The sequence below is a fragment of the Serratia sp. NA_13 genome, assembly GCF_052691735.1.
Genome location: NZ_JBQZFV010000007.1, coordinates 1 through 57,671, shown reverse-complemented (window position 1 = coordinate 57,671; position 57,671 = coordinate 1). Strand labels below are relative to the sequence as shown.

Sequence of the window (57,671 nt, the reverse complement as noted above, 5' to 3'; positions counted from 1 at the left end):
GACCGTTAGAACGACCAATCATAAAGTTGTCGTTGTTCTGATACATAGTATCGTCACCGAACACCGGCAGTTGGTCAGTGTAGGCCATAACGTCATAGATTACGCCATAGTTACGACCGTAGTCGAAGGAGCCGTAGTCAGCGAATTTCAGACCAGCGAAGCCCAGACGAGTCTTGGTGCCTTCGGTGCCCTGAGATTCAGCGTGGTTAGCCTGAACGTTGTATTCCCACTGGCCGTAACCGGTCAGTTGGTCGGCAATCTGAGTTTCACCTTTGAAGCCGAAGCGAACGTAGGTCTGATCGCCATCGTCGCCATCGTTTTTAGAGAAAGTATGGCGTGCATCAACTTTACCGTACAGATCCAGCTTGTTGCCGTCTTTGTTATAGATCTCAGCAGCGTTTGCTGCACCAGCCGCTAACAGAGCCGGGATTACCACTGCAAGAATGTTGCGCTTCATCATTATATTACCCTCATTGGTGTTATTCGGACACCTTTGCCACTGCCGCCAATAATTCTTTTGAACTATTGTTGATAGATTGGTGTCGTCCTGTGTCTGCACGCAGTGTTCCATTCACAGCCGGGTTAATCTAGAACGAAAATGCTACTAATGTCCCAATGAGGTTTCAAAAAGAAAGTATTTGTAACTAAATGTAATATTAAGGGAACTTTGTGACGTGGGTCAATATAAATAAATGCGAAAGGCCAGCAAAGCTGGCCTTGGTTTTGTAACTAAATTAATTGGGAAATGTATTATCTGATTAATTAAAAGGTTGCATTACGTGGTGTACGTGGGAACGGAATGACATCACGCACGTTTTGCACGCCGGTTACATAGGCGATTAAACGCTCAAAGCCCAAACCGAAACCGGCATGAGGCACGGTGCCGTAACGACGCAGATCGCGATACCACCAGTAGTCTTCTTTATTCAGCCCCATGTCTTCCAGACGCTGATCCAGTACGTCCAGACGTTCTTCACGCTGAGCACCGCCGATGATTTCACCAATGCCCGGAGCCAGAACGTCCATTGCGGCAACGGTTTTACCGTCATCGTTCATACGCATATAGAAAGCTTTGATGTCTTTCGGGTAGTTTTTCACGACTACCGGCGCTTTGAAGTGTTTCTCAGCCAGATAACGCTCATGTTCGGAAGACAGGTCGATCCCCCAGGAAACCGGGTTTTCGAAAGTCTGGCCGGAAGCGATCAGGATTTCCACCGCTTCGGTGTAATCAACCTGAGCAAAATCGGAAGAAACAAAACGTTGCAGGCGGTCAATGGCATCTTTGTCTACGCGCTCGGCGAAGAACTGCATGTCATCCATGCGCTCGTTCAATACGGCCTGGAATACATACTTCAGCATTTTTTCCGCCAACTCGGCGATGTCTTCAAGATCGGCAAATGCCACTTCCGGTTCGATCATCCAAAACTCCGCCAGGTGGCGGCTGGTGTTGGAGTTCTCGGCGCGGAAAGTCGGGCCGAAAGTGTAAATTTTCGACAGCGCACAGGCATAAGTTTCGCCGTTCAACTGGCCGGAAACGGTCAGGAAGGCTTCTTTACCGAAAAAGTCCTGGCTAAAATCGACAGCACCTTTATCGGTTCGCGGCAGATTTTCCAGATCCAGGGTTGAAACGCGGAACATTTCACCGGCGCCTTCGGTATCCGAGGCGGTGATCAGCGGGGTGGAAACCCAGAAGAAGCCATTCTCGTGATAGAAACGGTGAATGGCTTGTGCCAGCGTATGACGTACGCGGGCAACGGCACCGATCAGGTTGGTGCGTGGGCGCAGGTGAGCCACTTCGCGCAGGTATTCGATGCTGTGACGTTTGGCCGCCATCGGGTAGGTGTCTGGATCGTCAACCCAGCCAACCACTTTAATCGCGGTTGCCTGCAGTTCGAAACTCTGACCTTCGCCCGGAGATGCTACCACAATGCCGGTGACTTCAATGGAACAGCCGGTGGTCAGATGCAGCACTTCATCCTGATAATTCGGCAGAGAATTATTAACGACGGCCTGTAACGGATCAAAGCAGGAACCGTCATAGACGGCCAGGAAGGAGATACCAGCTTTAGAATCTCTCCGGGTACGCACCCAACCGCGCACGGTGACTTCACTGTCAACCGTAGCACGGCCTTGCAGTACGTCGACTACAGGCACTACGCTCATAGATTTCTCTCTTTAATAATTTGGTTTAGAAATAGCTTATAACCCAGGAATATGGGGATGTTGCTATGTTACTTGGCACGGTGCAGAGCACAAGTAGAAATCGCCGTATCGGCGCAACATTTCTTGGGGCTGGGTGAAAAGGGAGCAACGGAAAGGACTATATAAAGAAGAAAAAGCCGACATGAGGTGTCAGCCGGCTTTTTAACGTTCATCGGGCAGGAGGCTAGCTCGCTTTTTTTACCAGCGGCAGATCGAAGGCTTTGCGTAACGCTTTTACAAAGGCCTGATCCTGACAGATGGTTTTACCTGGGCTGTCGGAGAGTTTTGCCACCGGTTTGCCTTTGCATTCGACCAGTTTGATAACGATATTCAGCGGTTTAACCCCGGGAATATCGCAGGTCAGGCGCGTGCCTATACCGAACACCAGGTTGACGCGCTGGTAAAAGTGGCGATAAAGCGCCAGCGCCTTGTCCAGATCCAGGTTATCGGAGAACACCAGCGTTTTGCTCATCGGATCAATCCCCAGCTTCTGGAAATGCGCGATGGCTTTTTCGCCCCATTCAAACGGATCGCCCGAGTCATGGCGTAGGCCCTGATAGCGCTGGGCAAACTGCGGGCCGAAGTCACGCAGGAAGGCATTCATGGTGATGCAGTCGGTCAGGGCAATGCCGAGCTGATCGGGATATTCATCCAGCCAGGCTTGCAGTGCTGCCCGCTGACTGTTGGCTAACACCGGGCTTATCTGTTGATGCGCCTGGAACCATTCATGGGCCTGGGTACCTACTGGCGCAAGACCAAGCTGGTGCGCCAGATCGTAATTGCTGGTACCTACCAGATAGGGGAATTCGCTTTTCAGCGTGCTGACGATAGCGTGCTGTACAGGTTGTGAAAAACGGCGGCGAGTGCCGAAGTCCATCAGCTTGAAACGCGAAATATCAACATCGCTACTCACGGCTTTAAACTGCGCGAGTTTGTTACGCAGGTGGGCTACCGCCATCTCTGGCGTGACCTCCGGTGAGCGGTGGCGATGTACCACTTCGCTGATCACCGCCAGCAGCGGAACCTCCCACATGATCACTTCGCGCCACGGGCCGGCAATACGAATATGTAGCTTGCCCTGGAGGTTTTCGATCTGGACCTGTTGCGGATCGTAGCGGAAATCGCGCAGCCAGTTCAGGTAATCCTCACGGAAGAAGGGTAGCCCTGAGAGATAGTCGAACTCAGCGTCTGTCAGCGCCAATTGGCTCATCAGTGCGATTTGCGCACCAATTTCGTCGGCATATTCGCCAAGCAGCTCATCACCACGGCAGCGGAATTCTGCCGCCACGCTGATAGCGGGGTAGCGATGAAACACTGCTTGCTGCATATGAAGCTTGTAGGCATCAGTATCAAGCAGAGATGTCAAAATCGGGGAGGCGTATTGAGTCATAGCGCGTTACTGCATCCTCGTCAGGCGCGTGTCCAAATCCGGATAATCAAAAAAAGTGGGGGGAGTATACCCGGATTATCCTGTTATTGAAGCTGCATCACACCACAATTCATCGGAGCGGGTCGAGGATTAAACGTGCCTTTATCTTGGCTTGCCATCAGGATGGCGGCTGAAAACTCAGATAAGCCTGTAAGGTGAATGACTTAGGCTAATTAGTCATAAAAATTATAATGTTAATTATTTTAAACAACAAATCAGATAAAACCGCTCGGGGTGTGAATGCCGATCCGGTCCTTGCCGTTATTTTTGCTGAAATAGAGCGCTTCATCCGCTTGTTTGATAGCCATTGGCAACAGCCGGATGTCTCTCACCTGGGCAATGCCACTGCTGGTGGTGAAACGAACATTTTGCCCGTCGGCTATTGTCAGGGTTAATTGGTGGGTTCGCTCGCGTAGCTTGGACATCACTTCGCGTGCGTTCTCCAACGTACAATGCCTGAGGATCACGGCGAATTCTTCACCGCCATAGCGACAGAAAATATCACTGGAGCGGAAGGTACTCTGCAGCAGTTTACCAAAAGCCACCAACACCAGATCGCCGACATGGTGGCCGTAGCTGTCATTGATATTTTTGAAGTTATCGATATCAATCAGGCAAAAGGCCAGCGGATAGCTGCTGGCGGCCAGCGATTCGCACTCGCGGAAAAATTTGCGCCGGTTATAGATGTTGGTCAAAGGGTCAAGAAATGAAGAAGCTTCCAGCTCTTTGATCAGCAAATGTTTTTCATTCTCCAGCGTCACCTTTTCCATCTGATACTGTTTCAGCTGTTTAATGGCATCGCTGATGGCCATTAACTCCTGGCCGTAGAACACCTCATTGCGATCGATGTTCATATTACCGCGCGACAGCCGCAAAATATTATTATGTGTTTTCGTTAACCAGCGGCTGATATTGGAGCAATAAACCAGCGTCGGCAGAAAAATAAACAGTGCAATCAGACCGGCTAGGGAAATCATGCCGTAAATGGCGGTTTGGCTGCCATAGATTTGATGCTGATAGGCGGTAACCTCCAGCTCAAAACTACGCTGGAAAAGCCGCTGGGACAGTTCACTGAGGTTTCTAACATACTGACGGATAGATTCAGTGGGATAAGCCGTATGGGTATCCACAGCGGTATACAGCTCGGTGGTAATGCGGCTGATTTGCTGGGGCGACAGATGTTCGAGGGCCTCATTGACCAACAGGGTGGTCTGCACATCATTATAGGTCAGCTTCATAAATATCAGCCGGGTGCTTAGCGCCCTCAAGACTCCGGTCAACTGAACGGCTTTCAGATAGGCGACCTTACGCTCCAGTGGGTTGGTATTGACGTCGATAACCTGATCGACCAGCTCAGTGACGGACAAATTCAGCCGGTTATTTAACCGCACAGCCTCCAGAAATAAAAATGAATCGGCATCGACCATGCGGTTGTCGTAGCTATAACGGTAATAGCTCTTGCTGGCCTGAGAAATATAATAGGCGCTATTGATATTAAACAAATTGGCATTGATGTCGGTTATATGAGAAAGCTGCAGGTTGTCGTTATTCAACAGCTGTTCCATCAGGCTGAGCATGGACAGTGCGGCGATTTTTTGCCGAATGCCAAGCTGTTGCGATATGGCACTGTCGAGATGCGGCCGAAAACGGGCGATTTTCACCCGTGCCAATCGATCGGCGTCCTGCCACTGCTGTGGCGTAATTTCAGGATCTATCAGACTCAGACGTTTTAAACGGTGCGCTAATAAAGTGGCTTGAAAAGCTTCGGAAATCTCTTTGGCTCGGGTAATTTTGTACAGGTTAAGCTGATTGTCGCGATAGTCGGTATTGGCCTCGAGCAGCTCATCGGAAATGAACAGGGCGAAAGAGGACATCAGGGCAAAGGTAAAAAAATAGATCAGATATTTTACTTTCATATGCACCGCGCGTCCTTGAGCCAGATTAGTTAATTATATCACTGCGGCTCCCAGGCTGTCTTGGCTATACCCGCCTGGGCGCTGTGACCAGCAAAGTGCTGCTGAATAAGAGTTGCTTGCCCGTGGGCCCTGAGAAAGTCGAGCTGTTTACCCAGCGACTGACGCCCGTGAAGCGTAAATCCCTAAGAATATTTTTTAGCATTAAATGCTGATTTTCATTCTGTCTGAGGTCAGGGAGGCTGACCGTGTGGGCAATTCGTCGACAATATTAGGATCCACCTCCGATTTCTCTGCTCTGGTAGCCCGGCATCTCTGGGTTTTTTTTGTAGCTGTGATACAGTTTATTTACAATCAGGCTCATCAAAATTTCTGCTCTTTCCCCACTGCGAAATAACCCCAAGATGAAAGCCTGGCACCTGTAACTCACTGAGACGTCGAAGGGTTTTTATGACACAACAGCCACAGGCGAAGTATCGCCATGATTATCGCGCGCCAGATTACACCATTACTGACATTGACCTGGATTTTGAGCTGGACGCAGAGACCACTCGCGTCACCGCCGTCAGCAAGATTAAACGCCAGGGCGCAGCTGACGCGGCACTGGTACTGAACGGTGAAGATCTGACGCTGGTGAGTATTGAGATCGACGGCCAGCCATGGACTGCCTATCAGTTGCAGGATAACAAACTGGTTATCATGCAACTGCCAGCACAATTTACCATGACCATCGTCAATGATATTCACCCGGCGAAAAACACCGCGCTGGAGGGGTTGTATCTGTCCGGTGAGGCGCTGTGTACTCAATGTGAGGCCGAAGGTTTCCGCCACATTACCTATTATCTGGATCGCCCGGACGTGCTGGCCCGCTTTAGCACCCGCATTGTGGCTGACAAGGCTCGTTATCCGTTCCTGTTGTCAAACGGTAACCGCGTAGGCCAGGGTGAGCTGGAAGACGGACGCCACTGGGTGCAGTGGCAAGATCCGTTCCCAAAACCTTGTTACCTATTTGCGCTGGTGGCCGGTGACTTCGACGTGCTGCGCGACAGCTTCACTACCCGCTCTGGGCGTGAAGTGGCGCTGGAACTGTTCGTTGACCGTGGCAACCTGGATCGCGCCGATTGGGCGATGACCTCGCTGAAGAACTCAATGAAATGGGACGAAACCCGTTTCGGACTTGAGTACGATCTCGATATTTATATGATCGTCGCGGTTGACTTCTTCAACATGGGAGCGATGGAGAATAAAGGGTTAAATATTTTTAACTCCAAATACGTGCTGGCAAAAGCCGAAACCGCCACCGACAAAGATTACCTGAATATTGAAGCGGTGATTGGCCACGAATACTTCCACAACTGGACCGGCAACCGTGTGACCTGCCGCGACTGGTTCCAGCTCAGCCTGAAAGAAGGGCTGACGGTGTTCCGCGATCAGGAGTTCAGTTCTGATCTGGGTTCACGTCCGGTTAACCGCATCGATAACGTGCGCGTGATGCGCGGCGCGCAGTTCGCTGAAGACGCCAGCCCGATGGCGCACGCTATTCGTCCGGACAAAGTGATCGAAATGAACAACTTCTACACCCTGACGGTGTATGAGAAAGGGTCTGAAGTGATCCGCATGCTGCACACGCTGCTGGGCGAAGAGCAGTTCCAGAAAGGCATCCAGCTGTATTTCGAGCGTCATGACGGTAGCGCGGCCACCTGCGATGATTTCGTTCAGGCGATGGAGGATGCATCCAACGTTGACTTGTCGCTGTTCCGCCGCTGGTATAGCCAGTCCGGTACGCCATTGCTCACCGTGCGCGATGAATACGATGCCGAACTCCAGCAGTATCGCCTGCACGTCAGCCAGAAGACCGAACCGACCGCCGACCAGCCGCAGAAATTGCCACTGCATATTCCGCTGGATATCGAACTGTACGACGCGCAAGGCAATGTAATTGCTTTGCAGAAAGACGGCTCTGCGGTCAATAACGTCTTGAACGTGACCGAGGCGGAGCAGACTTTCGTGTTCGACGGCGTGGCGCACAAGCCGGTACCGTCCCTGCTGCGCGAGTTCTCCGCGCCGGTGAAACTGGATTATCCGTATAGCGATCAGCAACTGACTTTCCTGATGCAGCATGCGCGCAATGAATTTGCCCGCTGGGATGCGGCCCAGAGCCTGCTGGCCACCTACATCAAACTGAACGTGGCCAAACATCAGCAGAAACAACCGTTGTCGCTGCCACTACACGTTGCTGATGCGTTCCGCGCCGTGCTGTTGGACGAGACGCTGGATCCGGCATTGGCCGCGCAAATTCTGACGTTGCCATCAGAAGGTGAAATTGCCGAGCTGTTCGCGACCATCGATCCCGAAGCAATTGCTGCGGTGCATGAAGCGATCGTCCGTTGCCTGGCGAAGGAAATGGCCGACGAGTGGCTGGCGGTTTATAACGCCAATAAAACAGACGGTTACCGGGTGGAACACGCTGACATCGCCAAACGTTCGCTGCGCAATGTGTGCCTGGGTTATCTGGCCTTTGGTGACGAGGCCCTGGCCGACCGACTGGTGTCCGAGCAGTATCGTCAGGCAGACAATATGACCGACTCACTGGCGGCACTGGCGGCGGCGGTAGCTGCACAGTTGCCTTGTCGCGATGCGCTGTTAACGGCATTCGATGAGCGCTGGCACCAGGATGGTTTGGTGATGGACAAATGGTTCGTGCTGCAGGCGACCAGCCCGGCGGCGGACGTGTTGACCAAGGTGCGTAGCTTACTGAAACACCGTTCATTCAGCCTGAGCAATCCCAACCGTACGCGTTCGTTGATTGGCGGTTTCGCTTCCGCCAACCCGGCGGCGTTCCATGCAGCTGATGGCAGTGGTTATCAGTTCCTGGCCGAGATCCTCAGCGATCTGAACCAGCGCAATCCGCAAATTGCCGCACGCCTGATTGAGCCGCTTATCCGCCTGAAACGCTATGATGCTTCACGTCAGGCGTTGATGCGCAAAGCGCTTGAACAACTGAAAGGGCTGGAGAATCTGTCCGGCGACCTGTTCGAGAAGATCACCAAAGCGCTCGATGCGTAGACCTAAGAAGGGACAGCATTCTGTAATGCTTGTCAGTTAAGGTGAATTGTTTCCTCTCCGTTGGGAGAGGGTTAGGGTGAGGGGATACAGGCAGCAGGAACGTTAAAGCCCCTCACCCCGGCCCTCTCCCTCTGGAGAGGGGGACGCCCACTTAAACAACGCCGCACATTCTTATTCAGAACTTTGTTCAACTGGACGGCATGCCGTCCTTTGTTTAATTAGCTACCTGGCGCGAAGCTTCAGCCAGCGGCGGTGGTGACAGCACCCGATCCAGCACTTTGGCCTCCAGTTCCGCCAGCCTGGATGATCCCTTACGGCGTGGACGCGGCAGGTCAATGGTCAAATCCAGCCCGATACGCCCTTCCTCAATCAAAATCACCCGATCCGCCAGCGCAATAGCTTCACTGACGTCGTGCGTCACCAGCAGTACGGTAAAACCATGTTGTTGCCATAGCCCTTCGATAAGGCCTTGCATTTCAATCCGCGTTAACGCGTCCAGCGCGCCCAAGGGCTCATCCAGCAGCAACAGGCGTGGACGGTGGATCAGTGCACGAGCCAGCGCCACCCGCTGTTTTTGCCCGCCGGACAAGGCTGCCGGCCATTCATTGGCGCGATCGGCCAGCCCAACGGTTTCCAGCGCTTGTAATGCGTCGGCTCGCCAATCCCTCCGCAGGCCGAGGCCGACATTGTTGATCACCTTTTTCCACGGCAGCAGGCGCGCATCCTGAAACATCAGGCGAGTATCTTCCCTGGCACTGGCGAGCGGTGTATTGCCGGTTAATAACGCGCCGCTGCTGGCATTTTCCAGCCCGGCCATCAGACGCAGCAGCGTGCTTTTGCCGCAACCACTGCGGCCAACCACGGCGACGAACTGGCCGGCGCTGATTCGTAACTGGATATTGTCGAGTACCCTGCGGTTACCGTATTGCTTGGCAATGGATTCCAGCGTGACCGGGGTCCCCTGAGGAATACGTGAGGGAGTCGTCATAGCGCTTCTCCTTGCTTGAGTTGATAGGCCGGATGCCAGCGCAGCCAGACGCGCTCCAGCAATTGGGCGCTGAGGTCCGCCAGCTTGCCGAGCAGGGCGTACAACACAATGGCCACCACCACCACGTCGGTCTGCAGGAATTCACGGGCATTCATCGCCAGGTAGCCAATCCCCGAATTGGCGGAAATGGTTTCGGCGACGATCAGCGTCAGCCACATAAAGCCCAATGCAAAACGCACGCCGACCATGATCGAGGGCAGGGCACCCGGTAAAACCACCTGGGCGAATAACTGGAATCCGCTCAGGCCGTAGCTGCGAGCCATTTCAAGCAGGCCTCGATCGATATTTTTGATCCCGTGATAGGTATTCAGATAGATAGGGAATAGGGTGCCCAACGCCACCAGAAAAATCTTGGCGGACTCATCAATGCCAAACCACAGGATCACCAGTGGGATTAATGCCAGATGCGGCACGTTGCGGATCATCTGTACGGAACTGTCCAGCAAGCGTTCACCCCAGCGTGACAGGCCGGTGATAAAGCCCAGCGCCAGCCCGATGCTGCCGCCAATGCTAAAACCGATCAACGCGCGCCAACTGCTGATGGTCAGGTGTTGCCACAGCTCGCCGCTCTTGCTCAGGGTCCAGAAAGCGGTCACTACGGCGCTCGGCGCCGGCAGAATGCGGTTCGACAGCCAGCCCGCTTCCACGGATATTTGCCAGACTGCCACCAGCGCTACCGGCAATGCCCAGGGGGCCAAGCGGTGCAAGATTCGTTGTGTGCCGTTTGCCATAGTGCGGCTCCTCAGCTTTGCGATGCTTTTTGTGGAATATAAATATTGGCCACCACTTCGCCCTGTGCTTTGGCCGGTTGGTGTGACGCGGGCGCCTGGGTTTTCACCAGATCAAGATGCGGAAACAGCAGCTCGCCAACGCGATAGGCTTCTTCCAGATGCGGGTAGCCGGACAATATAAAGGTGTCGATGCCCAAATCGGCGTATTCCTGCATACGCGCTGCCACCGTCGGGCCATCGCCAACCAGCGCGGTACCGGCACCGCCGCGTACCAAACCTACCCCAGCCCACAGATTGGGACTGATCTCCAGATTGTCTTTTTTGCCGCCGTGCAATGCCGCCATCCGTTGTTGCCCTACGGAATCAAACCGGGCGAAGGCCTGCTGGGCATCGGCGATGGTCTTTTCATCCAGATTGGCAATCAGCCGGTCGGCAGCTCGCCAAGCTTCCTCGGTGGTTTCGCGCACGATGACGTGCAGGCGGATACCGAAACGCACCTGGCGACCTTTGGCTGCGGCCCTGGCACGTACCTCGGCAATTTTTTCTTTTACCTGCGCCGGCGGCTCGCCCCAGGTGAGATACATTTCAACCTGATCGGCTGCAAGATCCTGTGCCGCGGCGGAGGAACCGCCAAAGTAGAGCGGTGGGCGCGGTTGTTGCACTGGCGGGTACAGCAGTTTTGCGCCCTTTACCTGAATATGTTTACCGTTAAAGTCGACGGTTTCTCCTTCCAGCACCTTGCGCCAGATATGGGTGAACTCCGCCGAGGCCTCGTAGCGTTCTTCGTGATTCAGGTGCAGGCCTTCCGCCGCCAATTCATCAGGATCGCCACCGGTGACCAGATTAAACAATGCCCGGCCGTTGGAAAAACGATCCAGCGTCGCTGCCTGGCGAGCCGCCAGAGTGGGCGAAATAATGCCAGGGCGCAGGGCGACCAGAAATTTCAGTCGTTGGGTTACCGGTATCAGCGAGGCGGCCACTAGCCAGGAGTCTTCACATGAGCGGCCGGTAGGGATCAGTACGCCACCAAAACCCAATCGATCGGCAGCTTGGGCAATTTGCTGTAAATAGCCGTAATCGACGCAGCGGGCACCTTCCGTGCTGCCAAGATAGTGACCGTCACCGTGGGTGGGTAAAAACCAAAATACGTTCAGGCTCATCGTCAGTTCTCCTAAATTATTGTGCGCTTGGGTGCCAGATGCGTTGCGAAATATCAACTTTCACCGGCACCAGATGGTTGGCATAAAACAGATCGGCGGTTTGCTGCTGAGCGGTGATGGTGTGTGCGTCCAGCGGTTTGATGGCGGTGGGCGGACGGTGATCCAAATAGGTCGAAATCACTTTCTCCGGCAGGCCCATGGCATTAGCCAGCAGCGTGATGCTTTGTGCGCGATCGCTCAGGGTCAGCGCATCGGCCTGGGTCAGCGTATCGAGCACCTGTTGAATAAACGGCCCGTTGGCCTCGGTATAAGTTCGCACCGCCAGATAGAAGGAGCCGGTTTGATTCAGGTCGGTACCGTCACCCAGTACCCGTACGCCGCCCTGCAACAAGGCCGCGGAGTAGTAGGGATCCCAAATCGTCCAGGCATCGACATTGCCCTGCTGGAAGGCGGCGCGGGCATCGGCCGGGGTCAGATAGACTGGCTGAATATCGGTGAACTTCAGCCCGGCTTTTTGCAATGAGCGCAGCAGCAAATTGTGTGAGCTGGAGCCTTTCTGGAAGGCCACCTTGTGGCCCTTTAGCTCTGCGACGGTTTTGATCGGGCTGTTCTCCAGAACCAAGATCACTTCTGCCTTGGGTTTTGGCGGCTCTACGCCAACATACAGCAGGTCTGCTCCGGCAGCCTGGGCGAAGATCGGCGGGATATCACCGGTACTGCCCAGATCGATACTGCCGACGTTCAGCGCTTCAAGCATCTGCGGGCCAGCGGGGAATTCGATCCAACTGATTTTGGTGTTGGGAAAACGCTGTTCCAACAGCCGGTGGGTTTTTGCCAGGACCAAACTGACCGATCCTTTTTGGTAGCCAATACGAAACTGCGCCGGATCCTGTGCGCTGGCGGAATTGATCCATGCCAACGAGATGATGCCCGCCAATGCGCTGGTGCCAAGCCAACGGCCCAGTGAAGAAAGTCGTTTCATGTTTATTTCCTTATATACTGCGCCGTCAGGCGGTTTGGCGGGCAAACAGAGAGGGTGAGAGCTTGGCTCTTGGCGGCTTGCGGCGGCCCAATGCCAGATAAAAGCTTTCCAGGGCTTCTTCCAGCCGGGCAGCCAGATTCTCGGCCAGGGTGACTTCTTCGCCGTCCAGCACCACCTGACTGTTATCGGCAAATACCCCGTGCAGCACTTCCTGCGCTTTCAGCGCCGCCAGAACCGGCTTGAGGGCATAGTCCACCGCCAACATATGGCCAATGGAGCCGCCGGTGGCTAGCGGTAATACTACCTTGTGGTCCAGCGCACGCTCCGGCAGCAGATCCAGCAGGGTCTTCAGCGCCCCGGAAAACGAAGCCTTATACACCGGTGTCGAGACCAGCAGGCCATCTGCCTGTGCCAGTTGCTCGGTAAAGGCTTTGATCGCCGGGCTGTTAAAATTGGCATACAGCAAGTCTTCGGCATCAAAATCGTGAAGGGTGTAGGAGATCACCTCCACGCCTTGCTGCTGCAACCAGTTTTTACTTAGAGAAAGCAGTGCTGCCGAGCGTGATGGGATGCGTGGACTGCCAGCCAGTGATATAACGCGCATTACCACTCCTTATAACTAAAAGTTAGGTTTGATCAGAAAATTTTCAAGAAGTGTTTTAAACCTATCAGCAATAAGGTGGGTTACTTAAATCTCATTTTTCGATTTTGTTATGCGCAAATGCGGATTGGCGGCGGTTTGAGCCTATGCGGGGGAAAACGATTGCGTAAAAAACGTTTTTTTTGCTTTTAATCAATTCCAATTGGTCAGGGGATACCGGATAATACGCCCCCGGTTTGCAACCGGGAAATCAGGAGAGTACATGTACTACCCCCTCATCAGAAAAGCGTTGTTCCAGCTCGATCCCGAGCGTGCGCATGAATTGACTTTTCAACAGCTTCGCCGTGTCACCGGCACCCCGTTAGAATTCCTTATTCGTCAGTCTGTGCCGACCAAGCCGGTAAGCTGCATGGGGCTCTCTTTTAAAAACCCATTGGGCTTGGCCGCCGGTCTGGATAAAGACGGCGAGTGTATCGATGCGTTTGGTGCCATGGGCTTTGGTTTTGTCGAAGTCGGCACCGTAACGCCGCGCCCACAGTCGGGCAACGACAAACCGCGTCTGTTCCGCATTGTAGAAGCCGAAGGCCTGATCAATCGCATGGGCTTTAATAACCAGGGCGTGGATAATCTGGTTGAAAACGTTAAGAAATCCCATTTCGGCGGCATTCTTGGGATTAATATCGGCAAGAATAAAGACACCCCGGTTGAGCAAGGAAAAGACGATTATCTAATCTGTATGGATAAGGTTTATCCGTATGCCGGTTATATCGCGATTAACATTTCGTCACCTAATACCCCAGGATTACGATCCCTACAGTATGGCGAAGCTTTGGACGATCTTCTGGCCGCGATTAAAAATAAGCAGCAGGAATTACATGAACGTCATCACAAATATGTGCCGGTGGCAGTAAAGATCGCGCCGGATCTTTCTGAAGAGGAATTGATCCAAATAGCCGACAGCCTGGTACGCCATAATATAGATGGCGTGATCGCGACCAATACCACGCTGGATCGTAAATTGATCCAGGGGCTGAATTATTGTGAGCAAATGGGGGGCCTGAGTGGTCGTCCGCTGCAGGCGAGCAGCACCGAAGTGATCCGCCGTCTGTCACTGGAGCTGCAAGGCCGCTTGCCGATTATCGGCGTTGGCGGAATTGATTCCCTGATGGCGGCGCGGGAAAAAATGGCTGCAGGGGCTTCGCTGGTACAAATTTATTCCGGATTTATCTTCAAAGGTCCGCGCCTGATTAAAGATATCGTTAACTACATCTAATATTTTTCCTTTCATTTTCCGCCGGGGGTTTATTTCTTCCCCCGGCTCGTCTATATTTTGTTCACTAGCATAAATATCGTTCGCGGAATTATCCGATGTTTAAGCGACTTTAATGGTGATAAAATCACCTTTTAGGGTAAATATTGCGTGGCATGGGCAGCGAGAAGGATAAGAGATGAAGATAAAACCTGACGATAATTGGCGTTGGTATTTTGACGCTGAACACGATCGGCTAATGCTGGATTTAGCTAATGGGATGATCTTTCGCTCGCGTTTCCCTGCCAAAATGTTAACCCCGGATGCCTTCGATGAATGCTCTTTCTGTGTCGATGACGCCGCACTTTATTTTAATTATGAAGAGCAGTGCAAACAGATAAAGCTTAGCCATGAGCAGCGTGCTGAACTGGTATTAAATGCCCTGGTGGCTTATCGCTTCCTGAAACCGCTGATGCCGAAGAGCTGGCATTTTTCTCAGCAGCATTATCCGTTGCAGCCGAAGAACGGCGAACTGGCGGCGGTAAAAGTGATGGAAAGCGGCATTGAAGCCCGCTTGCTAGTGGTGGAAGCCGGCGATAACGCCAGCCTGTGCCTGCTGGCTCAAAATCAGCTTTCACTGGCCGGCCGTACCATGGTGCTGGGCGATGCCATCAAAGTGATGCACGATCGCCTTAAACCTTGCGCGCAAGATGAAGCCTCAGCCCCGGCTTACGACAGGGCGATGTAAGGCAATTACGCCAGCGTCAGATCGCTTTTGGGAATACAGCTGCAGCAAAGAATGGTGCCATTGTTGGCCACCGCACTTTTCTTCAGCGGTGCCACTTCGCCATTGACCAAAGTAATACGACAGCTTCCGCAAATTCCCGCACGGCATGAATAAGGCACGCGAAGCCCTTGCTGTTCCAACTGCTCCAGTAATATCTGCTGATTGTTGCCGGTAAACACCGTTCCCGCGTAGTCAATAGTGACGCTCTGCGTACTGTCCTGTGGTGCCTGCACGCTTTCCACCACTTTACCTGCGCCATAAGGGCGTGGCGGCTTGGTGGATAACACTTCAACTGCATCGCCAACGCGGATAATGCCGGTGTTGCGCGCCACCATATTCTGGCCAAAATCGACATCGCCATTATCGGCGGTGCGGAATTTTTGCAAGGTACTCAGCGGTTCACCACTCGGATGTTTGCGTCCACGTTCAGTACTGACGGTGGTCAGCACGCAGCGGCTGCAAGGTTTCACCAGGTCAAACATCACGTCACCGACGCGGATCACCTGCCAGCCATCTTCTGCCCAGGCGCCAGCGCCGGTCACCACCAGATTCGGACGAAACTGTTCCAGCTTGATGCTGCCGGGGCAGCGCTGTTGCAGGTCGTTGAACGAGGCTTGGTTAATTAACAGGTAGGGATAACCGTCGGCGAAGGACAGCGGGATTTCCGGGTGTTTTTTAACGCGGCGGGTCAGCTCCGGGCCAAGCCAACGCAATTGCACTTCACGCTGGAAATAGCCACTCAGCCAGCTATTAATCGCCTGCGGTGCGATCAGGGCAGTGAAATGGTTGCCCCAGACTTCGGTCGGTTGCGCTTCGGCGGCGAAATCGCTAAAGCGGATAGCGGCACTTTCTCCGTCCGGTGCAGTCAGGAACAGGCCGTCTGCCAGCAGTGCCGGAGTGAATAACACCATCTGCGGATATTGCCGCGCAGTAATAAAGGTGCCATCCGGCTCGGTGATCATAAAAGTGCGATCGAAAGCCAGGCCACTACTGGAAACCTGGGCGTGAGAAAGCTGCAAACCCCGAAGCGATTTAACCGGATGAACGTAAAGTTTGGCTAGCGTAATCACCCTTGTCTCCGCGCGATTAGTAAATAGAAGGGAGCAACTTTATGACAAGCGGTCTGGATTAGCTATAATGCGCAACAATTTTCTTTTTGGTGATAAGTACGATATGAACTCTCTGTTTGCCAGCACGGCGCGTGGACTGGAAGAACTGTTAAAAAGCGAACTCGAAGCGCTGGGCGCTCACGCCTGTAAAGTGGTACAGGGTGGGGTACATTTTCAGGGTGACGATCGTCTTCTGTACCAAAGCTTGCTGTGGAGCCGTTTGGCCTCACGTATTTTGCTGCCGTTGAATGAATTCCGCGTACACAGCGATCTGGATTTGTACCTGGGCGTACAGGCGATCGACTGGACGAGCATTTTTGGTGTGGATAAAACTTTCGCCGTTCACTTCAGTGGCGTTAACGAAGAGATCCGCAACAGCCAATATGGCGCACTGAAGGTCAAAGACGCCATTGTCGACAGTTTTACCCGCAAAATTGAACAGCGCCCGACGGTGGCGAAGCAGCAGCCGGACATTCGCGTCAATGTGTTCCTGCAGCGCGATATGGCCAGCGTAGCGCTTGATTTGAGCGGTGAAGGCCTGCACCAGCGTGGCTATCGTGACCTGACCGGTCAGGCACCGCTGAAAGAAAGCCTGGCAGCGGCGATTGTGCAGCGTTCCGGCTGGCAGCCAGGCACGCCGATGTTGGATCCCATGTGTGGCTCGGGCACCTTGCTGATCGAGGCGGCGATGATTGCTTCCGATCGCGCACCTGGCCTGCATCGTCAACACTGGGGCTTTACCGCTTGGAATGGTCACAACGTCGATCTGTGGCGTGAAGTGATCACCGAAGCGCAGGTACGTGCTCGTCGTGGCCTGCAGGAAACCACCTCGCGTTTCTTCGGCTCTGATATCGATCGCCGGGTGATTGAAATGGCTCGTGGCAACGCCCGTCGTGCCGGTGTCGCCGAACTGATTACCTTTAACGTCAACGACGTAGCCAAACTGACCAACCCGCTGCCGGAAGGCCCTACGGGTACTGTGGTCTGCAACCCGCCGTACGGTGAACGTCTGGAAAGCGAACCGGCGTTGATTGCCTTGCATAATATGCTGGGTCGTATCATGAAAAGCGCTTTTGGTGGCTGGCAGTTGTCACTGTTCAGCGCCTCACCGGAGCTGTTGAGCTGTCTGCAACTGCGTGCCGAGCGTCAGTTCAAGGCCAAAAATGGTCCGTTGGACTGCGTGCAGAAAAATTACCAACTGGCAGAAAACCCATTGGGTGCCGGTGGCGTGCAGGTGGCGGAAGATTTTGCCAACCGTCTGCGCAAAAACCTGAAGAAGCTCGACAAGTGGGCCAAACAGCAGGGCATTGAGTGCTACCGTCTGTACGATGCCGACCTGCCGGAATACAACGTGGCGGTGGATCGCTACGGCAGCAAAGTCGTGGTGCAGGAATATGCACCGCCGAAAACCGTTGATGCGCAGAAGGCGCGTCAACGTCTGTTCGACGTGATCAACGCCACGCTGGCGGTGCTGGAATTGCCGTCCAACCAGTTGATCCTGAAAACCCGCGAGCGCCAGAAGGGCAAAAACCAGTACGAAAAGCTGGCGCAGAAAGGCGAATTCCTGCTGGTGGAAGAGTTTAACGCCAAGCTGTGGGTTAACCTGACCGACTATCTCGATACCGGTCTGTTCCTCGACCACCGTATTGCCCGCCGCATGCTGGGCGAGATGAGCAAAGGCAAAGACTTCCTCAACCTGTTTGCCTATACCGGTACCGCCAGCGTGCATGCCGGACTGGGTGGGGCGCACAGCACCACTACCGTGGATATGTCGCGCACCTATCTGGAATGGGCAGAGAAAAACCTGCGGGTTAACGGCTTGACCGGCAAACAGCACAGATTGATCCATGCGGATTGTTTGTCATGGATGCAAAATGCCGACGAACAATTCGACGTGATCTTTATCGATCCGCCGACCTTCTCCAACTCCAAGCGAATGGAGAACACTTTTGACGTTCAGCGCGATCACCTGGCGCTGATGCAAGATTTGAAACGGTTGCTGCGTCGTAACGGGACCATCATGTTCTCGAACAACAAGCGCGGTTTCCAGATGGATATGGCCGGCCTGAGCGCATTGGGTCTGGAGGCGAAAGAAATTACCGCCCAGACGCAGTCGCAGGACTTTGCCCGTAACCGTCAAATTCATAACTGCTGGCTGCTTACCCATGCCGGCGAAGGAAAATAATTACTATGTCGTTAATTAGCATGTCCGGTGCCTGGCTGTCTTTCAGCGATGCCCCCCTTTTAGACAACACCGAAATTCATATTGAAGACAACGAACGCGTTTGTCTGGTTGGGCGCAATGGCGCCGGTAAATCCACGCTGTTGAAGATCCTCGGTAAAGAGATTCCGCTGGATGACGGCCGGGTTATTTACGAGCAGGATCTGATTGTGGCTCGTCTGCAACAGGATCCCCCACGCAATATCGGCGGTACGGTGTTTGATTTCGTGGCTGAAGGCGTCGCCGAGCAGGCGGAACACCTGAAAGCCTACCACGCGATTTCGCATCTGGTGGAAACCGATCCAAGCGAAAAAAATCTGACGCGCATGGCACAGATTATGGAGATCCTCGATCACCAGGGCCTGTGGCAGCTGGATAGCCGCATCAGCGAAGTGCTGTTGCAGTTGGGCCTGAATGGGGATGCGGAACTTTCCTCGCTCTCCGGCGGCTGGCTGCGTAAAGCGGCGCTGGGTCGTGCGTTGGTCAGCTCTCCGCGCGTACTGTTGCTCGATGAACCGACCAACCACCTGGATATTTCAACCATCGATTGGCTGGAAGGCTTCCTGAAAGAGTTCCAGGGCAGCATCGTGTTTATTTCCCACGACCGTTCATTTATCCGCAATATGGCGACGCGCATTGTCGATCTCGATCGCGGCAAGCTGGTGTCCTGGCCGGGTAATTATGATTTATACCTGCTGAGCAAAGAAGAAGCGCTGCGGGTGGAAGAGCTGCAAAACGCCGAATTCGACCGCAAGCTGGCGCAGGAGGAAGTGTGGATCCGTCAGGGTATCAAGGCGCGTCGTACCCGTAACGAAGGCCGCGTTCGTGCGCTGAAGGCATTGCGTAACGAGCGTTCCGAACGCCGTGAAGTGATGGGCACAGCTAAAATGCAGGTGGAAGAAGCGGTTCGCTCCGGCAAAATCGTGTTTGAGATGGAAGACGTTAACTATCAGGTTGGCGGCAAAGTGTTGGTCCGTAATTTCTCCGCCCAGGTACAGCGTGGCGACAAAATTGCGTTGGTCGGCCCGAACGGCTGCGGCAAAACTACGCTGCTGAAACTGATGCTCAGCCAGTTGAAAGCCGACAGTGGCCGCGTGCACTGCGGTACCAAGCTGGAAGTGGCCTACTTCGACCAGCACCGCGCGGATCTGGATCCGGAGCGCACTGTCATGGACAACCTGGCGGAAGGTAAACAGGAAGTGCTGGTCAATGGCCGTTCCCGTCACGTGTTGGGTTATCTGCAGGACTTCCTGTTCCACCCTAAACGGGCGATGACGCCGGTGAAAGCCTTGTCGGGCGGTGAGCGTAATCGTCTGTTGCTGGCCAAGCTGTTCCTGAAGCCTAGTAACTTATTGATCCTCGATGAACCTACCAACGACCTGGATGTTGAAACGCTGGAGTTGCTGGAAGAGCTGATCGACGGCTACCAGGGCACCGTGATGTTGGTAAGCCACGATCGTCAGTTTGTTGATAACTCTGTAACTGAGTGCTGGATCTTTGAAGGCAACGGTGAGATCAGCACCTTCGTCGGCGGTTATTACGACGCGCATCATCAACGCGCTACGGCAAAACCGATCCGCCAGGTCACGGCCGAGCAGAACAAGCCTTTGGCAGAAAAAAAGGCTGAACAGCCAAAGAAAACAGCGGTTAAACTGAGCTATAACCTGTTACGTGAGCTGGAGCAGTTGCCGCAACGCCTGGAACAGCTGGAGGCAGAAATTACGGCGCTGCAGGCGCAAATGAGCGATGCTGATTTCTTCACTCGTCCTCACAGCGAAACGCAACAGGTGCTGACGGCACTGGCCACGGCCGAAGGGGCGCTGGAAGAGGCATTCGCCCGTTGGGAAGAATTGGAAGCGATGAAAAACGGCTAACCGTTGAGAATACCGCCCACGCGCTGCTGCGGGCGGTATTGCCGTACCGGTGAGCAACGTTATTAAGGAGGATTATGGTGTGTTCCCACGAGAATCACGAGCAGCACAGCCATGCAACGCACGCGAAACAGCAACAGGACAATCTGATGCTGTGCCCGCAGTGCGACATGCTGGTGGCGTTGCCGCCGCTGGCATATGGTTCGAAAGCGGTATGCCCGCGTTGTAAGACTACCCTCAGTTCCCGCTGGGAGGAACCGCGCAAGCGGCCAATCGGCTACGCCCTCAGCGCCTTGTTTATGCTGCTGCTGGCGAATATTTTCCCGTTTATCAATATGCGCGTTGCCGGCCTTGGTAACGAAATCAAACTGATCCAAATCCCGCAGGTGATGGTGGCTGAAGACTATGCCAGCATGGCCACGCTGTTTATGGTGTTTGTTCAACTGATCCCGGCCTTTTGCATGGTGGCGATCATTGTGCTGTGCGCCAAGGTGCCTATCCCCACCGGTTTGAAAGAGTGGATGGCCAAAATGCTGTTCCAGTTTAAAACCTGGTGCATGGTGGAGATTTTCCTGGCCGGGGTACTGGTCAGCTTCGTTAAGCTGATGGCTTATGGTGATATCGGCGTCGGTAGCAGCTTTGTGCCGTACTGCCTGTTTTGTCTGCTACAGGTGCGTGCTTTCCAGTGTGTCGATCGCCGTTGGCTGTGGAATGACATTGAACCCGCACCGCACCTTGATCGTCCGATGGAAGTCGGGCGTACCGGGCTGCGTCAGGGGCTGCGTTCCTGCCAGTGTTGCACGGCTATTCTACCGGCGGAACTGACCCAGTGTCCGCGCTGCCATTCCCGTGGTTATGTGCGCCGTCGGCACAGTCTGCAATGGACGTTGGCGCTGCTGCTTACCTCTATCTTGCTGTATATTCCGGCAAACCTGATGCCGATTATGGTTACCGAGGCACTGGGCAACAAGCTGACTTCTACTATCATGGCCGGGGTGATCCTGCTGTGGGGAGAAGGATCTTACCCGGTAGCGATGGTGATCTTCATCGCCAGTATCATGGTGCCTTCGCTAAAAATGTTGGCGATTGGCTGGCTGTGTTGGGACGCTAACGGTACCGGTAAGGCACGGGCCGACAGTGAGCGAATGCATCTGATTTATGAGGTGGTTGAATTCGTTGGCCGCTGGTCAATGATCGACGTGTTTGTGATTGCCGTGCTTTCGGCATTGGTACGGATGGGACAATTGATGAGCATTTATCCTGCTACTGGCGCACTGCTGTTCGCTCTGGTGGTGATTCTCACTATGTTTGCAGCTATGACCTTTGATCCCCGATTAACCTGGGATCGCGTGAACGAAACAATAAAAAAGGAGCCGCAAGGTGACGGAAAATAATCATAGCGTCGCGGACGTCGAGAAGATCAAGCGCTGGTCACCAGTGTGGATCATCCCGATTGTCACCGCACTGATCGGCGCCTGGATCCTGTTTTACCATTTCAGCCACCAGGGGCCGGTGGTCACATTGGTCACCACTACCGCAGAAGGGCTGGAGGCGGGTAAAACCAAAATCAAAAGCCGTAGCGTTGACGTTGGGGTGGTGGAAACGGTGACCCTGAGCGAAGACTTGAGCAAGGTGGTGGTCGAGGCGCGTCTGAACTCCGGCATGGAGAAGCTGTTGCGCCAGGATTCTGCCTTCTGGGTAGTGAAGCCGCAAATTGGTCGCGAGGGCGTTTCCGGTCTGGGGACGCTGCTTTCCGGCGCCTATATCGAACTGCAGCCGGGCACTAAAGGCAAGGCAGGCAAGGAGGACTACCAATTGCTGGATGCGCCGCCTCTGGCCTCTCCTGACGCTAAAGGGTTACGCATTGTTCTGGACAGCGAAAGATCCGGACAGTTGAACGCCGGCGATCCGGTGTTGTTCCGTGGTTATCGCGTTGGCTCGGTGGAAACCAGTTATTTTGATCCCAAGATGCGTGCCATGCGTTATCAATTATTTATCTCCGCACCTTACGATCAGTTGGTGACCAGTAACGTACGTTTCTGGAAAGACAGCGGTGTGGCGTTCGATATGTCGGCACAGGGAATGAGGGTGGAAATGGGCTCGTTGGCGACCTTGTTCAGCGGCGGCGTCAGCTTTGACGTACCGGACGGGTGGGACCGCGGTGAACTGGCGCAACCGAAAGCGGAGTACCACCTGTTCGACAACCAGCGCAGCATTCAGGATTCGCTGTATACCGTGCATAAAGACTACCTGCTGTTCTTCGCCGATTCGGTTCGCGGGCTGCAGCCTGGTGCGCCGGTGGAATTCCGTGGCATCCGTCTGGGTACCGTTGGCCAGGTGCCGTTCTACAAAAAAGGGATGATACAGCGTCTGGACAACGACTACCGGATCCCGGTGCTGATCCGCATCGAACCGGATCGCTTCCAGAAACAGTTGGGTGGCAACTTCGACTTTGAGAGTCATTTGAAAGACGCAGAGTCGCGCGGCATGCGTGCCTCTTTGAAATCCGCTAACCTGCTAACAGGTTCGCTGTATATCGATCTGGATTTCTATCCGCAAGAGAAACCTTATAAAGGGCCACGTGAGCTGTTTGGTTATCGACTGATGCCAACCACCAGCGGTGGCCTGGCACAGATCCAGCAGAAATTGATGCAGACGCTGGATAAAATCAACTCGATGCCGCTGAATCCGATGATCAATGAAGCGACCAAAACGTTGGCTGAAAGTCAGAAAACCATGCAGACGACGCAGAAAACCATGCAGTCGCTGAATGATATTATCGCCAGCAGAGAGATGAAGGCACTGCCACAGGATATGCAGAAAACCTTGCAGGAACTGAACCGCAGCATGAAAGGGTTCCAGCCAGGCTCTCCGGCCTACAACAAGATGGTCGGCGATATGCAACGTCTTGATCAGGTGCTGCGTGAACTGCAGCCGGTGCTGCGCACCCTGAACGAAAAGAGCAACGCGCTGGTATTTGAAGCCGCGGGCAGTAACGATCCTCAGCCGAAGAAGGCCAATAAATGATGAAATGGATCCCGGTAGCCCTGGCGCTGTTACTCAGCGCCTGTAGCAGTACACCACAGAAGACCTACTATCAATTGCCGGCGTTGGGCTCGCCGGCACAGGTCAGCGGTAGCACGACGTCGCGCCAGCTTTGGCTGGAGCATGTTAGCGTGGCGGATTACCTGGCACAGAGCGGTGTGGTTTACCAGACCAATGACGTGCAGTATGTGATTGCCCAGAATAACCTGTGGGCCAGCCCGCTGGATCAACAGTTGCAGCAGACGCTGGTCACTAACCTGAGCAGCGCGCTGCCGGGTTGGGTGGTGTCCTCGCAGCCGATGAGCAGCGATCAGGATGTGCTCAACGTCACCATCAGTGGTTTCCACGGCCGCTTTGACGGCAAGGCGATCATTCGTGGCGAGTGGGTGCTGAACCATCAGGGCAATCTGACTAAACGTCCATTCAGCCTAGAGCTTAAACAGGGTGAAGACGGCTATGATGCGTTGGTGCGGACATTGGCACAGGGCTGGCAACAAGAAGCTCAGGATATTGCCACGCAAGCTGGTCGTTTTTAGAAATAATTTGTACTAAATCGGTCTAACCCCTTTCGGCGAGAAATATTGGGTTTTCTCGTCGCAAGGGGTTTTTATTTTATTTCAATAAGTTAGCTTCCTTCCTATCTATCAGTCAGTTAGCAAATTCTGCGTGCGTAGCTCACAAATATGACATTGGCGTGAATTTTGCGCATTGATTTTCGCTCCATTTAGCGCTATTGCTTAAACGTGGCTGCACAAAAAGCAGCCATTGTTTTCTTTCCACCAGACCAAAAAAGTGAGGGAAACGAGGCATGAAGAGACAGAAACGCGATCGTCTGGAAAGGGCGCATTCGAAAGGTTATCAGGCAGGTATTTTAGGACATCCGAAAGATCTTTGTCCTTATAAAACGACTGTGGACAGCCGGTCTCAATGGCTGGGAGGTTGGCGAGAAGCCATGGAAGACAGGGCTGTGACCGCTTAAGCGGCTCCCTGTCAAATAAAAGGAACAACCTCCGCCCAGCGCGGAGGTTTTTGTTTCAGGCAATATTACCCTTGCCAGCGTTTCAGCAAAATGCTCGCATTCACACCACCAAAACCAAAGCCGTTTGACAGTGCATAGTTTATGGCCATGGGCTGCGCTTTGTTCGCAACCAGGTGCAGCCCCTCGGCCGCCGGATCCGGACTTTCCAAATTCAGCGTGGCCGGTGCAATCTGATCGCGCAGCGCCAGTGCAGTAAAGATGGTTTCCAGCCCGCCAGCGGCACCGAGCAGATGACCGGTTGCTGATTTGGTTGAGGTGACCGCTACGCTGCCCTGAGTACCGAACAGATGTTTAATGGCGTTAATCTCGCCCAAATCACCCACTGGGGTGGATGTCGCATGTGCGTTCAGATGTTGAACCTGCTCTGGTGTTACGCCAGCCTGTTTGAGGGCAATTTTCATGGCACGGTAGGCACCGTCACCATCCTCGGCGCCAGAGGTCATATGGTAGGCATCTGCACTGGTGCCGTAACCGACAATTTCAGCTAACGGCGTTGCCCCACGGGCCAGCGCATGCTCCAGTGTCTCAATCACCAGCATGCCGGCACCTTCACCCATAACAAAACCGTTGCGTGCGCTGTCAAAAGGGCGTGAAGCGGTGACTGCAGCTTCCGCAGGCGTTGTGGACATGGCACGCGCCGCCGCAAAGCCACCCAAGCTAACAGTGTCGATAGCCGCTTCCGTACCGCCACACAGCGCGATATCCGCTTCATCGTTGCGAATCATGCGCACAGCATCGCCAATGGCTTGTACCCCTGCGGCACAGGCCGTCACGGGGGCGCCAATAGGGCCCTTGAACTGATGTTTAATCGATACATGGCCGGCGGCCAGATTAACCAGGAACGAAGGGATGGTGAAAGGCGACAGGCGTTTGGCACCACGGCTGTCGGTGGTGCGTACCGCATGGGCAATGGCTGGGAAGCCACCAATGCCGGAAGCGATCACTGTTGCCGTACGTTCCTGTTTGTCTTCAGTATCAGCTACCCAACCTGCCTGGCGGATAGCCTCATCGGCTGCTGCCATGGCGAGCAGGATAAAGCGGTCCATTTTCTTCTGGTCTTTTGGCGCAACCGAAAGGTCGGGATCGAAGCCCGCTTCGGGGTCCTGTTCCAAAGTGGGCACCTGACCGCCGATTTTCACCTGCAGGTCGGCGATGATCTCTTCTGGCAGCGGGCGAATGCCGGACTGGCCGTTCAGCAGACGCTGCCAGATAGCCTCTACGCCGCATCCCAGTGGCGAAACGGCGCCCATGCCGGTAATGACTATACGACGAGTGTTCATAGTGACTCCTTGGATGATTCAGGGGGGAATGCAGAAAGGTTCTGCAGCATCAGGGCCGCGCGCTGGCGCATGCCTTCGGTCGCTGCCGGCCCTGGCGCTAAAGTAATGTTATGCAGCGCAATCGGCTGCTGAGTACTGCTGTCTATCAGTTGCACGCGTATGGGTTGCCCGGTACGACGATCGACCAGTTCAGCACTGATACCGTCATCGGCCAGGTGGGTATTCCCCCAGTGAAACAGGGCTGCAAGCACTGGGAAAAAATCTTTGCCGCGCTCAGTGAGCAAGTACTGGTAGCGTATCGGTCGTGTTTGGTAGCGTTGTTTATACAGTATGCCGCTTTCCACCAGATACTTCAGGCGACGGGTCAATATGGTGGGTGAAAGCCCAAGGCTCTGTTGGAACTCATCAAATCGGGACAAACCGTGAAACGCATCGCGAAGTATCAGAATGCTCCACCATTCCCCGACGCGGTCCAGTGAGCGAGCTACCGGGCATGGCATGTTATCAAAACGAGTTTTTTGCATGGCATACCTCCTTGTTACTACAATTATTGTAGTTACTATTTAGTCGCTATGGATACAACGATTAAAAGATAACTAAGGGAAATAAACGGCGACCGAGAAGGCCGCCGTGATTGCGGTTAGAACGCCGCAGTGTCCTTGAACAGGCCCACTTTCAGATCGCTGGCGGTGTAAATGACCTGACCGTCGACCAGGACTTCACCATCGGCCACACCCATAATCAGTTTACGGATGATCACACGCTTGAAGTTAATGCGATAGGTGACTTTCTTTGCGGTTGGCAGAACCTGGCCGGTGAATTTAACTTCACCCACGCCCAGCGCACGACCTTTACCTTCGCCGCCCAGCCAGCCGAGGTAGAAACCGACCAACTGCCACATGGCATCCAGACCCAGGCAGCCTGGCATTACCGGATCGCCGATAAAGTGGCAACCAAAGAACCATAGGTCCGGATTAATATCCAGTTCCGCTTCCACATAACCCTTGTTGTAGGTACCACCGTCTTCGGTCATTTTGACCACGCGGTCCATCATCAACATGTTACCTGCCGGCAACGGCGGGCCACCAGCGCCAAACAGTTCGCCACGGCCGGATGCTTCGAGGTCTTCTTTCGTATAGGAGTCGCGTTTTTCTACCATGTTCTCAGTAAACCTTATTTTATTGAAGGGCGCAGATTAGCTTACACGTGTACGCTGAACAAGTCCGATCAGCCGTGGTTGAACCAGTTGAGCCAACGAAGTGGCCATGGCCAGCGCCGGCGTTCCTGCGGATTCACCTGTGCTATCCGTTCCTGAATGGCCGCCAACAAGTTCGGTTGCTGTTCATCAGAGTAGGGGTAACCAGTGAGTAATGGCAAGGCTTCCGCAGCGCTATTGACGGCCCACAGATGGAACTGCCCCTCACGGACTGCATCGACCACGTCCTGATGCAGACACAGATGGCGCACATTGGTGGCGGGCAGGATAATACCCTGTTTGCCAGTCAAACCACGACGTTGGCAAACTTCAAAAAAGCCTTCGATTTTTTCGTTGACGCCGCCAATCGGCTGTACATTACCGAATTGGTCGACAGAACCGGTTACTGCAATCTGCTGGGTAATTGGCTGTAACGACAGTGCGCTGATAAGCGCGCACAGCTCAGCCAATGAGGCGCTGTCCCCGTCCACTTCACCATAAGATTGTTCAAACACAATCGAAGCAGAGAAGGGCAGCGGTTGGTCCAGCTCCAGTTCGGAAATCAGGAACGCCTGCATAATCATCATGCCTTTGGCATGCAGATTACCACCAAGCTCGGCCTTGCGCTCAACGTCGGTGAACTCACCATCGCCAAGATGCACGACACAGCTGATACGGGAGGGTTCACCGAAGCTGCGCGGATGGCCAGGGTATTCCAGCACCGACAAACCGTTGATCTGACCGACGACTTCGCCTTCGGTTTCAATCAGGATTTGGCCCAGCTCAATTTCATCCTGCATCCGTTCGGCAAGGTAGCTTTCACGCCACTCGCGCGCATTCAGCGCGGCTTCAAACGCTTTGGCATTGATGCTTTCTTCTTCGACATACAGCGCGGCTTCGGAAAGTTGCTGGCCGAGCCACAGCGGTGACAGTGGCAGGTTGCCTTGATCACCACTGTGACGTACTGCCTGTATCATCAGCGGGTACCAGGCATCGGCTGCCAACGGCGGCAGTTGCTGCTCTTCGATGAGGCTATTGACGTAGCCACACCATTGCACCATGTCATCGACTTCGGTGAGTTGCAGATCTTCCTCGTATTCTCCGTAGACTGACTGCTCACTCAGCTCCGGTTCAATATCATGGAAATCGGCAAGGCCGTGACGATCGCCTACCACAATCAACCGCAATTCCAGCGGCATGGCAGGAATGGTAATTGGTAATGGGCGTGTTTCATCCGGGGAAACCCAGTGGAACTGACGTTGGGTGATCATCTGCTTCAAACGTAGCCACAGCAGCGGCTGAGCCAGCAGAGAACGCGCAGACAGGATAAGTACACCACCGTTGGCCTGATGCACCAGGCCGGGCTGCAGGTTGATTTCACCATTGTGGATCCGAACGCAGCCAAACAGCTGTTCAGGTTCAACCCACTCTTGATACACGCAGGCACCACCGGCGGCAAAGGGTTCATCACCCTGGCTGGCGGGTTCTACGCTGACCTTGCTGCCCTGGATCACATAGTGACTGCCCTTGAACGCGGTGTTCTGCGGCTGCAGTTGTTCAACTGCTTGGGCGATCAGCGCCAGATACTCACGCGTTTCTTGCGCTTTCAACAACATGAAACGCGGTGGTGACTGTGGATGGCAAAACAGCGTCAGTGCGTTTTCCAGCCGAGGCTGAATAGAGGCAAAGGACACGGGGGCCAACTGCGCGGCGGTATCAAATATCGCTTGATAAGGCGTAACGTCCGGCAACAGTGATTGCCATTCAAGTCGGTTATTGGTCAAAGTGTTAGATGCAATCGTCAAAAAGGGAAAGGGCGATTATACAAGAATAACGGCAGCTTGATAGATGCAGAGTTACAGTTGATGTCAGGGAGTTTGACATCGCGCGATGACTGTGCAAAAAACAGTCTAAAACGAGGTGTAATTGCCGGGGAAATTCGGCGTAAAGCTGTTATGCTTAATAAAGTTACGCGGTCACTGAAGAGCTCACGATGAAATATCAGCAACTGGAAAATCTGGAGAGCGGTTGGAAATGGAAGTACCTGGTGAAAAAGCACCGGGAAGGGGAAGCTATTACCCGCCACATTGAAAACAGCGCTGCTCAGGAAGCCATTGACGAGCTGCTGAAGCTGGAAAATGAGCCGGTAAAAGTGCTGACGTGGATTAGCCACCATATGAATCCGGAACTGGATAACCGGATGAAGCAAACTATCCGCGCACGCCGTAAACGTCATTTTAACGCAGAACACCAACATACGCGTAAAAAATCTATCGATCTGGAGTTTCTGGTTTGGCAGCGTTTGGCCGCGCTTGCCCGTCGCCGTGGGGTGACTCTGTCAGAAACAGTGGTGCAGTTAATCGAAGATGCGGAACGTAAAGAGAAGTATGCCAGCCAGATGTCATCATTGAAGCAGGATTTAAAAGCTATTCTCGGTAAAGATAAAGAGTAAACCCACTAGCCAGCCAGCTCCTATCACGGAAGGGGTTCCTGGTTGCCAATACCACTGTAATTTAGCCGAAAAAAAACCCCGCATTGCGGGGTTTTTTACTAAGAGTGGTAGCTTAGCCTTGTGGCTGAGTTACAACGTCTTTGATACCTTTAACTTCGATCTCTACGCGACGATCTGGTGCCAGGCAAGCGATCTGTGCTTTGGTAGCACGACCAGCTTTGTAGCCACAGGTGTTGCCAGTGACGGCATCAGCTTCGCCCATACCACGTGCAGAGATTTTGTCTGAAGGAATACCTTTAGATACCAGGTAATCAACAACGCTTTGAGCGCGTTTTTCAGACAGTTTCTGGTTGTACTGGTCAGAACCAACGGCGTCGGTGTAACCCAGAACTACAACAGAACCATCTTTAGGATCCATGGAGCTCAGCTGAGTGTACAGCTGATCCAGAGCCTGTTGGCCTTCAGTTTTCAGGGTAGATTTGTTGAAGTTGAACAGCACGTCAGACTTCAGAGTGAAACGCTTGGTTTCAACAACTGGAGCCGGAGCTGGTGCTGGAGCAACTGGAGCAACAACATCATCCTGACCGAAACGGTAAGAAACACCCAGGCTCAGCATGGTGTTGTCTGGACGAGCGCCGACAGTACCTGCATCACCGATGTTGCTAACGAATTGGTAGTCCAGGCGGGTAGCCCAGTTTTTGGTCAGTGCGTATTCAACACCAACTGCTGCCAAAGGAGAAACGCCGGTGTCGTGGTCGCTCAGACGAGTGCCATTACCGTAGTTAGCTTTGGAATCTGCACGCCATACCATACCACCCAGACGAGTGTAGATGTCCAGATCGTCTATGATTGGGTAGCTCAGTTTAGCGGCCAGTTGAACGCCCTGCGCTTTGAAAGCACCGTTGTTCACGCTGCCTTTGTAAGGCATACGGCCAAGCCAGTCATAGCCCAGCTCGAAGCCCAGGTATTGGTTCGCCTGGTAACCCAGGAACGCGCCAGCACCCAGTTGATCTTTATGGGTCGGACCATTGCCGATACCATTCTGGTAACCGTTGCCGTAGAAACCAGTGTCATGGTACTGGGACCAGCCCAGTTTAGCACCGGTGTACCAGGTATTATCTTTTGGGGCGGCTTGCGCTACTGTTGCGAAACCTGCCAGTGCCACTGCTAATGCGATAGCTGTCTTTTTCATTTTGCGCCTCGTTATCATCCAAATAGGCAATGAGCTTTAAAGCTGTTTTAAGCCCTTGGTTAAATTCCTTCGCCAAGGTTTGAGCCCTCGTTTGTTACTCTGCCAGTTTATCTGGCGTTATAGAGCAACCTTGGCGATGTAAAGTCTACAACGTGGCGCGAAAGTTACAAGTGTGATGTGATAAAGCTCTAAAAAAAAACGCAGAAATATACATATTTACTAACATTAACCGGCAAAAAAAACGAGCATTTTAACCTTGGTTTTGGGGCGCGGAACCGCAGCCACACTCGCTTTGTCCCTGATCCCATAAAGGTTCCCTTACCTAGAGAAGAAAATGATGGGAAAAATCCTAAATTTACTTAATGATACAAAGAAGAGTGAATTTTTAGGGTGGAACAGTGTCCGTGAATCGGGTTTATGTCACGTTGAGGACGCATAATGAACCCATAAGCGTTACCTAATTCTGCCGCACGCCTTAATTTTAGACGATCTTCTTCTGTAAGATCGGGCAGCCATCCAAGTACTACACTATAGTTACCCGTCAGCAGCGCTTTTTCCATCGCTTCAACCGTGTCCAGCGGGTTAATTTGGCTCAGCTGTATCACTTTTCCAACCGGCAAGCCGGACTGTTGTAGCCATAACTTACTCAGTTTTTGCTGTGGCGTCAGCCATAACAACCAACGTGACTGCATTCCCAGTTGTTGCAGCAGAGGTAGCAACAATTGCGCTACTGCGGGCTGATGCTCGTTGTAAACAAGTTCACTGATAAGGCCATTCGCTTTGCCGGCATCGGTGCTCTGTGCAGCATTATTCAGCGCAAAAGAGGTGTGGCTGAAATGGGGTTTGTAGAGTGATTGAGTACGCATAAAGTATCCCGCCCGTAGTGTCACTGTATGTTTATACAGTACATCCAGTTGTGTTTAAGATCAACTCAAATATTCGTAGTACATCGCATAATTGCGATCATTTTTCATACACAGGACGTTTGTGATTGGCATGACTGCAGATAGTGCGTATTTTTCTAATTACTTGTTCACGTTACTTTTATTTCATTGGTGTGGGGAATGATAGAACACTAATCTACACAAGGAGAAGGCTATGAAAGGGACATCAAGTGGAAGGATCATGCAGGCCAAAGCGTATTTTTACGCATTAGGCGGCATTACTACACGCTCGCAATTTGGCGGTTATGGGTTGCTGGCTGATGGCGTCATGTTCGCTGTGATTGCCGAAGGGGAGCTGTATCTTCGTGCGACGGATAGCCTGGAGCCAGCTTTTCGCTCTCGCGGCATGGTCAATATGGTGTACTCCAAGCGAGGGGTACCTATTACCATGCGTTATTACTGGGTCGATGAAACGCTGTGGCGCGACAGGAGAGAGCTTGTGGAGTTAGCCTGGCAGGCTATTCGTGAAGCGCGACGAGAACTTAAGGTTAAAACGGATAATCAGGGGCGGCTGAAAACCTTACCCAACATCGACATCAATATGGAACGGTTACTTTGGCGTGCAGGCATTCGTAATGTTTATGATTTGCGCCTGAATGGTGCCAAACACAGCTATCTTCGTCTTTTGCAGCAGAAGCGCAATTTAGGATTGCGGGTACTGCTTTCTCTGGGCGGGGCCATTGCCGGTTATCATCATGAGGCTCTACCTTCGGAAATACGCAGTGAGCTGACGCATTGGTTTGAACGTACTATGTCATTGCTTAGTCACGGACATAATCCGGGAGTCCGGTGCCTGATAAAAGGCCCCGGGTGATCAAGCCAATTTGCTGATTTGGGTATTAAGCAGGGTAAGTTCCGGCAGCAGCTCAATGACCAGTCCAATTTGCTGCAACACCAACTGATCTTTGCTTTCCGGTTCCGGCGCAGCGTGCACAATACGTTCAGCCAGGCTTTCCAATGCCTGAGTGATGCGCCGGTCGTCCAGTTCTTCCTGATGCAGGGCTCCATCAACATAACAAACCGCATCATTTAACAGCGCCAGCGTAGCAGGGTTGTTCAGACGCTCACGGTGTGCACCCAACGCAGAGATATAACTCAACAAGGTGTGGTTTAAACACAACAGGCGGAAGGCGGCTTCCTGAACCCCTTTATCCGCTTTTGGATCGGCAGACATATTTGATATCACCGAAGCCAGCTCTGCATCACTGTTGTGTGCATCCCGGCGAGCGATACGATAGGGAAGGCCGTTGTCTTTACCCTGATGATATTGCACCAGAATGGCATCCAGATAACGGCAGTTGGCGTCCAGCGTTTTAGTGACGACTGCCGATAATTGGCGAAACTTCCAGTCTGGCCAGATAAAACTGACTGCCGCCCAGGCGATGGCGCATCCCAGAATCGTGTCATAAACCCGAGGTGCGGCCACCTCAAAACCTTCACCCAGCAAGTTAAAGCACAGCAATACCAGCAGGGTAATAAACATTGTGGCATGGGCGTATTGCACGGTCCGAAAAGCGAAGAACAGAACGCCGCTGATGACGATCAGCACCATCTGGCCTTCCAGCGAGGGTACAAAATAGAGGATTGGCAGGCCGATAAGAATACCGGCCAGCGTGCCGATAATTCTAAGCGCCAGCCTGCGACGCGTGGCGTTGTAATTGGGTTGGCAGACAAACAGGCTGGTTAACAGGATCCAATAACCGTGCTGCATGCCGGTAAACTGAATAAAGGCGTAGCCCACGCACAGTACCACTGACATGCGGATAGCATGACGGAACAAGGCAGACTGAGGTGTTAGATGGCGGCTGATACGCAAGCGAATATCGCTCCAGCCAGTGAGCCGGTCATCCGACAGACTATTCTCTTCCGCCAGGCCACTGGCCAGTGCCTGCTCGGACTCAATATTTGCAAGTTGGGCGTCAATCGCGCGCAAATTTTTCAACAGGTGCGATAGTGCTTTGGTCAGCTCACTGTTTTCCGGGGTGATGGCAATGCGAGTCAGTGCTTCTTCAATACGGCCAAAGGCAGGTTCGAAACGAAGGTTGTGCTGATACTTTTGCCGCAGCAAAATCGACTGTGCCAACTGTTGGCAGGCGCGAGCCTGCATGCTGAGCAAGCGCTGGAAACGAAACAGAATATCACTGTGACGAAACTGTCGACTCAGCGCCTGATATTGAACATGGGAGGAACTTGCGCGCTCATGGATATCCTGTGCAACGAAATAATAATGCAGCGTGCGGCGAGTTCCGCGTTGACCCCGATCGCCTTTTAGCCGCGTCAGCAATGAAACTTTGGTCTGGTTAAGAATGGTCACCAGGGCGCTGTTGGCCATGGCAACGTCCATCCACGGCAGGTCTGCATCATGCTCGACGTCCGGGTCAAACAGGTTGGCCTTGGCATCCAGATAACTTGCCAATTGGTTGTAACAACGCGCCAGATTTTCCTGCAGAGGTCGGATAGGAAAGATCAGGTGACCAATCAGCGTCAGCAGGTTGTACCACAGGGCGCCAATGATCAGCAGCGTCGGCTGTTGATACCAGGCGTCATACATTGAGGTGCCGAGCATGGTATAGACCGCGATCAGCAAGGCACCAAAAGCAATGGTGGCGTAACGTTGCCCCAGGGCACCCAGCAAAATAAAACCGCAGGTAGAGGCAGTGAGGCCAAGAGCGAACAGCCACGGATAAGGAAACAGCAGCTCAATGGAGGCGGAAGCGACAAAAAAACACACCAGTGTGATCAACAGATTGTGTAGTCTGCCAGCCAGGCGATCGTCCAGATCGGTCAACGCCGCTGCCACCACCCCCAGAGTCAGGGGAATGGTGAGCTTGGGAATGGCTAACCACCAGGGTACGGCGGCCGCACCAGCCAGTGCAATGAAGATGCGCAGATCATAAAGCAGATTACTGTTGTAGGCATAACGGCGTATTGCTGGTGCAAAAGAGAGCACGAAAAACTCCTCAGGCGGAGAAAAAATTAACGCTGCTGATACTGACGTCGGGCATTTTCAGTTCTGGCCTGTTGCGCCATTTCAACGGATACCACTCGTCGCCCGACCGGCCACAGGGCAATGGCGGCGATTTTGAAATTGGCTATACCCACCGGGATGCCAATAATCGTTACACACTGCACAATCCCGGCGGCAATATGCGACAGGCACAGCCACCAGCCGAACAGGATCAGCCAGATAATGTTCAGCAGTGAACCACTGGCGGAAAGCAGTACATTACTTTTTTCCGGGTACAATTCATTAACGTGAATGGCTTCGTTACCGAATGGCAGTAACGACAGCTTGGTGATTTCCCAGCAGGAGCGGGTTAGGGGGAGTGTGATGATCAGCACCACGCTAAACACTGTTGCGACCAGCCAGCCAAGGGTGGTGAAAAAGCCGCCTAACACAAAATTAAGAATATTCAGTACAGTACGCATAGTCGTCATTCTGCTCTAATGATGGCCAAACCGCGATGCGGTGCGTTTGCTATCAAAACGCAAAATCTATTCTACCCTTTTTTTAGCGCTAGAGTGCCACTGCTTATCGCAGGTAAACTGGCAGATATCCGTTATTTAATCTCAACATAGTCATGGCGCGACGATATGGAACTTAAAGCGACATCGCTGGGGAAACACCTGGCTCAACACCCTTATAACCGTGTGCGGTTGCTGCACGCCGGTGTCGAGGTGAGCGGTGAGAAGCATGAATATCTTATTCCTTTCAATCAGTTGATTCATGTTCGGTGTAAGCGGGGCATCGTCTGGGGCGAACTGGAGTTTGAGCTGCCGGAGGAGAAAGTGGTGCGCCTGCATGGTACCGAATGGCAGGAAACTCAGCGCTTCTATCACTATCTCCAGCTGGCCTGGCAGCAGTGGAGCTTGGAGATGAGTGAAGTCAGCGCCGGCGTGTTGCAGCAACAGGTTGAACATATCCAGCGTATTGAACAGCAGGATAAGTGGTTTAAAAAATCCGAGCTGGGCAAGCTGCAGCAACAAATTCGTGAGTCTTTCGGTGCCTTGCCCATGCCGGTGGCGCGGCTGGAGCAATTTGACAATTGTCGGGATGATTATCTGCTTTGTCAGCAATGGCTGCTGCATGGGTTGCACAGTGTCGGGCAGCGTAATCAGCAGTGGACCGAACGTATGCTGGAGAGTTACCACGACTTCTTCCAGAATATCGAAACCTCCCCCCTGAACGACTCGCAAAGCCGCGCAGTAGTTAATGGCGAAGATTCAGTGTTAGTCCTGGCCGGGGCCGGCAGTGGGAAAACCTCGGTGCTGGTGGCGCGAGCCGGTTGGCTGCTGCGTCGCCAGGAGGCTGAACCGGGGCAAATACTGTTGCTGGCGTTTGGCCGTCAGGCGGCGGAAGAGATGAACGAGCGCATTCAGGAGCGTCTGGGCAGCGTGGCGATTCAGGCCAAAACCTTCCACGCATTGGCGCTGCAGATTATCCAGCAGGGCAACCGCAAGGTGCCGGCGATCAGTAAACTGGAAACCGACAGCAAGGCTCGAAGAGCTTTGTTGATAACCCATTGGCAGCAGCAGTGCGCAGAGAAAAAAGCACAGGCCAAAGGGTGGCGTCAATGGTTGCTTGAAGAGCTGGAATGGGAAGTGCCGGAAGGTGATTTTTGGCAGGATAAACGCCTGGCAGAACGGCTGGCGGGCCGACTGGAACGTTGGCTGGGGTTGATGCGGATGCACGGCGGTAGTCAGGCAGAAATGATCGAACAGGCAGATGAAGAGGTCCGTGACCTGTTTTCAAAACGTATCCGGCTGATGGCACCGTTGCTCAAAGCCTGGAAAGGCGCACTGAAAGAGGAAGGCGCGGTAGACTTCTCCGGCCTGATCCATCAGGCGGTCAATATTCTGGAGAAAGGGCGTTTTGTCAGCCCATGGAAACATATCCTGGTCGATGAGTTTCAGGATATCTCACCGCAACGGGCACAGCTGCTGGCGGCGCTACGTAAACAAAACAAACAGACTTGCCTGTTTGCCGTGGGTGATGACTGGCAGGCCATTTATCGTTTCAGCGGTGCTGAACTGACGCTGACCACAGCATTTGCCGAGAACTTTGGCGAAGGGGCACAATGTGCGCTCGATACCACTTACCGTTTCAATGAGCGCATTGGTGAGGTGGCAAACCGCTTTGTACAGCAGAACCCACACCAGTTGAAAAAACCGTTGAACAGCCTGAGTAAAGGCAACAAGAAATCGGTAGTCCTGCTAGCGCATGAACAGCTCGAATATTTGTTGGATAAGCTGAGTAGCTATGCTAAGCCCGAAGAGCGGATTCTGGTGTTGGCACGGTACCATCATCTGAAGCCGCAGGTGTTGTCAAAAGCGGCAACCCGCTGGCCTAAGTTGACCATTGAGTTTATGACCATTCACGCCAGCAAGGGGCAGCAGGCTGAGTACGTGATTATCGCTGGTTTGCACCAGGGTAATGACGGTTTTCCTGCAGTTGCGCGTGAATCGATATTAGAAGACGTTCTGTTGCCGCAGCCGGAAGACTTCCCGGATGCCGAGGAGCGGCGGCTGTTGTATGTGGCGCTAACTCGCGCCAAGCATCAGGTGTGGTTATTGCAGGATCGCGAGCGCCCGTCGGTGTTCGTTGAACAACTGCAGGCTCTTGGCGTACCGTCGCAGAAGAAACCCTAAACCCAATGCCTGGCGAAAACCATGCCGTGCTGGTTACTTCAGACGATCCTGCAAGTAGCGCTGGTAGTCAGGGATGGTGATTTCCACTTCGCTTTTGAACAATGGGGAGTCAATCAGGAAGTCTGCGGTGGAGCGGTTGGTGGCGACGGGGATATTCCATACGGTCGCCAGGCGCAGCAGGGCTTTCACATCCGGATCGTGGGGCACCGCGTTCAATGGATCCCAGAAGAAGATCAACATATCGATTTTGCCTTCGGCGATCAGCGCGCCCACCTGCTGGTCGCCCCCCATCGGCCCGCTCAACATGCTATTTACCGGAATACCGCTGGCTTGCTGGATCAGGTTGCCTGTGGTTCCGGTGGCGTAAAGTTGGTGTTGTTCCAGCACGGACTTATTGTCTTCAACCCATGCTAACAGGGCTTGTTTACGGTGATCGTGCGCCACCAGTGCAATGTGTTTGCGCGCGGCGATAGTGCGGGTAGTAAATTCCATCTGGATTTCCTTCGCTAATCGGGTGATGTGCGACAGATTACTGAAACTGTTTTTCACTGCCTAGCGTTTACACCTGAAAATGCGAAGAAAGCGCGCCTTTAAAAAAGGCGTCATCAATCTTGCTTAGCGCATTGGCTGTTTATTTACCCAATGAAGAAAACGTTTCTGCGTTTCTTTGTCTGCCTGTTGGAACCAGTATTGCAGCATTTGCTCGGAAACGTTTTCACCTTTCAGTGTCTCTGTGGGCGAGTTTAACGCTGCACTCGCCAGCGGTGAACCGGGTGCGGTGGCGCGAACATGGGTGAACGCCGGTACGGAAGCCGGATGTTTCTGACTGTTGTAATCTGCCATCAGCTTTTCCAGGTCGATGTTAAGCGTGATGTCGTCGGGGCGTAATACGTCGTGTTTCATTGCCAATGCATTGCCGTTTTTATCAATTACCTGGTAATTGAACGTTTTATCAAATCGCTGACCATCCCGGACATTTTCAATGCGCGGCAGCTCAATGGCGACGGAGCTGACATTTTGCGTATTGAAGGTGGCGATCAGCGGAGGTGAAGTATAGACAGTTTGTTGGTTTGGCCCTGAGCGTACAGACTTGGCCACTTTAAACAGTAATTGATGTTGTCCGCCATCCAGCTCGAGGCTGTCAGCGCCTTTTAACAACGAACCTGTCATTTTCTTGCCATCGACCACCAGCAGGCCGATGTCAGGAGAGAGTTTCAGGGTCGTAGCCACGGCAGGCATGCTGATACCGATGCTGAGCAGCGCCGCAACCATCAGACCAAATTTCATTGTTATCTCCATATAAGCGCATCGCTATTAGTGTTGAACACGCCATAGATTGTGTCAAAGTTTTTCAGCATTGCGCTTTTAGTTACAAGTGTACATATTTATATTTATTTTGACACTATTTAGCCTGCAGAGGCTGACAGTGACAGCATCAGACCGCAAAAGTTGCTGGGAGTTTCAGTAACTCAGGGTTGAGCCGATTTTAGGTCAGTGGGTTACACTCGAAACAGGGAAATCCCTCGTCGATAATTGGGAGCGGAAAATGCAAGACAACGATATTGCCAGCCTGCTGCAGCAGGTGAAAACCATTGCGCTGGTGGGTGCCAGTGATAATCCGGCGCGGCCGAGTTTTGGCGTTATGGCCTATCTGCTTGCTCAGGGGTATCAGGTTACGCCGGTCAGTCCAAAACTGGCGGGGCAAACCTTGCTGGGCCAGCAGGCCTATGCCACGTTGAAGGGTATCCCGCACCCGGTGGACATGGTTGACGTGTTCCGTAATTCAGAGGCAGCATATGCGGTAGCGCAAGAGGCCATTGCTATTGGTGCCAAAGTACTGTGGCTGCAAATCGGCGTCATTAATGAACAGGCCGCGGCATTGGCAAACGAGGCGGGGCTGAAGGTGGTGATGGATCGCTGCCCTAAAATCGAAATTCCGCGTTTGGGGCTGGAGCGTTGAAAAAGAGAAGGCCTGGCATTGTGCCAGGCCTTCGTCGTTTGTTTCTCAGGCCTGACGCATCAGTTGCGCAGGCGTGGAGCCTGTAGCTGGTGGCGGATAGACTCCGCCAACTCGTCCAGCGAAGGTTGTTCAGGATGAGCTTCCTGGGCTTCTCCATCTAACTGCGCTTCCGCCAGATAGGTATGCACAGGTTGGCCTTCTTCGTCTTCCATCACCACGTGGTACCAAGGGGCGAAACGTAGATCGGTATTCGCTGCTATTTCATCAGCTTTAGGCTGTTCCATAGAGTATTCAGGGTCGATATCAATCACCACCCCCAAGTACCCCAGCAGCTTATGCCGAACCTGTTGTCCGATACCGAATTTGCTGGCAATCATGATGACCTCCTGAGAAACAGTGCCTTGCTCTCTATATGAGGGCAAAACAGCGTATTTCAAGTTACATCACCCGACACGCAAACCCTTTCAAATACAGCCCTTCAGGATAAGTCGCGATAACCGGGTGATCGGCAGCCTGACGATACTGCTCTATAAATTGTACATCACGCCCGGCATCTACAGCGGCATCGGCCAAAATTTTCTGGAATAAATCGGTTGGCATCAGACCGGAACAAGAGAAACTGAGCAAAATGCCGCCTGGGTTCAGCAGCTGCAGCGCCAACATGTTGATATCTTTGTAACCGCGGCAAGCGCCGGCCAGCTGGTTCTTGTTTTCGACGAACTTCGGCGGATCCATAATAATCAGGTCGAATTTTTCCCCCTGGGTGCGATAAGCGCGTAGCAGTTGGAACACGTCATCACGGACAAATTCGGCTTTGCTCAGGTCTAACTGGTTCAGTTCGACGTTCTGTTTGGCGATATCCAATGCAGCTTGCGACGTATCAACGCTGATCACCTGAGTACAGCCACCCATCAGAGCTGATACGGCGAAGGCACCGGTATAGGAAAAGCAGTTAAGTACGCGGCGGCCGGCGGAATAGTTACGTGCGGCCAGACGGCTGTCGCGTTGGTCGAGGTAAAAACCCGTCTTATGGCCTTGCTGAATATCCACTAGCAGCTTCATGCCATGTTCGGTGATAGGCAGCAGAGCAGGGGGCAGATCGCCCACGACTTGGCCCTGAGCCAAGGGTAAACCTTCTTTTTTACGTACCGCGACGTCTGAACGATCGTAGATGGCACATTCCGGGTAACAATGCTGCAAAGCGGTAATCAACGCGGCACGCTGATATTCAGCGCCAGCGGACAGCAACTGCAACACCAGGAAGTTCTGGAAGCGATCGATAGTAATGCCCGGCATACCGTCGGATTCGCCGGCGATCAGGCGGTAGCCGTCCAGCCCATCACGTTTGGCAATCCAATCACGCCAGCTTTGCGCCTGTTGTAAACGGCGGATGAAGAATTCGATGTTAATCTCTTCGTCCGGTAAAAAGGTCCAGACGCGGGCGCGGATTTGCGACTCTGGAGAGTAGGCTCCGCGAGCCAGCCATTTGCCGTGGGCGTCGTGAATATCGATGGTTTCGCCAGAAAGGGCTTTACCTTCGACACGTTGAACAGCGCCGGAAAACACCCACGGGTGGCGACGGAGTAAGGACTTTTCACGTCCTTTGGCGAGAAACAGGCGTACGGTCATAATTAAGAATGCTGCCAGCTAGATAAAATGAGTGGCATCGCCGTGCAGACGCACAGGCAATACCATAAACGAAAGTCGATAAGGGGGCGATTATGACACAAGTTTGCATTGCTGCGTATGTCTATGGCGTGGTGCAAGGAGTGGGATTTCGTTACAACACCCAGCATCAGGCGACGGCATTGGGGTTAAGCGGCTACGCGCGTAATCTTGATGATGGGAGCGTTGAAGTACTGGCCTGCGGCGAACAACCGCAGGTGGACAAGCTGGTGGAATGGCTGAAAAATGGCGGACCGCGCAGTGCACGGGTCGATCGCGTGCTGGTGGAGCCGCGAGGCACGGCTGATTTTCAAGGCTTCGGCATTCGCTATTAGCGTTTCAGATACATTTTACCGGTTTCGGCAGGCCGGCTATCTTGGTTGCCTGCTTGGCCGGGCCTTTGGGGAATAAACGGTAGAGATAACGGCTGTTGCCTTTCTCTTCGCCGTACTTCTGCGCCATGGCCTTGACCAGCATGCGGATTGCCGGTGAAGTATTAAATTCCAGGTAAAAGCCGCGTACGAAACGCACCACTTCCCAATGTGCTTCGGTTAGCGTTACTTCTTCCTCTGCGGCCAGCAGCGGTGCCAGGGCCTCATGCCAATCGGCGCTGTTTTTCAGGTAACCCTGTGCGTCAGTTTCAATAACCTGACCTTGATACTCCAACATACTGCCTCGGTAATGGGTAATTCAGAACGGCCGTCAGTTTAGCAAACTTTTGTCGCTGCAAAAACAAAGCCCCGCGGGAGCGGGGCCAACACACCTGACAAGGTTCTTGGCAGTTAAAAGTCCCGTTTTGAGGGCTAATAAAAACAAAGGATTATATCTTCTGATTTAGCCCAAACACCCGAAAACCACGTTTTTCGGGTGTTTGTCATCAAACAAAGCCCCGCGGGAGCGGGGCCTTGGGCCTTTCTCAGGCGTTAAATCAGTTGCTGCGTGCGAAGCCCAGAATGCTCAACAGGCTGATGAACATGTTGTACAGCGAAACATACAGGCTAACGGTAGCGCGGATGTAGTTGGTTTCGCCGCCGTGGATAATATTGCTGGTCTCCCACAGGATGGCACCGGCGGAGAACAGGATAAACAGCGCGCTAATGGCCAGATGCAGGGCTGGGATCTGCAGGAACAGGTTGGCGATGACCGCAACCAGCAGCACCACGAAACCGGCCATCATCATCCCGGAAAGGAACGACATATCCTTGCGGGTAGTCAGTACATAGGCGGAACAGCAGAAGAACACCACCGCGGTGCCACCCAGCGCCAGCATGATCAGGTCACCGGCTCCGGTATTAATGAACGAACTGAGGATCGGCCCCAGAGCGTAGCCCATAAAACCGGTCAACGCGAAGGCTGCCAGAATACCGGCTGGGCTGTTTGCCAGCTTATGGGTCAGGAACATCAACCCATAGAAACCGACCAGCATCAGCAACAGGCCCGGTGCCGGCAGCCCCAGCATGGTGCTGGCGGTAGCGGTAAGTGCCGAAAATGCCAACGTCAGTGAAAGCAGGAAGTAGGTGTTACGCAGAACCTTATGCGTACTCAGTAACGAGTCGCGTGAGGAAGATGAGACGACAATGCGGTCCATAATGATCTCTCTTATCAGGTCATCACAAAATTAGTGATGATGATAGGCAGCGCAAGCGTTTGATTAAAGTTTGTTTACCAATCTTTACCCTTAGTTATCATTGTTGCAACCTTGAGCCGGAGTTGGCGTTTTATTCAACGCTCACACGCCAGGTGCTGTTTTTTCGCTCGGTTGAACGGTGATGGGCTTTACAAGCGGATCGGCTATGTTTATAGTTCGGCTCGTTGCGGAGGGGTGGCCGAGTGGCTGAAGGCAACGGTCTTGAAAACCGTCGACGGGAAACCGTTCCAGAGTTCGAATCTCTGCTCCTCCGCCATTTTTTTAGCTCATGTCATTGATTGACATGAGCTTTTTTGTTTTACGTTCCCCTCGTTATGCCATCCAGTATGCCAATTCCGTCTGGCTTGAGCTGGTAGCCTTGAGAATACATCGGACAGGTTATCATCCATCTCCGGTTTCATTTCTTTGCCAGTGCTCCCGGATAGTGTCTGGCGATAATGTCATTCAGCTTAACAACCAGTTCCGAACGCTTAAATGTGATATGTGCCGTTCCCTTCTGAAAGTATTTAATAGTAAACATTTCATCCTCATAATGGGTGCTGTGCCGGTTTTCATGGATATGAGCGCCGAGACGGCGGGTAACGTCGGCGCGGCTGTCGGGAATGGGCTGCCCATCAAGGATCATCAGCATGCGTTCAAGGTCGGTTAACCGATCCCGCTGCCAGCTCCAGCTAAGCCTAAATCCCCACCGGTCGCATTTCACCAGTGCGGTCACGATGATTTTCTTGCCAAACTTACAGGGCGAGTTCGTCTTAAAATTCCATGATAGGCTTTTGAATATATTAATGACACCGCGTTCAAACACGTCACCCTTGCTCTGATGTAGTTGCTCAAAGGTACTGATAATATTGGCTTCAGAGATCTCAGGAATCTCATCCTTTTCCAGACTGTTATACCACTGGTCTCTGGCCTGAGCGTCCATGAGCGATAGCATTCCGGACTTCTTCACCAGGTCTCGCCATATACCGCGATCGATATTGCGGGTGATGACTTTCATCGCCGTTTCTGTTTTCTCCATCAGCCAGCATCAGCGCCTCCTGTATCCTGCAGGTGATTTGCCGGTCGGAATCGCTTGGGGTCTGCATGTCCCGACGGGGGGGGACAGTGCGCCAGCAGGACCGCTGCTGCGTTGTGCTCCAGCGCCGACTTCACCATTTCGCGGGGATGGACTTTGGTACTGTTAATACTGCCGGTAAACAAGGTTTCATGGGGCAACAGACGGTGTTGATTGTCGAGGTAAAGCACCATAAAGGCTTCACGCTCCAGTCGCGAGCGGCATTTGCGGAGGTGAAATAAACACCTGGTTGCCATAGATGCTGTTCCAGCAAGGCTGCTGTGCTTCAGAGTGTTGCACTCGAGATAGGCGGAGATGCAGCCGCAACATGTGAAGCCATTAGTAGCAGATGGAATAAGGGGCTTTCGAGTGACATGTAAATCGCCTGAAGATGTTGATGTGGCAGATGTACGGACGGACTGGGTTCGAGCTACTGAGGTGGTGGGGGCACGATGGGGGCCACCTGGGTTTCGGAATGCTCATTTTTAATCCGTTGATGACAGCTAAGTTTCTGTTGGCCGGGGATGAGTCGGTGTGCAAAGCTGCTTTTCAGTTGAATGACCTACATGCTGCCGTCTTGGCACCGCTACGAATTACATTGCAGCCTGAGTGGTAAACAGATGTTCTCAGCCAGATTGCACAATCAATGATTTCTTCTCGAGTCCCACCCTGTGAAAATCAGTAAACATCATTTAAGTGAAAGACAGAAATCTTTGCTACTGAGACGGGCCGTTATCTTTTTGTTTGTTCAGTCATGCGCAGCCTCTCATTTTTTTATAAATTATAAAATCAGGCTTTTCTCGCAAAACGGTCGCAATTTGTTCAATTTTAACCTTAAGTCGGATTGATCATTTACCGCACACCCTTATCCCATGCGGTTTATGGTGGTTATCTAGGAAAGCTCTTATTAATCAACTGGATGATCTTTTTTTTGTTAAAAGCATAAACCGTAACACTTAGTTACAAATAATGAGTTTTAATCATATTCATAATGTTTTTACACTCAAATCAATAGGTAACATTCTGAAATCATCACTTTTCAGATAAAGACCTAAAAATACTGTGTCATGCTCGCTAGTGAATGGAATGCGCTCGCTTTTGACCCCAGTTTTGATTTGCGCCGGATGGCGCGAGCAGGGATGTTGTTTTGGCAAGGTAAGCCTTTCTTATTAATTTCTCACTGGCATTGACCGTTTCTACTACTCCATAGAACAGGGACAGCCATGTCTAACTCTTCCTTTCAGTCCGAAATCCCTAAAGCGCGCATTAATCTGAAACTCGATTTGCATACGGGGGGCGCGAGCAAGAAAACTGAGCTCCCCCTGAAATTACTGGTGGCGGGCGACTTCAGTAATGGTCAGGAGTCTGCACCACTGTCTGAGCGCAAAAAAGTTAACTTGAACAAAAATAATTTTGATTCAGTTCTTTCCGAATATTCCCCAAAAGTCAATCTGACCGTTAAAAACACGCTTGCCAATGATGGTAGTGAAGACAATATCAGTCTGACCTTCCAGAGCATGAAGGATTTCACCCCTGAGCAGGTTGCCCGTCAAATACCTCAGTTGAAGGCGATGCTTTCCATGCGCAACCTGCTTCGCGATTTAAAAGCGAACCTGCTGGACAATCAGGCTTTCCGAAAAGAGCTGGAAAAAATTCTGCTCGACCCGGCATTAAGTGCAGAACTCAGAGCCGAACTTTCAGCCCTGGCTCCGAAACAGCCATAACGGTCACGATGATTTAATGGATTAATAAGGAAGATGCTGATGTCTGTAAAAAATGAGAATGCGGCTGGTAGCGAGAGTGTGGTGCTGGAACGTCCTGCTGCGGGTGGCGTTTACGCGTCCCTGTTTGAAAAAATCAACCTGAACCCGGTCTCTGAGCTGAGCGCGTTGGACATCTGGCAGGACGCGCAGGCGATGTCGGATGCGACCGCGGATGAACGTTTAACGGCGGGGATGCAGGTGTTCCTGGAGTGCCTGACAAAATCGGGCTCAAGAGTTGAAAAACTCGACAAAAACCTGATTGACCACCATATCGCGGAACTGGACTACCAGATTAGTCGTCAGCTGGATGCGGTAATGCATAGCGAAGAATTCCAGGCGGTAGAAAGTCTGTGGTGTGGTGTTAAGTCCCTGGTTGACAAAACCGATTTTCGCCAGAACGTGAAGGTTGAACTGCTGGATATGTCCAAAGAAGACCTGCGTCAGGACTTCGAAGACAGCCCGGAAATCATCCAGAGTGGACTGTATAAACACACCTATATTGATGAGTATGACACCCCGGGCGGTGAGCCGCTTGGCGCGCTGATTTCCGCTTACGAATTTGATGCCTCGGCGCAGGACGTGGCGCTGTTGCGTAACATTTCCAAAGTGTCAGCGGCGGCGCACATGCCGTTTATCGGTTCGGCGGGGCCGAAGTTCTTCCTCAAAGACAAGATGGAAGAGGTGGCGGCGATTAAAGACATTGGCAACTACTTTGACCGTGCGGAGTACATCAAGTGGAAATCCTTCCGCGAAACGGATGATTCCCGCTATATCGGCCTGGTGATGCCACGCGTGCTGGGTCGCCTGCCGTATGGCCCGGATACCGTGCCGGTGCGCAGCTTCAACTACGTTGAGGAAGTGAAAGGCCCGGATCACGACAAATACCTGTGGACCAACGCCTCGTTTGCGTTCGCATCCAACATGGTGCGTAGCTTCATTAACAACGGCTGGTGTGTACAAATTCGTGGTCCGCAGGCCGGTGGTGCCGTCCAGGACCTGCCTATCCACCTGTATGATCTGGGTACCGGCAATCAGGTGAAAATCCCGTCTGAGGTGATGATCCCGGAAACCCGCGAATTTGAATTTGCCAACCTGGGCTTTATCCCGCTAAGTTATTATAAAAACAGAGATTATTCCTGTTTCTTTAGCGCTAACTCCACCCAGAAGCCAGCACTGTATGACACCGCCGATGCGACGGCCAACAGCCGTATTAACGCCCGTCTGCCGTACATCTTCCTGCTGTCGCGTATTGCCCACTACCTGAAGCTTATCCAGCGTGAAAACATCGGCACCACCAAAGACCGCCGTTTGCTGGAGCTGGAGCTCAACACCTGGGTGCGCAGTCTGGTCACCGAAATGACCGATCCGGGCGACGAGCTGCAGGCGTCTCACCCGCTGCGTGACGCGAAAGTGGTGGTGGAAGATATTGAGGACAACCCAGGCTTCTTCCGCGTGAAGCTGTATGCCGTGCCGCACTTCCAGGTGGAAGGGATGGACGTCAACCTGTCGCTGGTTTCCCAGATGCCGAAGGCGAAATCATAAGCTAAGGCAGGAAGCCAATGAAAACGGAACAACCGTTATGGGGCAGAGGCGTTATGGTCTCTCCCCAGCACTTTCAGCAACAGGCCGCGTATGCGGCCTGGTCTGCGGAATGCATCGCCCGACTGGGTCTATCCCATCCCTGGGGTATGATTGATGCCACTTTTGAACTGGATGCACTGAAACTGGGCCGCCTGCAGGCTCGTCATCTGCACATCCGTTTCCCCGATGGCACGCTTATCGACACGGATAATGCTGACGACCTGCCACCAGTGCTGGCGCTTGAGAGTGAATCACAGGACGTGGTGGTGGTTCTGGCCCTTCCGCTGCTGCGGGCGAATGGCGGTAACTGTCTTAAACCCGATGAGGTGGCCGATCGCCCTGTTCGCTATCGCCAGCGCTGGCGGGATGTCCGTAACACCTTTGGGGACGATACCCGCCAGATTGCGGTGATGCAGCCTGAGCTGACGCTGCGGTTCGCCCATCAGAACAACAGTGATTACCTGACCTGCCCGGTTGCCCGTCTGCAGCAGGATTCGCAGGGGAGCTGGGCACTCGATGAAACCTATCTTCCGCCACTGCTGGCTCTGCAGGGCAGTCACTGGCTGGTAACTCAGCTGGAACAGCTGATGACGCAACTGCGAGCCCGTCTGAGTCGCCTGATGGCAATGCGCCGGGAAAGTAACGAACGCATGGCCGATTTTGCCGTGGCTGATGTGTCTCTATTCTGGTTGCTCAATGCCCTGAACAGCGCAGAACCTGTGCTCGGGCAGTTTCAGCGACACCCGCAAAGCCCGCCTGAACGTTTGTATCCGGAGCTGGCACGCCTTGCGGGCAGCCTGCTGACCTTCTCGCTGGAACACCAGGTGAGTGCTATTCCTGTCTGGCAGCATGAGCAACTGAATAACGTCTTCCCGCCGCTCTTTGACTTACTGGGCGATCTGCTGGAGGCCAGTCTGCCGTCGCGTGTGGTAGCGATTGAGCTTGAGCATGATGTCCGGCTTCACTTCTGGCAGGCGCGTCTGCATGACCCACGCCTGCGCGAAGGGGCGGATTACTACCTCTCCGTGCGCTCATCGATGCCGGTGGCACAACTGCAGGAACAGTTCCCGCGTCAGTGCAAGGTCGGCAGTCCCGATCATGTCAGGAGTATCGTCAATTCATCACGGGTGGGTGTGCCGCTGACGCCGCTGCGTCATGTGCCGGCCGCCATTCCACTGCGTCTGGAAAACCAGTATTTCAGCCTCGATGTCTCTCATCCTCTGGCCACCGAAATGCTCCAGGGTGGGACCTGTATGTTTTACGTTCCGGGCATGCTCGGCGAGCCTGAACTTGAACTCTTTGCGGTACTGAGAACATGAGTGAGCGCAAACGCGGCGTGGCCGCGTCCATTGATATTGATGCCCTGCTGCAGGACACCTGGCTGCAGGTGATCAGCCTGCGTCACGGCCCGACGTTTCAGGATGGAGAAGGGCGCACGCTGTGGGAGCGCTGCATTGCTGATGTCGAACGTGTGCAGCGTGAACTGAAGGCGAGCGAACTCGATGAAGCCAGCTGTCAGCATATTCTCACTGCACAGTGTGCGCTGCTTGATGAGGCGGTCAAAGGTCGCGGTGTGGAGGATGACGCCTGTGTGCAGTGGTATGACATTCCCCTGCAGGGGCACTTCCTCGGCACCATGGATGCCGGTGATACGTTGTGCGCCCGAATGCGCGATGTGCTGCGTGAACCAGATCCTGACAATGCCGTTGTGACCTGCTTTCAGCGGGTCATGATGCTGGGGTTCCTCGGCAGTTTCCGCTCCCTGAGCGACACGGAGCGCCAGAAACTCGTTAACGCGCTCAGTGAACATGTCACGCCGTTCAGCTATCCACAAACTCATCCGGTACTGGCGGAAAGCCGTGCCGGACGGGGAATGGGCGGCTGGTTGGCGTCATGGCCCGTGCGTATTGGCCTGAGCGTGGTGGTGGTTGCTGCGCTCTGGTGGGGACTGAGCCACTGGCTGGATCAAACGCTGCTGACCCTGTTGCCGGGAGCCGTGAAATGAGTCCTGCACAACAGCGCGGGCTTGCGCTGTGGGCCGCCCTGCTGAGTGCAGTGGTTTGCCTGGGTTTTCTGCCAGTATCCCGGCTGGTTTCTGTGCTCGTTCTGCTTACCGTTCTGGGGCTTATCCTGGCGTTCTGGACTGTCGCCAGCCGTCGTGCGGAGCATGACGTCACCCTGAGTCTGGACGACCTTCCGGAAGCCACTTACCGTCAGCCTGTGGTGCTGTTATGTGGCGATCTGCCGCTGGCCTGGCCGCAGCAGTCGCCGGTGCTTACGGTTACACAGGGATGCTGGATCCGCGTGGAGGAGCAGCAGGATCTGGAGCAGGCCGCCCGTCAGGTACTGCGGCTGCGCCCTGACTGGGGGCGTCAACTGTCGGTGATGGTCAGCGTCTGTCCGCAGAAACACGCCGACAGCGAGCGGCTTACCAGCCGTCTGCTGGCCCTGCGCTGGCAAATCAGCCAGTTGCGTAAAGAGACGGGGCATTCTGTGCCGCTGGTTCTGAATGGTCAGGTTGGCAGCGCGATGACGAATGAGTTGCTCTGGCAGGCGGCTATCCCGGGGGAAGGGGTGAGGGTCTGGCGTGAATCTTCAGCGCCGAGTTCAATCGCTGCTTGGGTTACCACCGGTGGGTCGCCTGCAATGCAGCAACAGGTGCTGATGAACAGCCTGATGGGCTGGTTCCATCAGCACGTCAACGCTGTCTTTATGGATGAGAACCCCGATGTTCCTGTCATTGCACCTGCCGCGGTGCTGTGGGGAATGGGATCCATCCTTGCCGGAAGCCTGGCCACGTCGGTCTGGACGGCGTGGTTGTCCCGTCACACTGCGATGCAGCAGGTGGCGGGTTGGCAGCCGGTGGGAACGGACAGCACGGTAATTTCCCCCTTCCCGGATTTTATTTTGCCGCTGCTGCCGGAAGGGCGAGGCCTGACGCCGCGTGGGCGAGCCTTCCGTTGTGCGCTCGGGATCTTCACGCTGGCGGCCATTGCTGCGCTGCTCAGCAGTGGATGGAACAATCGCCAGCTGCTGCAGCGTGTGAGCTTCGATATTGCCCGCTATGACCGTATCCCGATGCATGATTTCGGACCGAAAGCCAAGGCCGTTGCCGTTCTGCGTGACGATGCGGCAGAGCTGGATGAACAGGCGCGTAATGGCGTACCGGCGCGGATGGGCCTCGGTCTATATCAGGGAGAGCGTCTGCGAATGCCGGTGCTGGATGCGATCCGCTCCTGGGTGCCTCCGCCACCGCCGCCAAAACCACAGCCGAAACCCAAACAGGCACCGAAAATTGTCCGTCTCGACAGCATGTCGCTGTTCGATTCCGGCAAATCTGACCTAAAGGCTGGCTCAACCAAAATGCTGGTGACTTCTCTGGTTGGTATCAAGGCAAAGCCGGGCTGGCTGATTGTGGTCAGTGGGCATACCGACAACACCGGCAACCCGAAACTCAATCAGACGTTATCCCTGAAGCGTGCCGAAGCGGTACGCGACTGGATGCGTGATACCGGCGATGTGTCGGAGAGCTGTTTTGCGGTTCAGGGCTATGGCGAAAGCCGTCCGATCGCAACTAACGACACGCCGGAAGGGCGTACGCTTAACCGGCGTGTCGAAATCAGTCTGGTACCGCAGGCAGATGCCTGCCAGATACCGGGCAACACCCCGGCGTCATCGGATGATGACGTTTCGTAAAACAAGATACACAAAATCATTCGGGCTGGGTCGCGGCGGCAACTGAATGTGTCCCCGGGGGCAGAGATAACTCTGTGACCGGGGCAAATGTAGGCAGCCAACAAAGAGGCAGCCTGAAGGATGAAGTGTATAAATGGAGATAATATCATGGCAATTCCAGTCTATCTTTGGCTGAAAGACGACGGCGGCGCGGACATCAAAGGTTCCGTAGACGTGCAGGATCGCGAAGGCAGCATCGAAGTGGTGGCACAGGAGCATAACCTGTACATCCCGACCGATAACAACACCGGCAAGCTGACCGGCACCCGTATCCACACCCCGTTCCTGTTCACCAAGGAAATCGACTCCTCCAGCCCGTACTTGTACAAGGCGGTGACCACTGGCCAGACCCTCAAGTCTGCCGAATTCAAGTGGTACAAAATCAACGACGCGGGCCAGGAAGTGGAGTACTTCAACACCAAACTGGAAAACGTGAAGGTGGTGAAAGTGAATCCTGAAATGTACGACATCAAGGATCCTTCTAAAGAGAAACACAACCACCTCGAGCGTATTGAACTGCGTTACGAAAAAATCACCTGGACCTACAAAGACGGCAACATCATTCATTCCGATTCCTGGAACGAACGCGCCACCGCGTAAGCCTGTGAGCGGACAGTCTCCTCTGTCCGCTTTTTTCTTTTTTGCTGAACGCCTGCGGATGCGGACCTTCAGCAAAGAAAACCACAATCTGCCTGCCAGCCCGACCTTGTGCGCTTTGGTCTCCTGAACAACGGGAAACAGCGAGGGGCGGTAGCGTGTCCAGGAACCGACAAAGAGAGAGATTCATGGAAAACCCAGCTATCCTGTTGCGACGTCTGAACCCTTACTGTGCCCGTGCGATGGAAGGGGCGGCCTCCCTGTGCCAGACCCGTGCCCATGCGGAAATCCTGCCAGAGCACTGGTTGCTGAAACTGCTGGAGCAGGGCGAAGGTGACCTCACGGTGCTGGCGCGTCGCTACGAATGGGACATGGACGGCCTATGGCAGGATTTACTCGGCTGGCTGGGTACGCTGCCGCGTTCTGTACGCGGGCGGCCGGAATTGTCCGACAGCATTCAGATGCTGATGCAGGAAGCCTGGATGCGGGCGTCACTGGCAGGCGAAGAACATATCCGCAGTGTGCATCTGCTGATGGCATTGGTGAATAAACCCAAACTGGCGCGTTGTGACGGTCTGTGGCCGTTGTTGACGCTGGGGCAAAGCCAGCTGGAGCGCCTGCGCCCGCTGCTCGATGCGCAGTCCGATGAACGTCCGGACGTCCAGCAGGACGCGGAGTTGGCGCAGAGCCACGGTGGCGAAGTGGAGTTTATAGGCCGCCCGGCCGGGGCTGAGATAAAAGAAGGCGAACTCAATCCTGCGCTACAGAACGCACTGGATAAATTCACCCTCGACGTCACCGCCAAAGCGAAAGAGGGCAAGATTGACCCGGTGTTCGGCCGTGACACGGAAATCCGCCAGATGGTCGACATTCTCTCCCGCCGTCGTAAAAACAACCCGATCCTGGTCGGCGAACCAGGTGTCGGTAAAACCGCTCTGGTCGAAGGCCTGGCGCTGCGTATTGCCGAGGGCAACGTACCGGAATCCCTCAAACCGGTCATCCTGCGCACCCTTGATCTAGGCCTGTTGCAAGCGGGTGCAGGCGTGAAAGGCGAGTTTGAACAGCGTCTGAAAAACGTCATCGACGCGGTGCAGCAGTCGCCAGTGCCGATATTGCTGTTTATCGATGAAGCCCACACCATTATCGGGGCCGGTAACCAGGCGGGCGGCGCGGATGCGGCTAACCTGCTGAAACCGGCACTCGCCCGCGGCGAACTGCGCACCATCGCCGCGACCACCTGGTCTGAATACAAACAATATTTTGAGCGTGATGCCGCGCTTGAGCGTCGTTTCCAGATGGTGAAAGTCGACGAGCCGGATGACGACACTACCTGCCTGATGCTCCGTGGCCTGAAATCCCGCTATGCCGAACACCACGGCGTACATATCACCGACGACGCCGTGCGCGCTGCCGTTACGCTGTCGCGCCGGTATCTGACCGGACGCCAGTTGCCGGACAAGGCCGTTGACCTGCTGGATACCGCGGCGGCCCGCGTGCGTATGAGTCTCGACACGGTGCCGGAACAAATTGTGCGCCTGAAAGCACAACTGACCGCACTGGAACTGGAAGAGCAGGCGTTACTGGAAGATATCGCCGCCGGCAGTCACCGTCATGGTGACCGCCTGGGTGCCATTGAGCAGCAGCGGACTGAACTGGAAGCGCGTATTCAGGAGCAGGAGACGCGTTTCAGTCACGAAAAGGCGCTGGCGCAGCAGCTGATGGCCAGCCGGCAGGATATCAGTCAGCAGGCTGAGATTTCCGACCTGCAGCAGCAGTTGGAACAGGCACAGCAAGGCGACGTGCTGGTTCAGGTGGATGTGGACACCCGCACGGTTGCCAATGTGATTGCCGACTGGACCGGCGTACCGCTGTCCTCCCTGATGAAAGACGAGCAGACCGAACTGCTGACGCTGGAAAATGAAATCGGCAAACGCGTGGTCGGGCAGGACGTGGCGCTCAACGCCATTGCCCAGCGTTTGCGCGCAGCCAAAACGGGCCTTACTTCTGAGAGCGGCCCGCAGGGGGTGTTCCTGCTGGTCGGCCCGAGCGGTGTGGGGAAAACGGAAACCGCGCTGGTGCTGGCGGATGTGCTGTACGGCGGCGAGAAGTCACTCATCACCATCAACCTGTCCGAGTACCAGGAGCCGCACACGGTGTCGCAGCTGAAAGGCTCGCCGCCGGGCTACGTGGGTTACGGTCAGGGCGGCATACTCACCGAAGCGGTACGCAAGCGTCCGTACAGCGTGGTGCTGCTCGATGAAGTGGAGAAGGCTCACCGGGATGTGATGAACCTGTTCTATCAGGTGTTCGACCGGGGCTTTATGCGCGACGGCGAAGGGCGTGAAATCGACTTCCGCAACACCGTTATCCTGATGACCTCGAACCTCGGCAGCGACGACCTGATGCAACTGCTCGATGAGCAACCAGAAGCGACGGAAGGCGATTTGCAGGAACTGCTGCGCCCAATGCTGCGTGACCACTTCCAGCCCGCGCTGTTGGCGCGTTTCCAGACCGTGATTTACCGCCCGCTGGCGGAAGTTGCCATGCGTACCATCGTGGAAATGAAACTCGACCAGGTCAGTAAGCGCCTGAACCGTCACTACGGCCTGACCACACACATTGATGAGAGCCTGTATGACGCGCTGACCGCCGCCTGCCTGCTGCCCGATACCGGCGCGCGTAACGTCGACAGCCTGCTCAATCAGCAAATCCTGCCGGTGCTGAGCCAGCAGTTGCTCACCCATATGGCCGCCAGACAGAAACCACAGTCGTTACGTCTTAACTGGAGTGAGGAAGAGGGGATCGGGCTGGAGTTTGACCGGACACAAGGAGTGCACGCATGAGCATCAATCCCGCGATCATATTCAGCCACAATCATCACCAGCTGTCGGTGAAGGGATGTGAAGCGGATCTCGATGTACTGGCCTTTGAAGGCGATGAAACCCTGAGCCAGCCTTTCAGCTACCGCATTGAGTTTACCAGCCGCGACCACGGCATCAGCAAAGAAATGATGCTGATGAAAGCGGCCTCACTGACGCTACAGGCCCCGGTGGAACAGGGTTACGGCATCAAAATGCAGCAGGCCGTGCGCACCCTTCAGGGAGTAGTGAGTGGTTTTGAACGTCTCAACACCTCAAAGGATGAAACCCATTATGCTCTGACGCTCCAGCCACGTCTGGCGCTGCTTGATCGTTCGCATCAGAACGCCATTTATCAGGATATGTCGGTCCCACAAATCGTGGAAAAAATCCTGCGCGAACGTCACGGCATGCGCGGTCAGGATTTTCTGTTCTCGCTGTCAAAAGAATACCCGCGCCGAGAGCAGGTGATGCAATACGGCGAGGATGACCTGCACTTTATTACCCGCCTGCTGGGGGAAGTTGGCATCTGGTTCCGCTTTACCACTGATTCGCGACTGAACATCGACGTCGTGGAGTTTTACGACAGCCAGCAGGGGTATGAAAAAGGCCTGACGCTGTCATCGGTTCCGCCATCCGGCCAGCACTCGCAAGGCGTGGACTCGGTCTGGGGCATGGAGAGTCATCATAACGTGGTGCAGAAGCAGGTCAGCACCCGTGATTACAACTACCGGCGGGCCACGGATGACATGAACACCCAGGTGGATGCGACCCGCGGCGACAGCACCACCTACGGCGATGCCTATCACTATGCCGATAACTACCTGACGCAGGGCAGTACCTATGACCGCAATCCGGCACTGGAGTCCGGGGCGTTTTATGCCCGCATTCGTCATGAACGCTATCTGAACGGCCAGACGCAGACCCGCGCAATCTCCAGTTGCCCGACACTGGCGCCCGGCCAGGTGCTGAAAGTCACCGGTGGCTATGAAGTGGCGGAGGCGTTCAGCCAGGGTGTACTCATTACCGGGATGAAAAGTGCGGCCCGCCGTGATAAAGATTTTGAAGTGCATTTCAGCGGTATCCCGGACAGCACCGATGTTAGCTTCCGCCCGGAGCCGGGCAAACGCCCGCAGATGGCGGGGACCCTACCGGCCCGCGTCACCAGCACCACCGAAAATGACACCTACGGGCATATCGATAAAGACGGCCGCTATCGCGTCAACATGTTGTTTGACCGTGATAACTGGGAGACCGGATTCGAGAGCCTGTGGGTGCGCCAGTCCCGTCCCTATGCCGGCGACACCTATGGCCTGCACCTGCCGCTGCTGGCGGGCACCGAAGTGGCGATAGGGTTTGAAGACGGCAACCCGGACCGGCCGTACATCGTCGGCGTGCTGCACGACTCGGCCCACGGCGACCACGTCACCATCCGCAACTACAAACGTAACGTGCTGCGCACGCCGGCGAACAACAAAATCCGCCTCGATGACGAGCGCGGGAAAGAGCATATCAAGGTCAGCACGGAATACGGCGGCAAAAGCCAGCTGAACCTTGGACATCTGGTCGACAGCGAAAAACAACAGCGCGGTGAGGGGTTTGAGCTCAGAACCGACAGCTGGGGAGCCATCCGGGCGCAGAAAGGGATTTTTATCAGCGCTGACGGCCAGGCAAAGGCGCAGGGTCAGGTGCTGGAGATGCAGCCGGCGGTCAGTCTGCTGAAAGGGGCCGTTAATCAGATCACTGAATGGGGAAGCATCACCCAGACGCATCATAATTTTTCCCCAGATACGGATCCGCTTGGAGTATTGGTTAATGGGGCCAGTGAACTGAAAGAAGCAGCCTTACTGATGAGCGCGCCAAAAGGTATCGCTGCTGTAACCCCTGAAACTACGCTGTTGCACAGCGGAAAAGGCCTGTACCTGCAGAGTCTGGGGGAAGTGAATATTGCCACGGCGCAACGCTATTCAGTCAATGCCAGCAAAGCGATATCCCTGTTGGCCAAGGATGAAGGGATGCGTCTGGTGTCGGCCAAGGGGGCGCTGACGGTGGAATCTCATGCCGATACCTTATCGCTGACGTCACTAAAAGATATCACCGTCCAGTCCACGCAGGGGCACCTGCAACTGACGGCGAAAAACGGTATCACTATCGGCTGTGGCGGCGCCTACATCCGCCTTACGCCACAGGGGGAAGTCGAAATTCACGGGCCTGGATTAATCAGTCTGAAGGGGCAGCATAACTTACAGGGGCCCGCCAGCGAGGATTTCCCACTGCCTGAATTACCGGCGTCGGTATGTAAAGAGTGCCTGAAGAAAGCGCAGGCGCAGGCGCAGGGCTTCGTGCCCAGGGAGGCATAAATGACCACGCTATGGATTGGGGAAGTGGCAGCGGCTTGCCGGGTATCCGCCGTCGATTATCTTGATATTATCATCGATCAGGCCGGGCTGGACTTCAGCGTTATCCCGGCGCTGAATGCGCTGTCGGTACCCTGGCTGTCGCTTTATCGTGGCTTGCCGGAAGAATTTATTGTCGATGACGCGCCGTTGGTTGCGCGCCTGGTCCTTGATGATATTCAGCAGATGGCGTGGTTGCAGGAAATCAGCCAACAGGCTGCCGTTAAGGCGCCGTTGCTGCTGTTGTGCTCCGCCTGGGCCTTGCCCTCCCTGGCGGACTGGCTGACGCAGTGTATGGATTGCCTACAGGAAGGCAGAGGCGGGATTTTACGCTTTTACGATACGCGGATATTCCCGCTGCTTTTTACGCATATCCTCAGCGAGGAACAGCAAAAGCCTCTGCTGCGCCCGGCATTGTTCTGGGCCTGGCAGGATATGGACGGTATGTCGAGGGGCCTGAACGGTAACGGCATGCCGCCGGCACGCGGAGAGAAAAGCCAGAAAATCGAACTCAGCGATCGCCAACTGGAACAGCTGATGTGCGTGTGTGATGTCATGGTATTGCTGGGGCACCGTGCGCCGCCAGCCGGCGTGTATGCATCACGGCAGACGCTGTTTTCCGACTGTTACCAGGGCATGCTGGAGGCAACGGATCAGGGCATTATTCTGGATGAGGCGCGTGAGGCTTGGGTAATGAAAAGATGGTTTTCCACAGGAGCAACAGCCTGATGCTCCTCAGAATCTGCGTTCTTGCTGGTGGGCTGCTGTTAACCGGCTGCTCACAGCCTGTCGCTCAGGCTCGGGGGGGCGGTGGCACCATTGATGCCATCAACCACACCAAATGGGCGATTAACCACTTTAGTGTAAATAACCAGTCTGGCATCGACATTATCGGTCCGTTCCAGGGCGGTGGGGGTGGTTGCTGCTATAGCGTACCCGCGCGGTGGACACCGGGTATGACGGTGCGTATTGATTGGGAAACTGGGGTTGGAGATATGGATGGATTTCCCGGCTATCAGGATAGGGAAAAATATCTTGTTTGGGCTAAGCAAATGAAGGATCAAAATCGCCAGCACAGCAAAACCGTCCCGGTTCCTGACTACAACGGCCAGGATACCTGCGGTATCACGGTGCACTTTTTGCCCTGCGATGAGGTGAAGGTGACGACCAGTTGCTGGTCACCGAGAAATGCTAACTACCCGATTAAAGAGCCCATCAGGATGAAGGAGCCGAAAGACTGTCCGAGATA

The 57,671-nt window shown here is 54.0% G+C and carries 48 protein-coding genes, 1 tRNA gene and 2 pseudogenes (1 of these 51 running past the window's edge); 25 read left to right on the top strand and 26 right to left on the bottom strand.

Annotated elements, in window-relative coordinates; translation table 11 throughout:
• From ompC to ACUTSU_RS12090, 4 genes are all read right to left on the bottom strand, one after another.
• Nucleotides 1–460: the 5' end (the start) of a porin OmpC gene (ompC, locus tag ACUTSU_RS12105; protein ID WP_445650194.1), read on the bottom strand. 632 nt of this gene lie to the left of the window's left edge; only the first 460 of its 1,092 coding nucleotides appear in the window; the start codon lies at nt 458–460; the stop codon falls past the left edge of the window.
• 302 nt (nt 461–762) lie between these two features.
• Nucleotides 763–2,163: an asparagine--tRNA ligase gene (gene asnS, locus ACUTSU_RS12100; RefSeq protein ID WP_445654222.1), complete on the bottom strand. Its 1,401-nt coding sequence runs from the start codon at nt 2,161–2,163 to the stop codon at nt 763–765.
• Nucleotides 2,164–2,386: 223 nt separating this feature from the next.
• On the bottom strand, nt 2,387–3,592 hold the full coding sequence (gene pncB, locus ACUTSU_RS12095) for a nicotinate phosphoribosyltransferase (RefSeq protein WP_445650196.1): 1,206 nt from the start codon (nt 3,590–3,592) through the stop codon (nt 2,387–2,389).
• A gap of 254 nt (nt 3,593–3,846) precedes the next feature.
• Entirely contained in the window at nt 3,847–5,547 is a 1,701-nt protein-coding gene (locus ACUTSU_RS12090) for a GGDEF domain-containing protein (RefSeq protein WP_445650197.1), read from the bottom strand.
• Nucleotides 5,548–5,994: 447 nt separating this feature from the next.
• Here ACUTSU_RS12090 and pepN point away from each other — a divergent pair, with 447 nt between their 5' ends.
• Entirely contained in the window at nt 5,995–8,610 is a 2,616-nt protein-coding gene (gene pepN, locus ACUTSU_RS12085; protein WP_445654221.1) for an aminopeptidase N, read from the top strand.
• 214 nt (nt 8,611–8,824) lie between these two features.
• Here the strand turns inward: pepN and ssuB are convergent, their stop codons facing one another.
• From ssuB to ssuE, 5 genes are read right to left on the bottom strand one after another with little or no spacing between them, the layout of a single operon-like run.
• On the bottom strand, nt 8,825–9,598 hold the full coding sequence (gene ssuB, locus ACUTSU_RS12080; protein WP_445654220.1) for an aliphatic sulfonates ABC transporter ATP-binding protein: 774 nt from the start codon (nt 9,596–9,598) through the stop codon (nt 8,825–8,827).
• Nucleotides 9,595–10,389, bottom strand: coding sequence for an aliphatic sulfonate ABC transporter permease SsuC (gene ssuC / locus ACUTSU_RS12075; protein ID WP_445650200.1), 795 nt, complete (start codon nt 10,387–10,389; stop codon nt 9,595–9,597). Before ssuC ends, ssuB begins: the two co-directional genes overlap by 4 nt.
• Before the next feature lie 11 nt (nt 10,390–10,400).
• Entirely contained in the window at nt 10,401–11,549 is a 1,149-nt protein-coding gene (ssuD, locus tag ACUTSU_RS12070; protein WP_445650201.1) for an FMNH2-dependent alkanesulfonate monooxygenase, read from the bottom strand.
• Between the two features lie 16 nt (nt 11,550–11,565).
• Nucleotides 11,566–12,531: a sulfonate ABC transporter substrate-binding protein gene (locus tag ACUTSU_RS12065; RefSeq protein WP_445654219.1), complete on the bottom strand. Its 966-nt coding sequence runs from the start codon at nt 12,529–12,531 to the stop codon at nt 11,566–11,568.
• Nucleotides 12,532–12,556: 25 nt separating this feature from the next.
• The gene (gene ssuE, locus ACUTSU_RS12060; protein WP_445654218.1) at nt 12,557–13,135 is read right to left on the bottom strand and encodes an NADPH-dependent FMN reductase; all 579 of its coding nucleotides are present in this window, start codon (nt 13,133–13,135) and stop codon (nt 12,557–12,559) included.
• A gap of 259 nt (nt 13,136–13,394) precedes the next feature.
• On the opposite strand from ssuE, the gene pyrD reads away from it, so the two are divergent.
• Nucleotides 13,395–14,405 carry a quinone-dependent dihydroorotate dehydrogenase gene (gene pyrD / locus ACUTSU_RS12055; RefSeq protein WP_012006167.1) on the top strand — a complete coding sequence of 337 codons (1,011 nt, stop codon included), beginning with the start codon at nt 13,395–13,397 and terminating at the stop codon, nt 14,403–14,405.
• A gap of 175 nt (nt 14,406–14,580) precedes the next feature.
• Nucleotides 14,581–15,129, top strand: coding sequence for a cell division protein ZapC (locus tag ACUTSU_RS12050; protein ID WP_012006168.1), 549 nt, complete (start codon nt 14,581–14,583; stop codon nt 15,127–15,129).
• A 5-nt stretch (nt 15,130–15,134) separates the two neighbouring features.
• Here ACUTSU_RS12050 and ACUTSU_RS12045 read toward each other — a convergent pair whose 3' ends face one another.
• On the bottom strand, nt 15,135–16,238 hold the full coding sequence (locus ACUTSU_RS12045) for a YcbX family protein (RefSeq protein ID WP_445650204.1): 1,104 nt from the start codon (nt 16,236–16,238) through the stop codon (nt 15,135–15,137).
• A gap of 103 nt (nt 16,239–16,341) precedes the next feature.
• Between ACUTSU_RS12045 and rlmKL the strand changes: the two genes are divergently transcribed.
• The 6 genes from rlmKL to rmf all read left to right on the top strand — a co-directional run bounded on the left by rlmKL (nt 16,342) and on the right by rmf (nt 24,393).
• Nucleotides 16,342–18,462: a bifunctional 23S rRNA (guanine(2069)-N(7))-methyltransferase RlmK/23S rRNA (guanine(2445)-N(2))-methyltransferase RlmL gene (gene rlmKL, locus ACUTSU_RS12040; RefSeq protein WP_445654255.1), complete on the top strand. Its 2,121-nt coding sequence runs from the start codon at nt 16,342–16,344 to the stop codon at nt 18,460–18,462.
• A gap of 5 nt (nt 18,463–18,467) precedes the next feature.
• Entirely contained in the window at nt 18,468–20,372 is a 1,905-nt protein-coding gene (locus ACUTSU_RS12035) for an ABC transporter ATP-binding protein (RefSeq protein ID WP_445654217.1), read from the top strand.
• A 77-nt stretch (nt 20,373–20,449) separates the two neighbouring features.
• On the top strand, nt 20,450–21,763 hold the full coding sequence (gene pqiA / locus ACUTSU_RS12030) for a membrane integrity-associated transporter subunit PqiA (RefSeq protein ID WP_445650250.1): 1,314 nt from the start codon (nt 20,450–20,452) through the stop codon (nt 21,761–21,763).
• A complete protein-coding gene (gene pqiB / locus ACUTSU_RS12025) occupies nt 21,750–23,396 on the top strand; it encodes an intermembrane transport protein PqiB (RefSeq protein ID WP_445650206.1) in 1,647 nt (548 codons plus the stop codon). Before pqiA ends, pqiB begins: the two co-directional genes overlap by 14 nt.
• Nucleotides 23,393–23,950, top strand: coding sequence for a membrane integrity-associated transporter subunit PqiC (gene pqiC / locus ACUTSU_RS12020; protein WP_153857289.1), 558 nt, complete (start codon nt 23,393–23,395; stop codon nt 23,948–23,950). Before pqiB ends, pqiC begins: the two co-directional genes overlap by 4 nt.
• 272 nt (nt 23,951–24,222) lie before the next feature.
• Nucleotides 24,223–24,393, top strand: a complete 171-nt coding sequence (rmf, locus tag ACUTSU_RS12015; RefSeq protein ID WP_013812328.1) for a ribosome modulation factor — start codon at nt 24,223–24,225, stop codon at nt 24,391–24,393.
• A gap of 65 nt (nt 24,394–24,458) precedes the next feature.
• Here the strand turns inward: rmf and fabF are convergent, their stop codons facing one another.
• The 4 genes from fabF to ACUTSU_RS11995 all read right to left on the bottom strand — a co-directional run bounded on the left by fabF (nt 24,459) and on the right by ACUTSU_RS11995 (nt 28,712).
• Nucleotides 24,459–25,733 carry a beta-ketoacyl-ACP synthase II gene (fabF, locus tag ACUTSU_RS12010; protein ID WP_445650207.1) on the bottom strand — a complete coding sequence of 425 codons (1,275 nt, stop codon included), beginning with the start codon at nt 25,731–25,733 and terminating at the stop codon, nt 24,459–24,461.
• Nucleotides 25,730–26,257, bottom strand: a complete 528-nt coding sequence (locus ACUTSU_RS12005; RefSeq protein WP_445650208.1) for a winged helix-turn-helix transcriptional regulator — start codon at nt 26,255–26,257, stop codon at nt 25,730–25,732. The genes fabF and ACUTSU_RS12005 overlap by 4 nt, the downstream gene beginning before the upstream one ends.
• Nucleotides 26,258–26,373: 116 nt before the next feature.
• A complete protein-coding gene (gene fabA / locus ACUTSU_RS12000; protein ID WP_037419266.1) occupies nt 26,374–26,892 on the bottom strand; it encodes a bifunctional 3-hydroxydecanoyl-ACP dehydratase/trans-2-decenoyl-ACP isomerase in 519 nt (172 codons plus the stop codon).
• 68 nt (nt 26,893–26,960) lie between these two features.
• Nucleotides 26,961–28,712, bottom strand: coding sequence for an AAA family ATPase (locus ACUTSU_RS11995; protein ID WP_445654216.1), 1,752 nt, complete (start codon nt 28,710–28,712; stop codon nt 26,961–26,963).
• Between the two features lie 209 nt (nt 28,713–28,921).
• Here ACUTSU_RS11995 and matP point away from each other — a divergent pair, with 209 nt between their 5' ends.
• Entirely contained in the window at nt 28,922–29,380 is a 459-nt protein-coding gene (matP, locus tag ACUTSU_RS11990; RefSeq protein ID WP_445650210.1) for a macrodomain Ter protein MatP, read from the top strand.
• Nucleotides 29,381–29,492: 112 nt separating this feature from the next.
• Here the strand turns inward: matP and ompA are convergent, their stop codons facing one another.
• On the bottom strand, nt 29,493–30,572 hold the full coding sequence (gene ompA / locus ACUTSU_RS11985; RefSeq protein WP_445650211.1) for a porin OmpA: 1,080 nt from the start codon (nt 30,570–30,572) through the stop codon (nt 29,493–29,495).
• 359 nt (nt 30,573–30,931) lie between these two features.
• A complete protein-coding gene (gene sulA, locus ACUTSU_RS11980) occupies nt 30,932–31,438 on the bottom strand; it encodes an SOS-induced cell division inhibitor SulA (protein ID WP_445650212.1) in 507 nt (168 codons plus the stop codon).
• Nucleotides 31,439–31,670: 232 nt separating this feature from the next.
• On the opposite strand from sulA, the gene ACUTSU_RS11975 reads away from it, so the two are divergent.
• Nucleotides 31,671–32,330, top strand: a complete 660-nt coding sequence (locus ACUTSU_RS11975; protein ID WP_445654215.1) for a TfoX/Sxy family DNA transformation protein — start codon at nt 31,671–31,673, stop codon at nt 32,328–32,330.
• Here the strand turns inward: ACUTSU_RS11975 and yccS are convergent, their stop codons facing one another.
• Both yccS and ACUTSU_RS11965 read right to left on the bottom strand, forming a co-directional pair.
• Nucleotides 32,331–34,466: a YccS family putative transporter gene (yccS, locus tag ACUTSU_RS11970; RefSeq protein WP_445650214.1), complete on the bottom strand. Its 2,136-nt coding sequence runs from the start codon at nt 34,464–34,466 to the stop codon at nt 32,331–32,333. It lies immediately after the preceding gene.
• 26 nt (nt 34,467–34,492) lie between these two features.
• Nucleotides 34,493–34,945 (bottom strand): YccF domain-containing protein, encoded by a 453-nt coding sequence (locus tag ACUTSU_RS11965; RefSeq protein WP_445650215.1) that lies wholly within the window; start codon nt 34,943–34,945, stop codon nt 34,493–34,495.
• 165 nt (nt 34,946–35,110) lie between these two features.
• On the opposite strand from ACUTSU_RS11965, the gene helD reads away from it, so the two are divergent.
• Nucleotides 35,111–37,165, top strand: a complete 2,055-nt coding sequence (gene helD / locus ACUTSU_RS11960; RefSeq protein ID WP_445654214.1) for a DNA helicase IV — start codon at nt 35,111–35,113, stop codon at nt 37,163–37,165.
• 33 nt (nt 37,166–37,198) lie between these two features.
• Here the strand turns inward: helD and ACUTSU_RS11955 are convergent, their stop codons facing one another.
• The gene (locus ACUTSU_RS11955) at nt 37,199–37,657 is read right to left on the bottom strand and encodes a methylglyoxal synthase (protein ID WP_261088943.1); all 459 of its coding nucleotides are present in this window, start codon (nt 37,655–37,657) and stop codon (nt 37,199–37,201) included.
• Between the two features lie 123 nt (nt 37,658–37,780).
• Nucleotides 37,781–38,452 carry a DUF2057 family protein gene (locus ACUTSU_RS11950; protein ID WP_445650217.1) on the bottom strand — a complete coding sequence of 224 codons (672 nt, stop codon included), beginning with the start codon at nt 38,450–38,452 and terminating at the stop codon, nt 37,781–37,783.
• 259 nt (nt 38,453–38,711) lie between these two features.
• Between ACUTSU_RS11950 and ACUTSU_RS11945 the strand changes: the two genes are divergently transcribed.
• The gene (locus tag ACUTSU_RS11945; RefSeq protein WP_445650218.1) at nt 38,712–39,125 is read left to right on the top strand and encodes a CoA-binding protein; all 414 of its coding nucleotides are present in this window, start codon (nt 38,712–38,714) and stop codon (nt 39,123–39,125) included.
• A gap of 59 nt (nt 39,126–39,184) precedes the next feature.
• Here ACUTSU_RS11945 and hspQ read toward each other — a convergent pair whose 3' ends face one another.
• Together hspQ and rlmI are read right to left on the bottom strand one after the other, a co-directional pair.
• Entirely contained in the window at nt 39,185–39,502 is a 318-nt protein-coding gene (gene hspQ / locus ACUTSU_RS11940; protein ID WP_012006190.1) for a heat shock protein HspQ, read from the bottom strand.
• Nucleotides 39,503–39,563: 61 nt separating this feature from the next.
• Nucleotides 39,564–40,754 carry a 23S rRNA (cytosine(1962)-C(5))-methyltransferase RlmI gene (gene rlmI / locus ACUTSU_RS11935; protein ID WP_445650219.1) on the bottom strand — a complete coding sequence of 397 codons (1,191 nt, stop codon included), beginning with the start codon at nt 40,752–40,754 and terminating at the stop codon, nt 39,564–39,566.
• 92 nt (nt 40,755–40,846) lie between these two features.
• Here rlmI and yccX point away from each other — a divergent pair, with 92 nt between their 5' ends.
• Nucleotides 40,847–41,125 (top strand): acylphosphatase, encoded by a 279-nt coding sequence (gene yccX, locus ACUTSU_RS11930; RefSeq protein WP_445650220.1) that lies wholly within the window; start codon nt 40,847–40,849, stop codon nt 41,123–41,125.
• Between the two features lie 4 nt (nt 41,126–41,129).
• Here yccX and tusE read toward each other — a convergent pair whose 3' ends face one another.
• Both tusE and yccA read right to left on the bottom strand, forming a co-directional pair.
• Nucleotides 41,130–41,459, bottom strand: coding sequence for a sulfurtransferase TusE (tusE, locus tag ACUTSU_RS11925; RefSeq protein WP_445650221.1), 330 nt, complete (start codon nt 41,457–41,459; stop codon nt 41,130–41,132).
• 259 nt (nt 41,460–41,718) lie between these two features.
• Nucleotides 41,719–42,378, bottom strand: coding sequence for an FtsH protease modulator YccA (gene yccA, locus ACUTSU_RS11920; protein WP_004942825.1), 660 nt, complete (start codon nt 42,376–42,378; stop codon nt 41,719–41,721).
• Nucleotides 42,379–42,606: 228 nt separating this feature from the next.
• Between yccA and ACUTSU_RS11915 the strand changes: the two genes are divergently transcribed.
• Nucleotides 42,607–42,694 (top strand) — tRNA-Ser (locus ACUTSU_RS11915).
• 141 nt (nt 42,695–42,835) lie between these two features.
• Here the strand turns inward: ACUTSU_RS11915 and ACUTSU_RS11910 are convergent.
• Together ACUTSU_RS11910 and ACUTSU_RS11905 are read right to left on the bottom strand one after the other, a co-directional pair.
• Nucleotides 42,836–43,465 (bottom strand): annotated as a pseudogene (locus ACUTSU_RS11910) (DUF4942 domain-containing protein); the annotation flags it as partial.
• Nucleotides 43,455–43,769 (bottom strand): annotated as a pseudogene (locus ACUTSU_RS11905) (JAB domain-containing protein); the annotation flags it as partial. The pseudogenes ACUTSU_RS11905 and ACUTSU_RS11910, both read right to left, overlap by 11 nt.
• A gap of 946 nt (nt 43,770–44,715) precedes the next feature.
• On the opposite strand from ACUTSU_RS11905, the gene tssB reads away from it, so the two are divergent.
• From tssB to ACUTSU_RS11855, 10 genes are all read left to right on the top strand, one after another.
• Nucleotides 44,716–45,216, top strand: a complete 501-nt coding sequence (tssB, locus tag ACUTSU_RS11900) for a type VI secretion system contractile sheath small subunit (protein WP_445650222.1) — start codon at nt 44,716–44,718, stop codon at nt 45,214–45,216.
• A gap of 33 nt (nt 45,217–45,249) precedes the next feature.
• Nucleotides 45,250–46,797 (top strand): type VI secretion system contractile sheath large subunit, encoded by a 1,548-nt coding sequence (gene tssC / locus ACUTSU_RS11895; RefSeq protein ID WP_445650223.1) that lies wholly within the window; start codon nt 45,250–45,252, stop codon nt 46,795–46,797.
• 17 nt (nt 46,798–46,814) lie between these two features.
• A complete protein-coding gene (gene tssK, locus ACUTSU_RS11890; RefSeq protein WP_445650224.1) occupies nt 46,815–48,155 on the top strand; it encodes a type VI secretion system baseplate subunit TssK in 1,341 nt (446 codons plus the stop codon).
• Nucleotides 48,152–48,841 carry a type VI secretion system protein TssL, short form gene (tssL, locus tag ACUTSU_RS11885; RefSeq protein ID WP_445650225.1) on the top strand — a complete coding sequence of 230 codons (690 nt, stop codon included), beginning with the start codon at nt 48,152–48,154 and terminating at the stop codon, nt 48,839–48,841. The genes tssK and tssL overlap by 4 nt, the downstream gene beginning before the upstream one ends.
• On the top strand, nt 48,838–50,532 hold the full coding sequence (locus tag ACUTSU_RS11880; RefSeq protein ID WP_445654213.1) for an OmpA family protein: 1,695 nt from the start codon (nt 48,838–48,840) through the stop codon (nt 50,530–50,532). Before tssL ends, ACUTSU_RS11880 begins: the two co-directional genes overlap by 4 nt.
• Before the next feature lie 147 nt (nt 50,533–50,679).
• Nucleotides 50,680–51,171: a type VI secretion system effector Hcp gene (hcp, locus tag ACUTSU_RS11875; protein ID WP_024558534.1), complete on the top strand. Its 492-nt coding sequence runs from the start codon at nt 50,680–50,682 to the stop codon at nt 51,169–51,171.
• A gap of 185 nt (nt 51,172–51,356) precedes the next feature.
• Entirely contained in the window at nt 51,357–54,011 is a 2,655-nt protein-coding gene (gene tssH / locus ACUTSU_RS11870; protein ID WP_445654212.1) for a type VI secretion system ATPase TssH, read from the top strand.
• On the top strand, nt 54,008–56,386 hold the full coding sequence (locus ACUTSU_RS11865) for a type VI secretion system Vgr family protein (protein ID WP_445654211.1): 2,379 nt from the start codon (nt 54,008–54,010) through the stop codon (nt 56,384–56,386). The genes tssH and ACUTSU_RS11865 overlap by 4 nt, the downstream gene beginning before the upstream one ends.
• Complete coding sequence (locus tag ACUTSU_RS11860) at nt 56,387–57,151, top strand: DUF4123 domain-containing protein (RefSeq protein ID WP_445654210.1); 765 nt, start codon at nt 56,387–56,389, stop codon at nt 57,149–57,151.
• Nucleotides 57,151–57,671, top strand: a 521-nt coding sequence (locus ACUTSU_RS11855; protein ID WP_445654209.1) for a DUF3304 domain-containing protein, incomplete at its 3' end; no start/stop codon positions are given. The genes ACUTSU_RS11860 and ACUTSU_RS11855, both read left to right, overlap by 1 nt.

What these genes read in the sequence shown, in the direction of transcription:
- yccA (WP_004942825.1), bottom strand. Translation starts at nt 42,378, where the DNA reads ATGGACCGCATTGTCGTCTCATCTTCCTCACGCGACTCGTTACTGAGT.
- ACUTSU_RS12090 (WP_445650197.1), bottom strand. Translation starts at nt 5,547, where the DNA reads ATGAAAGTAAAATATCTGATCTATTTTTTTACCTTTGCCCTGATGTCC.
- tssL (WP_445650225.1), top strand. Translation starts at nt 48,152, where the DNA reads ATGAGTGAGCGCAAACGCGGCGTGGCCGCGTCCATTGATATTGATGCC.
- yccX (WP_445650220.1), top strand. Translation starts at nt 40,847, where the DNA reads ATGACACAAGTTTGCATTGCTGCGTATGTCTATGGCGTGGTGCAAGGA.
- tssH (WP_445654212.1), top strand. Translation starts at nt 51,357, where the DNA reads ATGGAAAACCCAGCTATCCTGTTGCGACGTCTGAACCCTTACTGTGCC.
- pepN (WP_445654221.1), top strand. Translation starts at nt 5,995, where the DNA reads ATGACACAACAGCCACAGGCGAAGTATCGCCATGATTATCGCGCGCCA.
- tssC (WP_445650223.1), top strand. Translation starts at nt 45,250, where the DNA reads ATGCTGATGTCTGTAAAAAATGAGAATGCGGCTGGTAGCGAGAGTGTG.
- tssB (WP_445650222.1), top strand. Translation starts at nt 44,716, where the DNA reads ATGTCTAACTCTTCCTTTCAGTCCGAAATCCCTAAAGCGCGCATTAAT.
- rmf (WP_013812328.1), top strand. Translation starts at nt 24,223, where the DNA reads ATGAAGAGACAGAAACGCGATCGTCTGGAAAGGGCGCATTCGAAAGGT.
- ACUTSU_RS11965 (WP_445650215.1), bottom strand. Translation starts at nt 34,945, where the DNA reads ATGCGTACTGTACTGAATATTCTTAATTTTGTGTTAGGCGGCTTTTTC.
- sulA (WP_445650212.1), bottom strand. Translation starts at nt 31,438, where the DNA reads ATGCGTACTCAATCACTCTACAAACCCCATTTCAGCCACACCTCTTTT.
- ACUTSU_RS11950 (WP_445650217.1), bottom strand. Translation starts at nt 38,452, where the DNA reads ATGAAATTTGGTCTGATGGTTGCGGCGCTGCTCAGCATCGGTATCAGC.
- ACUTSU_RS11880 (WP_445654213.1), top strand. Translation starts at nt 48,838, where the DNA reads ATGAGTCCTGCACAACAGCGCGGGCTTGCGCTGTGGGCCGCCCTGCTG.
- ssuD (WP_445650201.1), bottom strand. Translation starts at nt 11,549, where the DNA reads ATGAGCCTGAACGTATTTTGGTTTTTACCCACCCACGGTGACGGTCAC.
- helD (WP_445654214.1), top strand. Translation starts at nt 35,111, where the DNA reads ATGGAACTTAAAGCGACATCGCTGGGGAAACACCTGGCTCAACACCCT.
- ACUTSU_RS11975 (WP_445654215.1), top strand. Translation starts at nt 31,671, where the DNA reads ATGAAAGGGACATCAAGTGGAAGGATCATGCAGGCCAAAGCGTATTTT.
- ACUTSU_RS11865 (WP_445654211.1), top strand. Translation starts at nt 54,008, where the DNA reads ATGAGCATCAATCCCGCGATCATATTCAGCCACAATCATCACCAGCTG.
- ssuE (WP_445654218.1), bottom strand. Translation starts at nt 13,135, where the DNA reads ATGCGCGTTATATCACTGGCTGGCAGTCCACGCATCCCATCACGCTCG.
- ACUTSU_RS12050 (WP_012006168.1), top strand. Translation starts at nt 14,581, where the DNA reads ATGAAGATAAAACCTGACGATAATTGGCGTTGGTATTTTGACGCTGAA.
- pyrD (WP_012006167.1), top strand. Translation starts at nt 13,395, where the DNA reads ATGTACTACCCCCTCATCAGAAAAGCGTTGTTCCAGCTCGATCCCGAG.
- ACUTSU_RS11955 (WP_261088943.1), bottom strand. Translation starts at nt 37,657, where the DNA reads ATGGAATTTACTACCCGCACTATCGCCGCGCGCAAACACATTGCACTG.
- fabA (WP_037419266.1), bottom strand. Translation starts at nt 26,892, where the DNA reads ATGGTAGAAAAACGCGACTCCTATACGAAAGAAGACCTCGAAGCATCC.
- rlmKL (WP_445654255.1), top strand. Translation starts at nt 16,342, where the DNA reads ATGAACTCTCTGTTTGCCAGCACGGCGCGTGGACTGGAAGAACTGTTA.
- hspQ (WP_012006190.1), bottom strand. Translation starts at nt 39,502, where the DNA reads ATGATTGCCAGCAAATTCGGTATCGGACAACAGGTTCGGCATAAGCTG.
- pncB (WP_445650196.1), bottom strand. Translation starts at nt 3,592, where the DNA reads ATGACTCAATACGCCTCCCCGATTTTGACATCTCTGCTTGATACTGAT.
- ACUTSU_RS11945 (WP_445650218.1), top strand. Translation starts at nt 38,712, where the DNA reads ATGCAAGACAACGATATTGCCAGCCTGCTGCAGCAGGTGAAAACCATT.
- ompA (WP_445650211.1), bottom strand. Translation starts at nt 30,572, where the DNA reads ATGAAAAAGACAGCTATCGCATTAGCAGTGGCACTGGCAGGTTTCGCA.
- tusE (WP_445650221.1), bottom strand. Translation starts at nt 41,459, where the DNA reads ATGTTGGAGTATCAAGGTCAGGTTATTGAAACTGACGCACAGGGTTAC.
- ACUTSU_RS12065 (WP_445654219.1), bottom strand. Translation starts at nt 12,531, where the DNA reads ATGAAACGACTTTCTTCACTGGGCCGTTGGCTTGGCACCAGCGCATTG.
- hcp (WP_024558534.1), top strand. Translation starts at nt 50,680, where the DNA reads ATGGCAATTCCAGTCTATCTTTGGCTGAAAGACGACGGCGGCGCGGAC.
- ACUTSU_RS12005 (WP_445650208.1), bottom strand. Translation starts at nt 26,257, where the DNA reads ATGCAAAAAACTCGTTTTGATAACATGCCATGCCCGGTAGCTCGCTCA.
- ssuC (WP_445650200.1), bottom strand. Translation starts at nt 10,389, where the DNA reads ATGGCAAACGGCACACAACGAATCTTGCACCGCTTGGCCCCCTGGGCA.
- ssuB (WP_445654220.1), bottom strand. Translation starts at nt 9,598, where the DNA reads ATGACGACTCCCTCACGTATTCCTCAGGGGACCCCGGTCACGCTGGAA.
- rlmI (WP_445650219.1), bottom strand. Translation starts at nt 40,754, where the DNA reads ATGACCGTACGCCTGTTTCTCGCCAAAGGACGTGAAAAGTCCTTACTC.
- matP (WP_445650210.1), top strand. Translation starts at nt 28,922, where the DNA reads ATGAAATATCAGCAACTGGAAAATCTGGAGAGCGGTTGGAAATGGAAG.
- fabF (WP_445650207.1), bottom strand. Translation starts at nt 25,733, where the DNA reads ATGAACACTCGTCGTATAGTCATTACCGGCATGGGCGCCGTTTCGCCA.
- ACUTSU_RS12035 (WP_445654217.1), top strand. Translation starts at nt 18,468, where the DNA reads ATGTCGTTAATTAGCATGTCCGGTGCCTGGCTGTCTTTCAGCGATGCC.
- pqiC (WP_153857289.1), top strand. Translation starts at nt 23,393, where the DNA reads ATGATGAAATGGATCCCGGTAGCCCTGGCGCTGTTACTCAGCGCCTGT.
- asnS (WP_445654222.1), bottom strand. Translation starts at nt 2,163, where the DNA reads ATGAGCGTAGTGCCTGTAGTCGACGTACTGCAAGGCCGTGCTACGGTT.
- ACUTSU_RS11860 (WP_445654210.1), top strand. Translation starts at nt 56,387, where the DNA reads ATGACCACGCTATGGATTGGGGAAGTGGCAGCGGCTTGCCGGGTATCC.
- tssK (WP_445650224.1), top strand. Translation starts at nt 46,815, where the DNA reads ATGAAAACGGAACAACCGTTATGGGGCAGAGGCGTTATGGTCTCTCCC.